Below are 43,834 nucleotides of genomic sequence, written 5' to 3' on the forward strand. Positions count from 1 at the left end.
GAATCCGCGCAGGGACTGCCGCAGACCTCGGCGGTGGACGTCTACGGCGCCGGAATCCTGATGTACGAGCTGCTCACCGGGCATGCGCCGTTCCGCGGCGAGAGCGCGATCGAGGTGCTGCACCAGCACCTGAACGAGGAGCCGCGCCGCCCGTCGACCGTGCCCGAACCGCTGTGGACGGTCATCGAACGCTGCCTGCGCAAGAAGCCCGGCGAGCGCCCCAGTGCCGAGAACCTGGCCCGCGCGCTGCGGGTCGTCGCGGCCGGTGTCGGCGTGCACGCCACCCCGGCCGCCGCCGAGGCGGCGCTCGGCGTCGCCGCGCTGCTCGGGCCCGACCTGGAGCCGGCCACCGTCCCGGACCAGCAGCTCGTGCCGCCGGGCGCGGCCGACCCGACGCAGGTGCTCTCCCAGCAGCCCCCGCAGTCGTACGACCCGAACGCCGCCACCAGCGTGCTGTCCGCCGGCGACGGCACCCGGGTCATGCCGCCGATGCCCGACGGCCCGCCGCAGAGCGCCCAGCCGCAGGGCCCGCACCCGTGGGAGTCGCAGCTCAACGCCGCCCGCAACCGCGCCGAGCAGACCGAGGTCCAGTACCTCGACCCCAACCAGGACCCGCTGCGCCGCCGCCCGCGCCGCCAGCCCCAGCCCGGGCCCGCGGCCGCCCAGCAGCAGCGCTACGCCCAGCCGCAGCAGCAGCCCCGGCAGCAACCCCCGGCGTACCAGCAACCCCGCTACCAGCAGCCGCCGCCCCAACAGCAGCAGCCGCGCTACCAGCAGCCCCAGCCCCAGCGTTACGAGCCGCAGCGCCCGCCACCCGAACCGGCCCCGCGCCGGGAGCCGCGCCAGCGCAGCGCGAACCCGGTGAAGATCCCGGGTCTGGGCTGTCTCAAGGGCTGCATGACCATGATCGTCGTACTGGTCGTCATCTTCCTGCTGGCCTGGTACGTCGGACCGCTCCAGGACTGGTTCAACACCGGCAAGGGGCTGTGGGACAGCGTGACGGGCTGGATCAACTCGGCCTGGGACTGGGTATCCCAGATCAACAACGCCACCAACGGCGGGGGCTCCGGAGGCCAGTAATCCCGGGTGATGTTGGAGATTTGTCGACTTCCAGAGGGTGATTTCTCCGGCAGAAGCCCCGGTCACTACCGACTCGTTCCCCCAAGCGGCCCTCATCCGCGTAGCTTTGTCGCCAACACGACGGATCGTCGGAGGAGTCGAAGCAGCCTTGGCACGGAAGATCGGCAGCCGGTACACCGCCCACCAGGTGCTGGGGCGGGGTTCCGCCGGGACGGTATGGCTGGGCGACGGCCCCGAGGGGCCGGTCGCGATCAAGCTGCTGCGCGAGGACCTCGCCTCCGACCAGGAGCTCGTCGGCCGCTTCGTACAGGAACGCACCGCCCTGCTGTCGCTCGACCACCCGCACATCGTCGGCATCCGCGACCTCGTCGTCGACGGCAGTGACCTCGCCCTGGTCATGGACCTCGTACGCGGTACGGACCTGCGCTCCCGCCTGGAGCGCGAGCACCGTCTCTCCCCCGAGGCCGCGGTCGCCATCGCCGCCGACGTCGCCGACGGACTGGCCGCCGCGCACGCCGCCGGGGTCGTCCACCGCGACGTCAAGCCCGAGAACGTACTCCTGGACTCCGCCGCCCCGCCCGGGCCCGGCGGCGCGCCCCCGGCCCTGCTCACCGACTTCGGCATCGCCCGGCTGGTCGACTCCCCGCGCCGCACCCGCGCGACCCGCATCATCGGCACGCCGGACTATCTGGCCCCCGAGATCATCGAGGGCCTGCCGCCGCGGGCCAGTGTCGACATCTACGCGCTCGCCACCGTCCTGTACGAACTCATCGCCGGATTCACGCCCTTCGGCGGCGGCCACCCCGGCGCCGTACTGCGCCGCCATGTCACCGAGTCCGTGGCCCCGCTGCCCGATCTGCCGGACGAGCTGTGGCAGTTGCTCTCCCAGTGCCTGGCCAAGGCCCCGGCGTCCCGGCTGAAGGCCGGTGAACTCGGAGCGCGGCTGCGGGAGATGCTGCCCCAGCTCGCCGGGCTGCCGCCGATCGACGTCGACGCCCCGCACGACGCGCCGGACCCGGCGGGCGACGACCTGTACGAAGTCGACTTCGACGTGGAGCCGTTCGAGCCGTCCGGCCGGCGCGGAGCCGTGCCCCTCGTACGGGGCGCCGCCCCCGACTCCACCCGCGACACCCATACCAGCCTCAAGCTCCCCACCGCCGAGGAACTGGCCACCGGCCGCCCCGCCGCCGCCCGCACCGTCGGCGGGCCCCGGCACCGCCACCGCGCCTCCTCCGTGCCGGACGCGCTGCGCCGACGCCGCGTCAAGCTCGGCGCGGCCGCCGCCGCGGCGCTCGTCGCCGCCGGGCTCGGCGGCTGGGCCGTCGCCTCCGGCAGCAGCGACGACAACGGCTCCGGGTCCACCACCCGCGACGACCAGCAGCCCAGCGGCACCCCGACCGCGCCCACCGCGGGCGCCGCGTCCCCGCAGGGCGCGGTCGACTCGGCGGAGACCACGACCACGACCACCACGTCCGTGCTGTCGAAGTGGTCCTCCTTCAGCGCGCTGCCATCGCCGGGGGTCAAGCTGACCGGCGGCCCGCGTGCGATCAGGTTCGCCGGGACGACGTACGTCTTCGCGCGCGGCGCCGACAAGAGCGTCTGGTACTTCAACGGCACCTGGCACCGGCTTCCCGGCATAAGCGTCCTCGACGACCCCGCCGTGGTCTCCGCGAGCAGCGGCAAGCTCGACCTCTTCGCGCTGGGGACCGACCACCTGCTCTACCGCCGTACGCTCGCCTCCGGCACGTGGTCCGGCTGGTACCAGGTCGACCAGCGCACCGAGTTCGACTCCGCCCCGGCCGCGGCGTCCTCCGAGCCCGGCCGTATCGACCTCGTCGGCCGCGTCGGCGGCGACCTCGTCACCGCCTCCGTGGTCGACGGCCGCTGGAACGCCTGGGCGCTCGTCCCCACCGCCGGCCGCATCACCGCCGCCCCCGGCCTCGTCTCCCTCCGCGACGGATCGCTGGACGCCTTCGTCGTCCGCAAGGCCGACGGCGCCGTCCTCCGCCTCCCCTACGTCAACGGCGCCTGGCGCCCCTCCGAACTCGTCGACGGCCTCGCCACCACCGGGCGGCCCGAGGCCGTGGCCACCGGCTCCACGCTCCACGTCTACGCCCCCGCGGACGGCGGCGGCCTGACCCAGGCCGTCCACACCGCCTCCGGCTGGACCCTCGCCGACGTCCCCTCCACCTCCACCTCGGCGGCCGGCGCCAGCGCCTCCGCCTCCGGCGGCAAGGTCACGGTGTACGTCCGCCGCCCCGACGGCACGCTGGCCCGGGCGACGAGCCGCTGACTTCTTGCTCCCACAACCCACCATCCTCGCCGGTCACATCAAGGTCACGATCCAACGGCCCACCGCGCACGCGGTATTGCGGCCGCTCACAGACAGGGCATAGGACTGACGCGCAACGCGTAAGCGGATGACGCGGGGACGGGACGCCCAGCGAAGACTGCGGGGTGCGCGGATCCGCGCTGAGGGGATGGCAGGCAGATGCGAACATCCAGCAGGCGCACGCGCAGAGTGATCATCGGTGCGGTGGCGGCGGCCACGCTGACCGCGGCAGCCGCGGGCTGCAGCGGTGGCGGAAACGACAACAAGACCGGCGGCGGATCCTCCGCAAGCAGCGGAGGCGGCGTCGCGCTGCCCAGCCTGAAGGGGCAGAAGCTCGAGGTCGCGGCCGTGTGGACGGGCCCTGAGCAGAAGAACTTCCTGAAGGTGATCAACGAGTTCGAGAAGCTCACCGGCGCGAGCGTGAGCTTCGTGCCGACCGGTGACAACGTGTCCACCTTCCTCGGTTCGAAGATCGAGGGCGGTCAGCCGCCGGACGTGGCGTTCCTTCCGCAGGTGGGCGTGCTGCGCCAGTTCGCCGCGAAGGGGTGGCTGAAGCCGGTCGACAGCAGCGTCCAGGCGCAGTTGGACAAGAACTTCTCCAAGGGCTGGGTGGATCTCGGCGCCTATCAGGGCAAGCAGTACGGCGTGTATGCCAAGGCCGCGAACAAGTCGCTGGTCTGGTACAACACCAGCGCCTTCGAGACCGCGGGGCTCTCCTCCACGCCCACGACCTGGGCCGACTTCCTGAAGACGGCCCAGACGCTCTTCGAGTCGGGCACACCGGCCGTGTCGGTCGGCGGCGCCGACGGCTGGACGCTCACCGACTGGTTCGAGAACATCTATCTCTCGCAGGCCGGACCCGCCAAGTACGACCAGCTCGCCGCACACAAGATCAAGTGGACGGACGCCTCCGTCAAGCAGGCGCTCACCACGCTCGCGCAGCTCTTCGGCAACAAGGACCTGATCGCCGGCGGACAGAGCGGTGCACTCAACACCGACTTCCCGAAGTCGGTCACGCAGACCTTCACCGGCAATCCGCCGAAGGCGGCCATGGTGTACGAGGGCGATTTCGTCGGCTCCTTCATCAAGGACAACACCAGCGCGAAGGTCGGCACGAACGCCAAGGTCTTCCCGTTCCCGGCGGTCGGCAGCGGCAAGGCGCCGGTGGTCAGTGGCGGTGACGTCGGGGTGGCGCTGAAGAGCTCCAAGGGCGCGCAGGCGTTTCTGACGTTCCTCGCCTCGCCCGACGCGGCGAAGGTGTGGGCGTCCTCGGGCGGCTTCGTGTCGCCGAACAAGTCGCTGGCGCTGTCCGCCTATCCGGACGAGGTGTCCCGGGCCATCGCCAAGGCCCTGGTCGCGGCGGGCGACGACTTCCGGTTCGACATGTCCGACCAGGCCCCGGCGGCGTTCGGCGGCACCGCGGGCAAGGGCGAGTGGGCGGATCTGCAGACGTTCCTGAAGAACCCGGCCGACATCGCCGGCACCCAGTCGAAGCTGGAAGCGGACGCCGCCAAGGCGTACGCGGGCTGAGGCGGCGGCGATGGCCACCGTGGCAGCCGCGGGGGGCGCGCCGGCACCGGCCGGGCCCCCCGCCAGGCGCAGGAGTCTGATGGGCACCCGGCCCTGGGTGGTGGCGCTGTTCCTGCTGCCCGCGCTGGTGCTGCTCGGCGCGCTGGTGGTGTACCCGATCGGGTACACCACGTGGCGCAGTCTGTACGACGCCGGAGGCGCCCGCTTCGTCGGGCTGGAGAACTACGGCTCGGTCTTCAGCGACGACAGCACCTTCACCGCGCTGAAGAACACCGCGATCTGGGTGGCGGTGGCCCCCGCCCTGGCCACCGGCCTCGGGCTGATCTTCGCGGTGCTCACCGAACGGGTCAGCTGGGGCACGGCGTTCAAGCTGATCGTCTTCATGCCGATGGTCATCTCGATGCTGGCGGCCGGGATCATCTTCCGCCTGGTGTACGACGCGGATCCCAGCCGTGGCGTCGCCAACGCGGTGATCGTGGGCGTCCACGACACCTTCGCCGCGTCGTCGGCGTATCCGGGGGCCAAGCCGCGCCCCGGCGGCGACATCACCGCGACGTCCGGGGGCTCGTACACCACCAAGTCGACCGCGCAGCCGGGCACACCGGTGGCGCTGCCGCTGATCGGCATCCCGGCGGCCAAGCTGCCGGCCGGCACCCAGAACGCGAAGACCGCGTCCGGTTCGGGGCTGACCGGCACCGTATGGCTGGACTTCGCGCCGGGCGGCGGCGGGAAGCCCGGGGTGGTCGACCAGGGTGAGAAGGCGCTCAAGGGGGTGGAGGTCCAGGCGGTCAAGGGCGGGAAGGTGGTCGCGACCGCCAAGTCCGCCGCGGACGGCACCTTCTCGCTGCCCGCGTCGGCCGCCGGGGCCCAACTGCGGCTGCCGGCGTCGAACTTCGCCCAGCCGTACAGCGGGGTGGACTGGCTCGGGCCTTCGCTGGTCACGCCGGCCATCATCGGTTCGTACATCTGGATGTGGGCGGGCTTCGCGATGGTGCTGATCGCGGCCGGTCTGGCCGGGGTGCCGCGCGAGCTGATGGAGGCCGCGCGGGTGGACGGCGCGAACGAGTGGCAGGTCTTCCGCAAGGTCACCGTGCCGCTGCTGGCGCCGGTTCTGATCGTGGTGCTCGTGACGTTGATGATCAATGTGATGAAGGTCTTCGACCTCGTCTACATCATCGCCCCGCAGCCCAGCCAGCCCGCCGCGAACGTGCTGGCCCTGCAGCTGTACGTGTCGTCCTTCGGCGGCGGCAACAACCAGGGCCTGGGCAGCGCGATCGGCGTGATCCTGCTGCTGCTCGTCATCCCCGTGATGGCGTTCAACATCCGCCGTCTCAGGAGGGAGCGCCGCCGATGACATCGATCGCCGATACGGCCGGTACGACGGGGGCGGCCGCCACACCTGCGGCGGAGCGCCGGGAGCCGCTGGCCACCCGGCTGGCGGGACGGCTCGGGGGCGGCGCGGTGCGCGGCTTCCTGCTGCTGGTGGCGCTGTTCTGGCTGATGCCGACCGTCGGGCTGCTGATCTCGTCCTTCCGCGATCCGACGGACATCGGCACGTCGGGCTGGTGGAAGGTGTTCAGCACTCCGGCCCAACTGACCGTCAACAACTACCAGGACCTGCTGAGCGACCACGCGATCACCTCGTCGCTGGTCAACACGGTGCTGATCACCGTCCCGGCCACCCTGCTGGTGGTGGTCATCGGGTCGCTGGCCGGCTACGCCTTCGCGTGGATGGACTTCCGCGGCCGGGACTGGCTGTTCCTGCTGGTCGTGGGACTGCTGGTGGTGCCGATCCAGATCGCGCTGCTCCCGGTGGAGCACCTGTTCCGGGACATCGGGATCTTCGGCGAGATCATCGGGGTGATCCTCTTCCACGTGGGCTTCGGTCTGCCCTTCGCGATCTTCCTGCTGCGTAACTTCTTCGCGGAGATCCCGCGCGAGTTGCTGGAGGCCGCGCGGCTGGACGGTGCGAGCGAGCTGCGGCTGTTCACCCAGGTGATCATGCCGCTGGGCGGGCCGGCGATCGCGTCGCTCGGCATCTTCCAGTTCCTGTGGGTGTGGAACGACATGCTGGTGGCGCTGATCTTCTCCAACGCCGACTCGCAGCCCATCACGGTCGCCCTGCAGCAGCAGGTGCGGCAGTTCGGCAACAACGTCGACGTCCTGGCGCCCGGCGCCTTCATCTCGATGGTGATCCCGCTGATCGTGTTCTTCGCGTTCCAGCGACAGTTTGTCTCCGGGGTGATGGCCGGAGCCGTGAAGTAGCCGTAACCAGATCACCGTTCGCGGCGTTGCCCGGAATATAACGGGCACACGCCGCGTACGTTGCAGTTCATCCGATAACCGGCGAAGCCCGCTCCGCGCCCGCCGATCCTATTGGATGTCCCCTTGCCCCGGTTCAGCGTCATCGTGCCCGCCTACAAGGTGCAGGCCTACCTGCACGAGTGCATCGAGTCGGTCCTCGGACAGGGCTTCTCCGACTTCGAGCTGATCGCCGTCGACGACTGCTCTCCCGACGGCAGCGGCGCCATCCTCGACGACTTCGCCGTCCGCGACGCCCGGGTGAGCGTCCTGCACCTCCCCGAGAACGTCGGCCTCGGCCGCGCCCGCAACGCCGGCATGGCCCGGGCCACCGGCGACTACCTGCTCTTCCTCGACAGCGACGACACCCTCACCCCGGGCTCGCTCCAGGCGATCGCCGACCGGCTGAAGGAGGCCGACGAGCCCGACCTCCTGGTCTTCGACTACGTCCGCACCTACTGGGACGGCAGAATCGCCCGCAACCAGCGCGCCGACCTCCTCGCCCAGAACCCCGAGGGCCCCCAGGTCCTCACCCTCGCCGACCGCCCCGGGCTGCTGAAGCTGCTCCAGGTCGCCTGGAACAAGGCGTACAAGCGGGAGTTCGTCGAGCGGCGCGGCTTCACCTTCCCGCCCGGCTACTACGAGGACACCCCCTGGACCTATCCGGTGCTGCTCAGCGCCCGTACGATCGCGGTCCTGGACCGGGTCTGCGTGCACTACCGGCAGCGGCGGCAGGGCAACATCCTCAGCACCACCAGCCGCAAGCACTTCGACATCTTCGACCAGTACGACCGGGTCTTCGGTCACATCGACAGCAACCCCACGCTCGACCGCTGGCGCCCCGCCGTCTTCGGCCGCATGGTCGCCCACCTCGCCACGGTCTACAGCTCCGCGGGGCGACTGCCCAGGTCGGCCCGGTCGGCGTTCTTCAAACGCTGCCGCCAGCACTACAAGCGCTACCGGCCCACCGGCGGCGCCGTGGGCACGCAGGCGCGCCACCTGCTGCTCGGCCTCGGCGCCCGCCGCACCTTCGACGGCCTGCGCCTCGCCGGGCGCATGCGCCGCAGGGTGCGGGCCCGCGGCAAGGTCGCGTACCGCAGGCTGCGCAGCGCCCTGCTGCGGCTGCACTACGCCGTCCAGCGCCGGCGCCCGCTCGACCCGGGCCTCGCGGTGTTCAGCGCCTACTGGAACCGCGGCTACGCCTGCAATCCCGCCGCCATCGAGGCCACCGTCCGGGCGCTCGCCCCACACATCCGCACCGCCTGGATCACCCATCCGCGGCACGCCCACACCCTGCCGCCCGGCGTGCGCCGCCTGCACCCCGGCTCGGCCGCCTACTGGACGGCGCTGGCCAGGGCCACGTACGTGGTCAGCAATGTCAACCTGCCGGACCACTACGCGAAGCGGCCGGGGCAGACCAACATCCAGACCCACCACGGCACCCCGCTCAAGCACATGGGCGTCGACCTGATGGACCGCCCCGCCGCCGCCCGGGACATGGACTTCGGCCGGCTGCTGCGGCACGCCGACCGCTGGGACTTCAGCGTCTCCGCCAACCGCCACTCCACGCTGACCTGGGAGCGCGCCTACCCCTCGGGCTTCACGACTCTCGAGTACGGCTATCCGCGCAACGACGTCTTCCAGCAGGCCACCGCCGAGGACGTGCTGCGCGTCCGCAGCGAGCTGGGCATCCCCCACGAGGCCACCGCCGTCCTGTACGCCCCCACCCACCGCGACTACCGGCGCGGCCTGCACACGCCCGCCGACCTGCGGCGCATGGCCCGCGAACTGGGCCCCGGCTTTGTGATCCTGCTGCGTACGCACTACCTCGAGGACGGCGCCTCGCCCGCCGCCGCCGTGCCCGACGGGGTCATCGACGTCTCCGGGCACCCGAGCGTCGAGGAGCTGTGCCTGGCCGCCGACGTCCTGCTCACGGACTACTCGTCCATCATGTTCGACTACGCCAACCTGGACCGCCCGATCGTCCTGCACACCGAGGACTGGGCCGCGTACGGAGCCGCCCGCGGCACCTACTTCAACATCATCGCCGAGCCGCCCGGCCTGGTCGCCCGCACCGAGGACGAACTCATCGACATCCTCACCACCGACGCCTGGCGCGGCCCCCGTTCCGCCGAACTGCGGGCCGCCTTCCGGGCGCGCTTCTGCCCGTACGACGACGGGCATGCCGGCGAGCGGATCGTCCGCCGGGTCTTCCTCGGCGAGGACGGCGGGCTGCCCTCGGTCATCCCGCTCGAACAGCGCCGCCCCGCCCCCGCGCCCAACCGGGCCCGCGCGCTGACCCCGCGCCCCCACACCGGGGTGCCCGCGCCCTTGCTCAGTCACTTCGAGGTCCACCCGCAGGCGTGACCTGGCGCCTCATGGCGAGTTGAACCCCTTGTCCGTGTCCGCGCGTCCAGGAAATCCAGGATCCCCCCATGCCCCGCTTCAGCATCATCGTCCCGGTCCACAAGGTGCAGGGATACCTGCGTGAGTGTCTCGACTCCGTACTGTCGCAGTCATTCCCCGACACCGAGCTGATCGCCGTCGACGACTCCTCACCCGACAACTCCGGCCGCATCCTGGACGAGTACGCCGCCCGCGACACCCGCGTCACCGTCGTCCACCACGACCGCAACCTCGGCGTCGGCGCCTCCCGCAACTCCGGCGCCGAGCGCGCCACCGGCGACTACATCCTCTTCCTGGACGGCGACGACACGATCGCGCCCGGCTCCCTCGACGCCATCGCCGAACGCCTCAAGCAGGACGAGGACCCGGACATCCTCTACTTCGACCACGTCCGCACCTACTGGTGGGACTCCGCCGAGAAGAGCCTGTTCGGCGAGCTGCTCGCGTCGGCCGGCACCGATGTCTTCCGCATCACCGACCGCCCCGAGTTCCTCAAGCTCTTCGCGATGACCTCGAACCGCGTCTACCGCCGCGACTTCTACCAGGGCCACGGCTTCGCCTTCAGCGACGGCATCTACGAGGACGCCCTCGTCTCGTACATGACCATGCTCACCGCCGAGCGCATCTCCTGCCTCAACCGCGTCGTCCTCGAATACCGCCAGCGCCGTGCCGGAGCCAGCACGCGCAGCCCGGGCCGCAACCACTTCGTCATCTTCGACCAGTACACGCGGCTCTTCGCCTTCCTGGACGGCAAGGAGCACCTGACCGGCCTGCGCCCCCAGATCTTCGAACGGGCCGTCACCCACCTCCTCTTCTGCCTGGGCAACCCCGAGCGGATCCCGCCGCGGCTGCGCCGCGAGTTCTTCCGGCTGGGCGTGAAGTGGTACCGGCAGCACGTGCCCGCCGGCTTCGTACCGTCCGCCGAACTGCGGCCGTTCGCCCGTGGCGGCTACGCACGGCTGCGCATCGCCGAGCGGACGGCGGGCATGCTGCGGGGCATCGCGAAGCGCAGGCGCAACGCCCGGCGGACCGTCACACAGAGCTTCAAGGCCGCGCTGTACCGCTACCACCTGCGGCGGCCGCTCGACCCCCACCTCGCTGTCTATGCCGCCTACTGGGACCGGGGCGTGCTCTGCAATCCGGCGGCGATCTTCCGCAAGCAACAGGAACTGGCCCCGCACATCCGCGCGGTGTGGGTGGTCCGCAAGTCCGACGCCGACCGGGTCCCGGCCGGGGTCGACCACGTCGTGCCGGGCACCCGGCGCTACTGGCGGTCGCTGGCCCGGGCCACCTACCTGATCAACAACGTCAACTTCGCCAACGCCGTCGTCAAGCGCCCCGGCTCCGTACACGTCCAGACCCACCACGGCACTCCGCTGAAGAAGATGGGCATCGACCAGCAGCGCTACCCCGCCTCCGCCAACGGCATGAGCTTCCGCAAGCTCCTCGACCGCGTCGACCGCTGGGACCTCAGCCTCTCCGCCAACCCGCACTCCACCGAGGTCTGGGAGCGGGTCTACCCCTCCTCCTTCCGCCAGCTCGAATCCGGCTACCCGCGCAACGACGTCTACGTCACGGCCGGCGCGGCCGAGGTCGAGGCCGCCCGAGACGCGCTCGGCATCCCGGCCGGGCGGGTGGCGATCCTCTACGCCCCCACGATGCGCGACTACCAGAAGGGGTACGTACCGCGGCTGGACTTCGCCCGCGTCTGCCGCGAACTGGGCCCGGACTTCGTCCTGCTGGCCCGTACGCACTACTTCCACGCCGGCGACGAAGCGCTGAGCGAGCTGCACGACCGGGGCCTGGTCATCGACGTCTCCCGGCACCCGTCGGTCGAGGAGCTGTGCCTGGCGGCGGACGCCCTGGTCACGGACTACTCGTCCATCATGTTCGACTACGCCAACCTCGACCGGCCCATCGTCATCCACGCCGACGACTGGCCCGTCTACCGCGCCTCCCGCGGCGTCTACTTCGACCTGCTGTCCGGCGAGCCCGGCGACACCCCCGGCCCGGTCTCCACCTCCGACGAGGAATTCGTCCGCGTCTTCCGCGACGGCGACTGGAACAGCCCCCACTCCACCGAACTCCGGGCCGCCTTCCGGGCGCGTTTCTGCGCCTTCGACGACGGGCGGGCCGCCGAGCGCGTCGTGCGCCACGTCTTCCTCGGCGAGGACCAGCCCCCTCTCCCCTACGTCCCGCTCGCCGACCGCACCCCCGCCCCCGCCCCGTCCGAGCTCGCCGCCGGCCGGCCGCTGGTGCCCTCGCCGGGCGGTGAGCTGGGCAAGGACACCGCCTCCTCTTCTCCGACGTAGCCCGGACGGCCCAGCCGCTGTGGCACCCCACCGGATCGCCCTGAAAGCTCGTTCGTAACCACAGGGTGATTCCGGGAGGGGCCACAGTGACCGGCGTTCTGACCACGATCCATGCGAATCCGCAGGTCACTGCCCCCGACACCGGGCAGTACAGACAGGCCGGGCGATGGCGTACGACGCCCTTCCAGCTGATCGGCGGGATCTTCTGGGCGATGGTGTCCGCCCAGGCCTGGCGCACTCCCATCGCCGCCGACTTCGGCCAGCACGCCGCCGCGATCGAACGCGTCAAGGCCGACTGGCTGCATCCGGCGAACCCGCTGCTCGACATACCGGCCCACGGCAGCCCGTACTTCACGCCGTACACCGTCGCCCTCGGGCTGCTGGCGAAGGCCACCGGGCTGGCGGGCTGGGAGGTCCTCAAGGCGTGCGGGCCGCTCAATCTGGCCGTGCTGGTCACCGGCGTCGCGGCGTTCACCCGCACGCTGAGCGCGCGCAGCTGGGCGCCGGTGCTGGCGCTCGCGGCCTTCGTACTGCTCTGGGGGCCGGTGCACATGGAGTGGAGCGGCTTCCTGGGGCTGCAGTCACTGGTCCGGGGCGTGACCTATCCCAGCGCGCTGGCGGTCGGGCTGACCTTCCACCTGTGGGCGCTGACCGCCCGCTACGCCCGGCCCGGCCCCAGACCGGGGCCCTGGGTGTACGCGGGGGTGGGCCTCCTGTGCGGCCTGGTGGTGCTCATCCACCCCATCACGGCCCTGGGCACCGTCATCGGCATGGTCGCGCTGCTCATGGGCTGCCGGCGCCGGTGGAACCGTACGGCGACCGAGCGGTGGGCGCTGGCCGCGGCGGTGGCCTTCGCCGTGGCCGCGTGGTGGCCGTACTTCAGCGTGTTCGCGCTGGCCGGTGATCCGACGGTGGACCGGATACACCGGCCGCTCTACGGGGACCTGTGGGGCTGGTACGGGCTCGCGCTCGCCGGACTGCCGGCGCTGTACTGGCGGGCGCGGCGGGATCTGTTCGACCCGCTGGTGGTGATGTTCGTGCTGGGGTGCGGGGTGGCCGCGTACGGCTGGTTCAGCGGGCACTACACGTACGGGCGAATATTCGGGGTGCTGCTGGTGCCCCTGCAGTTCTCGCTGGCCGTCGAGCTGGCCGACGTGCCGCGCTGGACCGGATGGCACCGGCTTCTGGTACCGCTGGCCGCCGTCGCCGCCTGCGCCGGGCTGGTGGCGCAGGCAGGCGCGGTCGTGCCCAGGCGGTACGAGCCGGTCGCCCTGCAGCGGGTGCCCCACTGGCCGAGCTACCGGTGGGCCGCGGACCGCATCCCGGCCGGCGACACCGTCCTGGCCCACGGCTACGTGCCCACCCGCGCCCTTCCGGCGTACGGCGTCTTCCTCGTCGCCCCGACCTGGCCCGACCCCTCCACGCCCGCCGCCGTCCGGCTCCGCCGCCAGGACGCCGTACGGGCCTACTTCGCCGCCGACGCCACCACGACCGCCCGGTCCCGCATCGCCCGGACCTACCACGCGAAGTGGGTCCTGACGCTGCGGGACGAGCCGGCACCGGCCGACGGGAGGCTGGCGGCCGCCAGCTCCGTGACCGGTGAACGGCTCTTCCGGCTGGGCGAGCGCCCGGCGCCGCCGGGCGGCCCGCCGCCTAGCGGTGCGTCCGCAGAAGCGTACGGATCGTCCGCATCGCGACCGACAGGTTGGCCAGGTCGTACGCCTCGGAGGTCTGGATCTCCTCCAGGGTGGTCCGGGCCCGCCCGATGATGGCCGCGTTCGAGGACTCCCAGGCCTTGAAGCGCTGCTCGGGCGTCGAGGTGCCGTTGCCCGCCGACAGGACGTCGGCGGTGAGCGCCGCGTGGGCCGAGAACAGGTCCTCGCGGATGGCCGCGCGGGCCATGGACTGCCAGCGGTCGGCGCGGGGCAGCTCGATGATGCGGTCGAGGAGCTGCGTGATGCCGAGCCGGTGGCCGAGGGCGTTAAATACCTCGGCGACGTCCAGCGGGTCGTTGCCGGTCCGGTTGGCGACGTCGACGATGTCGAGGATCGGGAAGGCGGAGGAGAGTCCGGCGACCCGCGTCGCCAGCTCCTCCGGAACCCCGGAGCCGGTCACCTCGTCGTGGATGGACTGGTACCACTCCAGGTCCGCACCGCGCAGCAGCTTGGGCAGCACCGCCCACACGGTCGCGACGCCCTCGGCGAAGAAGTCGATCGTGCCGGCGATCTCCAGCGGCTGCGGGCGGTTGTTGAGCAGCCAGCGGGCGCCGCGCTCGACGAGCCGCCGCGAGTGGAGCCGGATGCGGGTCTGGACGTCCGCGGGCACGACGTTGTCGAGTGCCTCGACGTCGTCCCAGATCCGGCCGAGGCCGAAGATCTCCCGGGCGGCGGTGTGGGCCCGGACGATCTCCTCGGTCATGGCGCCGGTCTCCTCCTTGAAGCGGTGGAGGAAGGTCGTACCCGCCGTGTTGACGGTGTCGTTGACCAGGACCGTGGTGACGATCTCGCGGTGCAGGGCGTGGTTGTCGATCTGCGGCTCGAAGTTCTCGCGCAGGGCGTGCGGGAAGTACTCGTGCAGCAGGGCCCGCAGATACGGGTCGTCGGGCAGGTCCGTGGCGATCAGTTCACTCGCCATGGTGATCTTCGTGTACGCCAGCAGCACGGCCAGCTCGGGCTGGGTCAGGCCCTGCCCGGAGGCGAGCCGCTCGCGGATCTGCCGGTCGGTGGGCAGGAACTCCAGGGCCCGGTCGAGATGGCCCTCGCGCACCAGGCGGCGGATGTAGCGCTGGTGGGCGTGGAGGAGGCTGCTGGACTGGGCCATGCTGTTGGCCAGCGCCACGTTCTGCGCGTAGTTGTTGCGCAGCACCAGCGCGCCGACCTCGTCGGTCATCTGGGCGAGCAGCTTGTTGCGCTGCTTGACCGTCATGTCGCCGTCGGCGACGACCGCGTTGAGCAGGATCTTGATGTTGACCTCGTGGTCGGAGGCGTCCACGCCGGCGCTGTTGTCGATCGCGTCGGTGTTGATCTTCCCGCCGTTGAGGGCGAACTCGATCCGCCCCAGCTGGGTCAGGCCCAGGTTGCCGCCCTCGCCGACGACCTTGGCCCGCAGCTCGTTGCCGTCGACCCGGATGGGGTCGTTGGCCTTGTCGCCGACGTCGGCGTGCGATTCGGTCGAGGCCTTGACGTACGTACCGATGCCGCCGTTCCACAGCAGGTCCACCGGGGCCTGGAGGATGGCCTTCATCAGCTCGGCGGGGGTGAGCTTGGCGACCGGCTGCTCGATGCCGAGGGCCTTGCGGATCTGCGGGGTGATGGTGATGGCCTTGGCCGTACGGGGGAAGACCCCGCCGCCGGCCGAGATCAGCGAGGTGTCGTACTCCGCCCAGCTGGAGCGCGGCAGCTCGAACATCCGGCGCCGCTCGGCGTACGAGGTCGCGGCGTCCGGGTGCGGGTCGATGAAGATGTGCCGGTGGTCGAAGGCGGCGACCAGGCGGATGTGCTCGCTGAGCAGCATGCCGTTGCCGAAGACGTCTCCGGACATGTCGCCGACGCCGGCGACCGTGAAGTCCTCGGTCTGGGAGTTGTGGCCCATCTCGCGGAAGTGCCGCTTGACGGACTCCCAGGCGCCCTTGGCGGTGATGCCCATCTTCTTGTGGTCGTAGCCGACCGAGCCGCCGGAGGCGAAGGCGTCGCCGAGCCAGAAGCCGTACGAGACGGCGACCTCGTTGGCGATGTCGGAGAAGGCGGCGGTGCCCTTGTCGGCGGCGACCACGAGGTAGGTGTCGTCGCCGTCGTGCCGTACGACATCGGTCGGGGGCACGACCTGGCCGCCGACCAGGTTGTCGGTGATGTCGAGCAGACCGGAGATGAAGGTCTTGTACGAGGCGATGCCCTCGGCCAGCCACGCGTCGCGGTCCACCGACGGGTCGGGCAGCCGCTTGCCGACGAAGCCGCCCTTGGCGCCGACCGGCACGATGACGGTGTTCTTCACCATCTGCGCCTTGACCAGGCCCAGCACCTCGGTACGGAAGTCCTCGCGGCGGTCGGACCAGCGCAGGCCGCCTCGGGCGACCTTGCCGAAGCGCAGGTGGACGCCCTCGACGCGCGGCGAGTAGACCCAGATCTCGTACGCCGGGCGGGGCGCGGGCAGGTCGGGGATGGCCTGCGGGTCGAACTTCATCGACAGGTAGTCGTGCGGGTGGCCGTCCTCGCGGCGCTGGAAGTAGTTCGTGCGCAGCGTCGCCTTGATGAGGGTCAGGAAGGCCCGCAGGATGCGGTCCTCGTCCAGGCTGGCGACCTGGTCGAGGGCGGCGTCCAGCTCCTCCATCAGGGCGTCGGTCAGCTCACTGCCGGCCCGCTGGTGGTCGGGTGACATCCGGGCCTGGAAGAGGTTGACCAGCAGCCGGGTGGTGTGGACGTTGGATCGGAGGGTGTCCTCCATGTAGTCCTGGCTGAAGGTGGAGCCCGCCTGCCGCAGGTACTTGGCGTACGCGCGCAGCACCACGGCCTGCCGCCAGGTCAGCCCGGCGCCCAGCACGAGGGAGTTGAAGCCGTCGTTCTCGGCGTGGCCGGACCAGGTGGCGGCGAAGGCCTCCTGGAACCGCTCGCGGGCGTCGTCGCCGAGGTCGCCGAGGGAGCGGTCGACGCGCAGCCCGAAGTCGTAGATCCAGGCGCGGCTGCCGTCGCCGCGGCGCAGTTCGTACGGGCGCTCGTCGATGACCTCGACGCCCAGGCGCTGGAGGATCGGCAGCACGGCGGAGAGCGAGACGGGCGCGCCGGTGCGGTAGATCTTGAAGCGGCGCTCGTCCTGCGGGGCGCTGACCGGCTCGTACAGGCTGAGGGTGAAGTCCTCGTCCGGCTTGAGGCGTTCGATGTGCTGGAGGTCGGCGACGGCGGTGCGGGCGGTGAAGTCGGCCTTGTAGCCCTCGGGGAAGGCGTGCTGGTAGCGGCGGGCCAGGGCCGCCGCGCGCTCCTCTCCGCACTCGGAGATCAGCGCCTCGGCGAAGCCGTCGGCCCAGGAGCGGGTGGCGTCGGAGAGCCGGGCCTCGATCCGCTCGACGTCGGCGTCGGTGAGGTGCACCAGCTCGGTGCCGGGCTCGACGCGGACCACGAAGTGCAGCCGGGACAGCACGGATTCGGTGTGCAGGGCGGTGAAGTCGACCGGGTGCCGGCCGTTCAGCTCCTCGACCAGGATGTCGGTGAGCTTGAGCCGTACGTCGGTGGTGAAGCGGTCGCGCGGCAGGTAGACCAGCGCCGAGTAGTAGCGCCCGTACTCCTCCTGGCGCAGGAACAGCCGCAGCCGGCGGCGTTCCTGGAGGTAGAGCACGCTGGTGGCGACCGACAGCAGCTGGTCGACCGGGGTCTGGAACAGTTCGTCGCGCGGGTAGGTCTCCAGGATCTGCAGCAGGTCCCGGCCGTCGTGGCTCTCCGGCCCGAAGCCCGCCTTCTCCAGGACCTCCTGGACCTTGCGGCGGACCACCGGCACACGGCGTACGGACTCGGTGTACGCGGCCGAGGAGAACAGGCCGAGGAAGCGGCGCTCGCCGATGACATTGCCGTCGGCGTCGAACTTCTTGACCCCGACGTAGTCCAGGTAGGAGCGGCGGTGCACGGTGGCGCGGCTGTTGGCCTTGGTCAGGACCAGCAGCTTGTGCTCACGGGCCTTGGCGCGCACGTCGCGCGGCAGCCGGTGGAAGGACGGGGACACCGGGTGGGCCGCGTCGCCGGACTCGGCGTGCGAGGGGTCGGAGCGCAGGATGCCGAGACCGGTACCGGGGACGGGCGCGAGGACGTCCTCCGCCTCACCCTCCGGGGTGTTCTCGGTGACCAGCTCGTACTCGCGGTAGCCGAGGAAGGTGAAGTGGTCCTCGGCGAGCCAGCACAGCAGCTCCTCCGCCTCGGCGATCTCCTGCTGGGGCATGCCCATCGGCGGCGCCGCGGCCAGCTCACCGGCCACGAACAGCGCGCGCTCGTGCATCTTCGTCCAGTCCTCGACCGCCTCGCGGACATCGGACAGGACGCGGCGCAGGTCGGCGGTGATCTGCTTGAGGTCGGCCCGGTCGGTCTCGCGGTCGATCTCGACATGGATCCACGACTCGACGAGCGCGTCGTGCGGCAGCTCGCTCACGTCGGCGGGCCGGTCGCTGCCCAGCACCTCGAGGAGTTTGCCGGTCACATCGCGCCGGACCACGATCTGGGGGTGGATCACCACATGGATCGCGCGGTCCTGCCGGGACAGCTCGTTGGTGACCGAGTCGACCAGGAACGGCATGTCGTCGGTGACCACCTCGACGACGGTGTGGCTGTCCGTCCAGCCGTTCTCCTCGACGGTCGGGGTGTGCACCCGTACGTTCGCGGTGCCCTGCGGGCGTACCTCGGCGAGGCGGTAGTGCGACAGTGCCGCGCCGTAGATGTCGACCGGGTCTCTGGAGATCAGGTCCTCGGGTGCGGTGTGAAGGTAGTAGCGCTGCAGGAAGGCACGGACCGCCTCTTCCCCATCGAGCCCCCGGCCGGGTTCGCCCCCCGCCGGGCTGTTCTCACCCACCCGGGCCGCCCGTGCGAGCAGCTCGGCCTTGGCTTCGTCCAGCTTGGTCTGCATGTCCTCATGCTCCTGTCGCGCGCCATTGCGTGACGTAGATGACGGTGCTCGGATGATCAGCGCTGATCACGCTGTAAGGCTATCGCTCCGTCCCGGGGGGCTGTCAGGGGCTCTTTGTGTACAAAACCACGAACCAATCTTTGACGAACTGGACAGTCCGGGGTGGCGGGTGCACGTTGATTTAAAGAACTGTTCGTGGGGGGCGGCCGGAGTTTTCCCAGGAGTTACAGCAGGAGCCACAGCAGGAGTCACGGAGTCCCGAGGAGGCGTCACACACCATGACCGCCAAGATCCTGATCGTCACCGGCGATGCGGCCGAGTCGCTCGAAGTGCTCTACCCGTACCAGCGGCTGCTGGAGGAGGGCTACGAGGTGGACATCGCGGCCCCCGAGAAGAAGAAGCTCCGCTTCGTCGTCCACGACTTCGAGGAGGGCTTCGACACGTACACCGAGAAGCCCGGCTACACCTGGCCCGCCGACCTCTCCTTCGCCGACGTCGACCCCGGCGCCTATGCCGCCCTCGTCATCCCCGGCGGCCGCGCCCCGGAGTATCTGCGCAACGACGCCGAGCTGAGGAAGATCCTCAAGGCCTTCTTCGACGCCGACAAGCCGGTCGCCCAGATCTGCCACGGCCCTCTCATCACCGCGGCCGTCGGCGGCCTCAGCGGCCGCCAGGTCACCGCCTACCCGGCCCTGGAGCTCGACATGCAGACCGCCGGCGCCTCCTTCCAGGACTCCGAGGCCGTCGTCGACGGCGTCCTCGTCTCCGCCCGCGCCTGGCCGGACCACCCGGCGTGGATGCGGGAGTTCCTGAAGGTGCTGCGGAGCAAAGCCCCGGTGAGCTGACCGCGCCGTCTACACCTCACCCGCGAGCGCAGCGATCTCCGTGCGCGACGACGCACCCAGCTTGGCGAGGATGTGCTCGACGTGGGCGTCGGCGGTCCGTTTGGAGATCACCAGGCGTTCGGCGATCTCCCGGTTGGACAACCCCTGGGCGACCAGCGCGGCGACCTCACGCTCGCGCGGCGTGAGGCCGTCCGCCCCGCCGCGCCGTTCGGAGTCGGGGGCGGGCACCCGTAATGGTGAGTCGGCGTCGGCGAGGACCAGCTCGACGGCGCGGTCCAGCGGGAGCCGCGCGCCTCGGTCGAAAAGCCGTTCGTACACCTGCGCGCCGAGCGCCTCTCGGGCCGCCGCCTCGGAGCGGGCGTGCTGATGGAGCAGGGTCTCGACGCCGAACATCGGGGTGCCGATGCGCCGCCACAGCGTGTGCGCGGCGCCGAGCATCCAGGCCGTACGGGCGTAGCGCCCGTCCTGCGCCGCGACCCAGGCCAGGGCCTCGGTGCAATGGGCGAGCCCCCACACCTCGCCCAGCTTGCGTTTCTTCAGCAGCGCGGCACGGATCAGCCGGGCGCATTCCGGGCGGTCGCCGGCGTCCCAGGCGACGATGCCCTTGATCAGCATGATGTTGGACTGGATCATGCACTCCTCGGCCGCCTCCTCACCCAGGTACTCCAGCGCCAGGTCGCACATCTCGATCGCGCCGGGGATGTCGTCGATGACGGCCCGCAGAAAGCCCTCCTGGTAGTGCGACATGACCAGGCCGAGCCGGTCGTCGAGGGCGCGCAGCCGGTCGCGGGCGTCGTCGGTGAGCTCGCGGGAGCGCTCGGCCTCGCCGTACAGGCCGTGGACGCCGCCGATGTAGCCGATGGCGTACGCGAGGGCCGTCGGGTCGCCGACCTGCTCGGCGGTGCGGCGGGCCTCCTCGAAGCGGGTGAGGGCGGCGCCGAGGTCGCCCTGCATGAGGGCGAGCATGCCGGAGACGACCAGCGCGTGTGAGCGTTCGGGGCCAGGTTCGGGGCTGAGGGACAGGCCCTTGTCGAGCCAGTAGCGGCCCTCGGTGGGCAGGCCGGCGGTCAGCCAGTACGCCCAGAGTTTGCTGCCCAGGACAAGGCCGTGGAGGAGGCCCTGCGGCTCGGCGAAGGCGTACTCCAGGGCGGCCCGTAAGTTGGCCTGGTCGCGTACGAGGGCCTGGTAGAGGGGGACCTGGTCGTCGGTGAGCAGCCGGTCGTAGAAACGCTCGGCGAGCAGCAGGTGGTGGTCGCGGTGACGGCGACGGCAGGCCATGACGCCGTCGGTCTGGGCGAGCCATTCGGCACCGTACTCGCGGATGGTGTCCAGGAGCCGGTAGCGGGTGCTGGCCTTCCCGCCGGTGGTGTCGTCGACGCGCAGGACGACGGACTTGTCGACCAGCGCGATGAGGTGCTCCAGGACCGCGGCCGGGGGCAGGTCGCCGCCGGAGCAGACCTGCTCCACGGCGGCGAGGTCGAAGGTGCCGGCGAAGACCGACAGCCGGGCCCACAGCAGCCGTTCCTCCGGCGAGCACAGCTCATGGGACCAGCCGATGGCCGTACGGAGGGTCTGGTGCCGGGGCAGGCTGGTGCGGCGGCTGCCGCCGAGGATGCGGAAACGGTCCTCCAGACGGGCGGAGAGCTGGTCGAGCGGGATGGCCCGCAGACGTACGGTGGCCAGCTCGATGGCGAGCGGGATGCCGTCCAGGCGGCGGCAGAGCACCAGCACATCGGCCCGGTTGGCGTCGGTGACCGCGAAACCCGGGACGACCGCCGCCGCCCGCCGCCCGAACAGCGTCACCGCGTCCTGCACCGGCAGCGGCGGGATCTGCAGCATGTGCTCCCCCGGCACGTCCAGCGGCTGGCGGCTGGTGGCCAGGACGGTGACCCGGGGCGCCTCGCGCAGCAACACGTCGGCGAGCATCGCGCAGGCGTCGACCAGGTGCTCGCAGGTGTCCAGGACGATGAGCACCTGCCGGTCCTGCAGATACTCCACCAGCAGATCCAGCGGCGCCCTGGCCGCTTGCTCGGGCAGCCCGAGAAAGGTGGCCAGGGTGTGCGGCAGCAGCTCCGGGTCCTGGAGCTCGGACAGCTCGACGAGGCACACCCCGTCCGCGTAGTCCGGCTTCGCCTCGGTGGCGGTGCGCAGCGCTATGCGGCTCTTGCCGACCCCGCCGGGGCCGGTCAGGGTCACCAGCCGCGCCCGGTCGAGGAGTCTGCGCACCTTGCCCAGCTCCGTGATCCTGCCGACCAACTCGGTCACTTCAACCGGGAGTTCCCCGCCACGCCGCCCACCGAAGCCGAGTGTCATACGTCTCAGCGTACTTAGCCCACTACATTTGGTGAGCACCTTTCGCCCGACCAGTGGACCCCGGCCAGGGGCTCAGACCTGTGGCTCAGACCGTGTGGCCCCGGCCTATGGCTCAGACCTGTGGCTCAGCCGACCAGCGACTCCGCGACCTCCACGGCCTCCGCCAGACTGTCGACCACCGGCACCCCGGCCGCCTGCAGGCTGATCCGGCTGTGCGAGCCCCCGGTGTACAGCACGGCCTGCGCTCCGACGTGGGCGGCGGCCACGGCGTCGTCCACCGCGTCGCCGATGACGACGACCCGGCCGGGGTCGATGTCGATGCCCTCGATCGCCGCGAGGTGGCGGGCCATCTGCTGGGACTTGCCGGTGTGGCTGCCGTCGACGCGGCCGTCCACTCGTATGAAGTGGTCCTCGATGCCGTGCGTACGGATGATCGGCAGCAGCCGCTCGTGCGGGGCGAGCGAGCACAGCGACTGGGTCAGGCCCTCGTACCGCCGGCGGGCCAGGATCTCCGCCGCGCCCTCGGCGAGGCCGCAGGTGCCGGCGAGCGTCCAGTAGTGGCGGTGGAATATCTCGTCCATCACCTCCCACTCGTCCTCGGTGGGGAGCCGGCCCATCAGCCGCTCGTAGAACTTCGGCACCGGTACGCAGTACAGCTCGCGATACCGCGCCAGGGTGATCCTGGGCAGCCCGATCTCGGCGAAGGAGGCGTTCGTGGCCTCGATCACCGCGTCGATGTCATGGAGCAGGGTGCCGTTCCAGTCCCATACGAGATGCGCGTTCACATCAAGCACCGTACCCAGCCCCGCCGACAAATGGACAAACCCAGAGGTCACAAAGCCGGCAGGCCTTAGGGCCCGATTCGGGCAGAACCTATTCGAGCAGTCCCTGGATCTCCTGGGTCGCGTACCAGAGCAGCTCGTGGTCCTCCGCGCCGTCCACGACGAAGCGGGCGTCGTCGTCCCCCGCGTCCGCCGCGCCCAGCGCGTCGGCGGCCGCCGCGATGTCCGCCTGCGCGTCATCGGCGTCCGCGTGCACCGCGGCGGCCTTGGCCAGGGGCACCACGTCCGCCAGCCGCACCTCGCCCAGACCGGCGGGGTCCAGGCTCCGGGAGGGGTCGTACGACACCGCCGAGTCGGCGATGTCCACCGCCACGATCACCCGGCGGCGCGGGGCATCCGGCCGCAGCGCGAGCTGCCGCAGCGAGGCCTGCGCGGCGCGGGTCAGCGCGGCGTACTCCAGCTCCTCGATGTCGTCCGAGACGTACCACTCGCGCAGCGCGGGAGTGACGGCGAACGCATCCAGCGGAGCGGGACCCAGCTCGCCCGCCTTGAGGGCCTCGGCCAGGCCGGGAAGGGTCGTGGGGATGTAGACGCGCATGGCGTCAGCATACGTGCGGCGCCCCCCTGATAGGTGAACCGCCCACACCCTCCGGACCGCGCCCGCAGCGGCCCCGTCGGGCCGCCCGCCCCCGGTATAACCCTGGTTACCGGCCAGTAGGCCGGACACCGGCACCACCACGCACGGGGGCACCACCATGACCGTCACCACCACGACCATCACCCGCCGCCGACCGGCCGCGCCCCACCGCACGCCCGGGGCCCCGCCGCCGCCCCACATCTGGTTCGCCGACCGCCTGCTCGGTATCCTCACCGGCCGCCGTCCGCTCGCCTGCCTGGCCGGACTCATCACCGACGAGGACTACGACCGCCTCTGGGACCTCACCAACGCCCGCGCCGACTGGCGGCACCGCGCCCGGGGCCACCTGCCCTCCCTCCGCCGCTGCCGCTGGACCGCCGCCGGCCAGGGCGCCCTGGAAGTCACCGCCGTGGTCGCCCTCACCCGCGACTGCGTCCGCGCCATCGCCTTCCGCCTGGAACGCGCCATGGGGTCGGGGCACGGCCCGCACAGCGTGCGCGGCTGGACCTGTACCGCGATCGAGGCAGTGGAGGCGGGGTAAAAGCGCCGGGGCCGGCTAAAAGCGCCGGGGCCGGCCCCCCGAAGGGAAGCCGGCCCCGGCGCTTGCTGCGCGCGCTGCCTTACTTCTTGCGGCGACGCCCACCGCGCTGGGCCTTGCGGCGCTCGGCGCGCGTGAGGCCGTCCGACTCGGCGGCCGAATCGCCGTCGCCGTTGTCGAAGTCGCCCTCGACGACGCCGCCCTCGCCGTCCACCGACGGGGCGGAGAAGTGCAGCCGGTCCGCCCGCTTGGGGGCCTCGAGGCCCTTCGCGCGGATCTCGGGGCGCGCGTCCTGCTTGACCAGGGACGGCACCTCGTCCGCGGCCTCGGCCGCCACCGGAACCTCCTCGACCTGCTGCTCGACCTGGACCTCCAGGTTGAACAGGTAGCCGACGGACTCCTCCTTGATGCCGTCCATCATCTGCGTGAACATGTCGAAGCCCTCGCGCTGGTACTCCACCAGCGGGTCGCGCTGCGCCATCGCCCGCAGGCCGATGCCCTCCTGCAGGTAGTCCATCTCGTACAGGTGCTCACGCCACTTGCGGTCGAGGACGGACAGCACGACCCGCCGCTCCAGCTCGCGGGTGATCTCCTCGCCGAGGGACTTCTCGCGCTCCTCGTACTGCTCGTGGATGTCGTCCTTGACCATCTCGGCGATGAACTCGGCGGTGATCCCGGCACGGTCGCCGGCCGCCTCCTCGAGGTCCTCGATGGTGACGGTGACCGGGTAGAGCTGCTTGAACGCGCCCCACAGCCGTTCGAGGTCCCAGTCCTCGGCGAAGCCCTCCGAGGTCTCGATCGCGATGTAGTCGTCGATCGTGTCGTCCATGAAGTGCCGCACCTGCTCGTGCAGGTCCTCGCCCTCCAGGACCCGGCGCCGCTCGCCGTAGATGACCTCGCGCTGGCGGTTCAGCACCTCGTCGTACTTCAGGACGTTCTTACGGATCTCGAAGTTCTGCTGCTCGACCTGCGACTGGGCCGAGGCGATGGCCCGCGTGACCATCTTGTTCTCGATCGGGACGTCGTCCGGCACATTCGCCATGGACATCACACGCTCGACCATCTGCGCCTTGAACAGCCGCATCAGGTCGTCACCCAGCGACAGGTAGAAGCGGGACTCGCCCGGGTCGCCCTGACGGCCGGAACGGCCGCGCAGCTGGTTGTCGATACGGCGCGACTCGTGCCGCTCGGTCCCGAGGACGTACAGCCCGCCGAGGTCCTTGACCTCCTCGAACTCGGTCTTGACCGCCGCCTCGGCGCGCTTGAGCGCCTCCGGCAGGGCCGCCGCCCACTCCTCGACGTGCTCGATCGGGTCAAGGCCGCGCTGGCGCAGCTCCGCCTCGGCGAGGTCGTCGGGGTTGCCGCCGAGCTTGATGTCGGTACCGCGACCGGCCATGTTCGTGGCGACGGTGACGGCGCCCTTGCGGCCGGCCTGGGCGACGATCGTGGCCTCACGGTCGTGCTGCTTGGCGTTGAGCACCTCGTGCGGCACGCCGCGCTTGGCGAGCTGCTGCGAGAGGTACTCGGACTTCTCGACGGAGACGGTGCCGACCAGGACCGGCTGGCCCTTCTCGTGCTTCTCGGCGATGTCCTCGACGACGGCCGCGAACTTCGCCTCTTCGGTGCGGTAGATCAGGTCCGCACGGTCGAGGCGCTGCATGGGGCGGTTGGTCGGGATCGGGATGACGCCGAGCTTGTAGATCTGGTGGAACTCCGCGGCCTCGGTCATGGCCGTACCGGTCATGCCGCAGAGCTTCTTGTACAGGCGGAAGAAGTTCTGCAGGGTGATCGTGGCGAGGGTCTGGTTCTCGTCCTTGATGTCCACCCCTTCCTTTGCCTCGATCGCCTGGTGCATGCCCTCGTTGTAGCGGCGCCCGGCCAGGACACGGCCGGTGTGCTCGTCGACGATCATGACCTCGCCGTCCATGACGACGTAGTCCTTGTCCTTCTTGTAGAGCTCCTTGGCCTTGAGGGCGTTGTTGAGGTAGCCCACAAGCGGGGTGTTCACCGACTCGTAGAGGTTGTCGATGCCCAGCCAGTCCTCGACCTTGGCGACGCCGGACTCGTGGATGGAGACGGTGCGCTTCTTCTCGTCGAAGTCGTAGTCGCCGGTCTCCTGCTGCGGCCTGCCGTCCTCGTCCCGCTTCATGGGGTTGGCGGCCTCGCCCGCCTTGAGGCGGGTCACGAGCTTGGCGAAGTCCGAGTACCACTTGGTCGCCTGGTCGGCCGGGCCGGAGATGATCAGCGGCGTACGGGCCTCGTCGATGAGGATCGAGTCGACCTCGTCGACGATCGCGAAGTTGTGGCCGCGCTGCACCAGTTCGTCCTTCGACCACGCCATGTTGTCGCGGAGGTAGTCGAAGCCGAACTCGTTGTTGGTGCCGTAGGTGATGTCGGCGGCGTACTGCTCGCGGCGCTGCGCCGGGTTCATGCTGGCGAGGATCACGCCGACGTCGAGGCCGAGGAACTTGTGCACCCGGCCCATCCACTCCGAGTCGCGCTCGGCGAGGTAGTCGTTGGTGGTGATCAGGTGGACGCCCTTGCCGGACAGCGCGTTCAGATACGCGGGCAGGGTGCCGACCAGGGTCTTGCCCTCACCGGTGCGCATCTCGGCGACGTAACCCAGGTGCAGGGCGGCGCCGCCCATCAGCTGTACGTCGTAGTGGCGCTGGCCGAGGACACGCTTGGCGGCCTCGCGGACAGTGGCGAAGGCTTCGGGAAGCAGGTCGTCCAGGCTCTCGCCGTCCGCGTAACGCTCCTTGTACTCGTCCGTGAGAGCCCGCAGCTCGGCGTCGGAGAGGTTGACGAAATCCTCTTCGATGGAATTGACCTGGTCCGCGATGCGGTGCAGCTTGCGCAGGATCTTGCCTTCGCCTGCACGCAGGATCTTGTTGAGGACGGACACGTAGGTTGGCTCCTTGCCGGTCGGGCCTGGCACACACTTCGCGCTGGGCACAGCAGGTCATGCCCCGCTGCAACGGCCATCGTAAGCGAGGACACCAGCCCCTCGGGAGGTGCCGTCAGCACACCGGCCGGTTCTCACCCGATTTCGGTGATACTGCGAGGCATGGAGCCGATAACCCTCACGACGGAGCGCCTGCTGCTCCGCCCCTTCACCACCGGCGACGCCGGGGCCGTGCACGCCGCCTGCCAGGATCCCGAGATCCCGCGCTGGACGTCGGTGCCCTCTCCTTATACGTACGAGCACGCCGAAGGGTTCGTGGGCCGGATCTGCCCGGACGGCTGGCGGGACGACACCATGTACAACTTCGCCGTCACCACCAAGGACGGCGGGCAGCTGGTGGGGGCCATGGGGCTGGTGAGGCTGGAGCTCTCCGCGCCGCAGCGGCAGGCCGAGCTGGGCTACTGGACGGCCAAGGAGCTGCGCGGCCTCGGCTACACGGTGGAGGCGGCACGGGCCGTGGTGCGCTGGGGCTTCGAGGACCTGGGCGTCGAGCGGATGGAGTGGTACGCCGAGGCCGGCAACGAGGGCTCGCGCGCGGTCGCGGTGAAGGCCGGCTTCCGGATGGAGGGCACCCTGCGCGCCAAGATCCCCTACCAGGGCACACGGCGCGACGCCTGGGCGGGTTCACTCCTCCCGAGCGACCTGGGGCTGACATCCGCGACCCCGTATCTGCCGCTGCCGGAGGCGTGATGGTCGGGGGACGATGACGGTCGGGGCCTGCTGGTCCGAGGCCTGATGGCCGGAGCCTGATGTTCCGGGGCCTGATGGGCCGATGCCTGATTGTCAGTGCCGCGCCATACGCTGACCGGCATGACGACACCTGTCTCCCTGTCCGCCGACGACGCCCGCCGGATCGCGCTGCGCGCACAGGGATTCCTGGGCGCCCCCGACCGGCGCGGCGGCGTGCGGGGCGTGCTGCGGCACCTGGGCGCGGTACAGCTCGACACGATCTCGGTGCTGGCGCGCTCCCATGAGCTGATTCCGTACGCGCGGCTGGGCGCCGTCGGCCGCCCGGCGGTGGAGGAGGCGTACTGGACCGAGAATCACGCTTTCGAGTACTGGTCGCACGCCGCCTGCATCCTGCCCGTCGAGGAGTGGCCGCACTTCGCCTTCCGCCGCCGGGCGCGGCGGGCGCGCGGGCACCGCTGGCATGTGCTGGAGGACGCCGCCCGCTCCTGCGCGGCCGTGCTGGACCGGCTGAAAGCCGACGGGCCGCTCACCTCAACCGAGTTGGGCGGGGCGAAGAACGGCGGGCCTTGGTGGGACTGGTCCGAGACCAAGATCGCGGTGGAGTGGCTGCTGGACACCGGTGAGGTGGTCTGCACCCAGCGGCGCAGCTGGAAGCGGGTCTACGACCTCGCCGAGCGCGCCGTCCCCGACGCCCTGCTGCACGACGACATCGACGACGCAGAGTGCATGCGCCGCCTGGTCGCCCAGGCCGGCGCGGCGATGGGCGTCGCCACGCGGGCCGATCTGGCCGACTACCACCGCCTCAAGGGCGACCAGGTCGACGCGGTGGTCGCCGACTCCGGCCTCGTCCCGGTCGAGGTCGAGGGCTGGGGCAAGCCCGCCTGGGCCGACCCGGCCGCCCTGGCCGCCGCCCCGCGCGGCCGCCACCGCACCACCCTGCTGTCGCCCTTCGACTCCCTCGTCTGGGACCGGCCCCGCACCCAGCGGATCTTCGGCTTCACGCACCGCCTCGAGGCGTACGTCCCCAAGCCCAAGCGGATACACGGCTACTTCTCCATGCCGCTCCTGGCCGGCGGCCACATCGTGGGCCGCGCCGACCCCGCGCGTGAGGGCAGCACGCTCATCGCCCGCCAGGTCTCCCTTGACGGCCCCAAGGCGGTCGAGCCCATGGCGGCGGCCCTCCGTGAGGCCGCCGAGTGGGTCGGCTGCGACTCCGTACGTATCGAACGCCTCGACGACCCGAAGCTCGCCGCCGCGCTGGCGGCCGCCCTTACCTGATCTCGAGGATCTTCTCGCGCATCGCGTAGACCACGGCTTCCATCCTGGAGTGCAGCTGCAGCTTCTCCAGGATGTTCCGCACGTGGTTCTTGACGGTGTTCTCGCTGATGAAGAGCTGCTTGGCGATGTCCCGGTTGTTCAGGCCCGTGGCCACCAGCTTCAGGACCTCCAGCTCGCGGTCGGTGAGCTTCGGGGCGGGGACGAGCCTGCGCTCGTCCGTGCGCTGGATCATCGACTTGAACTCGGTGAGCAGCTTGGACGCCATCGAGGGGCTGATCTGCGACTGCCCGTCCGCCACGGCGCGGATCGCGGTGGCGACCTCGTCCGTGGAGATCTCCTTGAGCAGATAGCCGGTCGCGCCGGCCTTGATGGCCTCGTAGAGGTCGGCTTCCTCGTCGCTGATCGTCAGCATGATGATCTTGGCGCTGGGGGCCACCTCCTTGATGGAGGTGCAGGCCTCGATGCCGCCGCGTTTGGGCATCCGTACGTCCATCAGGACGATGTCGGGCAGCAGATCCGCCGCCTTGTCCACCGCCTCCGCCCCGTCGCCGGCCTCGCCGACGACCTGGATGTCCTCCTCCTGGGCCAGCACGATCTCCAGGCCTCGCCGGAACAGGGCGTGGTCATCGACGACCAGGACCCTGATCGGCTCCTGGCGCGGCGCGCCCGGCCTGCCGGTGTCCGGGCCTGTTTCGCCGACCACCGCGGGCTCGAAGCTGTCCGCCATCGGTTCCTCCCCCTCGGGTCGGCGCCCGTGGTTAGCTGCACATTTCCGTGCCTGGCCAACCGAGCTACGCGGCCCGTACGTTGGCTGCCCGCCCCATGATTCCATGCTCAGGCAGGGCGGCGCCCCCGGGCGAGGTCGTGTCAGGCCCGGGGGCGCCGCTGTTGGCGCCGCTTTCGACGCTCACTCACCGGCGCAGGGCACCGCCCGCACCGGAAGGCGCCTCCTCGGCGGACGGGTCGGCCTTGAGGTGAATGACGCCGTAGTCGTATCCGTGCCGCCGGTAGACGACACTCGCCACTCCTGTGTCGGAGTCGATGAAAAGATAGAAGTCATGCCCGACCAGCTCCATTTCGTAGAGCGCCTGGTCGAGCGCCATCGGTGCTGCCGCGTGCGTCTTCTCCCGTACCACCATCGGGCCTTCGCCCTGGACCTCCACGGATCCCATCCTGGTGGTGGGCACCTCACCGGACGTCGAGGCGGCGGGCCGGCTGCCGTTGAACTCCAGCGGGGCGGTCAGCCCCGCTGTGGCCTCGGCAACACTGGTCGGAGTACGGCTGCCGCCACGGTGCACCCTGCGCTTGTCGGCTGCCTTCCGCAGCCGTGCCTCAAGCTTGCTCACAGCGAGGTCGAGCGCCGCGTACGGGTCCGCCGCCGCAGCCTCGGCCCGGACCACGGGGCCGCGCGTGAGCATGGTGATCTCCACCCGGTCGCAGCGGTCTGCCTGCCGGGGGTTCGGCTCCTTGGAGACCTCGACGTCCAGGCTGATCACCTTGCCGTCGAGCTTCTGGATCTTCTCCAGCTTCTCAGTCACGTGCTTCCGGAACCGCTCGGGCACCTCGGTCTTGCGGCCCTTGACGACGATGTCCACGCAGAACTCCGTTCCGGACCGCCCCGGTCGGACGGGGCGCATCCCTTGCGCTGAGGCCGGCGGGCACCAGGTCCCACCCGGCGCTGTGCTAGCTGCCGCTCCGCGCGCTCCGGAGGCTTCCGGGCGGCGAAGCCGCGACTTTCACCTCCTCCTCCCCCGTGAGGAAGATCGACACCCACTGAATTCGGGGTGAACTGTTCCTCACAACCGAACATAGACCCGGAGGACGGAGGTCGGCACCCCCAGAGGCTCTATACCTCCATTCGGGTGACCCCCGCGTGTACTAGCTGCAACGATGGCTCTGACTGTCGAGTTCCGTTTCTCCCTGACCTGCCCGGCTCACAAGGGCTGACTGCAGGGCTCACGAGGGCGGTCAACGGCGCCGCGACCACTGCCGCGCCGGCCACCGCTCCTCCCGCCGCCCGCACCGCCGTGGCCGCCGCCACCAGCGACGCGCCGGTTGTCATCAGATCGTCCACCAGGACCACCGGCGCCGCCTCCAGCAGCCTCCCGGCACCGGGCACGACCACCAGGGCTCCCCCGAGGTTCGCCAGCCGCTCACGGGCGCTCAGCCCCGACTGGTCGGCCACCACGCGCCCCTGCCGCAGCACCGCCGCCACCCGTGCCCGGCGGCCACCGCCCCGCAGCTCCCGGGCCGCCGCCCTGGCGATCCGCCGGGTCGCGTCATGCCCCCGCGCCGCCACCGCCCGCCTCGAAGACGGCACCGGCACCAGCAGCACCTCCGCGCCGCCCGGCCTCCCCGCCACCGAGCGCACCGTCGCTGACACCGCCCCCGCCAGCGCCGCCCCCAGCGGCCGCGCGAGCCCCAGCGCCCCGCGCTCCTTGTGGGCGATCAGCACCGCCCGTACCTCGTCGCCATACGCCGCCGCCGCGTACACCTCCGGCAGCCCAGCCGGCTCCGGATCCGGCCTCGCCCGCACCACTCCTGCGCCCAGCGCCCCCCTGCACCCCTCGCACAACCCCGTCCGCGCCTCCCCGCACCCCGCGCACTCCGCCGGCAACACCACCCCCACCAGCTCCCGCCACAACCCCCGCATATGTCCAAGGTTGCCCCCATCGGGGCCGCCCCGCCAGGGCCGCCGGCTCGCCTGTGGACAACTCGCCTGTGGATAACCCGAAATGCGCGCGCGAGCGGCGCGAGCCGCCGGTCAGCCCGGGTAGACGGGCGAGCTGCCCTTGGGGCTGACCTGCTTCCAGTTGGCGTCCGTCGGAAGCCGGAAGATCCCGTCGCCCAGCTCCGCGAGCAGCGGCTTGTCCTGGCTTTCGGACGCCGCGACCGACGCGACACCGCTGATGCCGGGCAGTGTCGTCGTGTCGGAGGCCGAGCCGTCGACGTCGACGTACTGGATCTGCTCCACGCCGCCCGACTCCTGGCCGACCACCACCAGCCGGCTGACCCCGGCCCAGGATGCGGCCTTGACGTCCTCCAGGTGCGGGGTGACCAACCGCAGTGCGGTGACCGTGAGCTGCGGGTGTTGCTGCGTGCCGGCGCGCTCGATCCGGCCGAGCCGCAGCGTCGTACGGCCGTCCTCCGTCACCAGCATGGCGATCCGTACGCCGTCGGCGGCCACCCGCAGCGACTCGATCCGCCCCTTCCCGAGGTCGGGCACCGTCACCTCGACAGGGCTGTCCGCGCCGTCGGGCAGCATCAGCAGCCGGGGCTTGGCCGGGTTGCGGTCGGCGACCCACAGGCCGCCGTAGCCGTCCCAGCTGGGGGCGCTGAGGCCGTTCTTGCCCCGCCCGGAACTCTTGAGCACCGGCTGGCCCAACTCGGCGTCCGCCGCGAGCCGGGTGACGTACAGCGCGCTGCCGTCGGCCTTCACGCCCGCCGCGTAGGTCTCGTCACGCCGTACGGCGACCGAGCCCAGGTTCACCTGGCCCGTGCCGAGCGGTCCCGCCACCCGTTCCGCCGTGGTGGCGTTGCCGGAGAGGCTGACGAGCCGGTGCTGGGTGTCGATGAAGTAGGGCTGCGTGGGCGCCCCGGTCACCTGGTCGGGGGCATAGGCGGCGGCCTGCTGCTGCGACAGGCTGCACGTGGCCGAGCCGTCGGGACCCTGCAGCTCCACCGACGCCACCGGTGAGGTCGCCACGCCCTGCACGGTGTTCATGAGCTGCGCGGCCATCAGCCGGCAGTCCTGGCCGCTGCCACCGACGGTCTTGCTGAGCTTGACCGTCAGATGCTGCGAGTCGTCGAGGGACAGGTCCTTGGCCGTCGTACCGGAAGGGAAGGCGGAGCCGACCACCGGATCCAGCCAGTCCGTGGGCCCGGACAGCAGCGAACCGACCGTCGACTGCAGCAGGTTTATCTGCGTACGACGCAGGTAGACCGGGTCGGCCACCAGCACGTCACGGCGCGTGCCGGCGGCATCCGGCCCGAGGGCGGCGTAGAAGTAGATGTCGACGGAGCGGTAGAGCCGCTGGAAGTCGGCCGCGCTGAGGACCAGTCCGTTGGGCACGTCGTCGATCCGCCACTCGCCGTTCTCCTTGGAGAGGTGGATCTCCTTGCGGTACTGGGTGTCGACGGCCCGGTAGGCGTGCTTGCTGTCCACCGCGGCGACGGCCGTGCCGGCCAGGCTGACGGTGGCGTAGCGCTGAGCGGTGTCGGACCGGTCGGTCCCGCCGGATTCGAGGCTCTGCAGGGGGCCGCCGGACAGGACGGTGATCCGGGCGTTGGGCTCCCAGGTCTTCTTGAGGCTCTTCGCCAGATATTCGCGCGCGGTGTCGTAGTTCACCTCGCTGCTGGTCGTCGCCTCGAGGAAGCCGCTGACGATCTGCGTCGCGCTTTCGCCCTTCTGCGGCTTGACGCCGTAGACCCGCACCTGCGTGTCCGCGTCGTCGTGCTGCGCGCCGTCGACCTTGCGCACCTCGCCGCTGCTGGGCATGGAGGCGCATCCCGCGAGCAGCGCGAGGCAGCCCAGCAGCACGCCGGCCCTGACCGGGCCACGTATGCCCCGAAGGCCATGAAAGCCTCGAAGGCCGCGAAGTCCCCGAAGGTCAACCTGGCCCCGAGGGCCGCCCCCCATCGCCCGCATCAGTGCTGGTCCTCCCGCGCCTCGTCGACGGTGCCGCTGCCGGAGGCGGTGCTGGTGCTGGTGCTTGTACCGGTGCCGGTGCTCGGGTTCCTCGTACCGACCGCGCCGGCCCCGTGCCCGACGACCCGCGCGCCGCTGCCCGGCAGCGCCGCCGGGTCGGCCGCGGGCGGGCGGTGCGGGGCGACCGGCATCGGCGGGATGGACGGGATGGCGGGAGCGATACGGGGGCCGGGCAGCGCGGGTCCGGAGTCGCGCGTGGCGACCACCCGGGCCACGGCCGTCACCGGTGCGGGCGGCGGCACGGGGGTCCTGAGGACGCGGTTGCGCCGGGAGTCCTCCGGTTCCAGGGCGATCGGCGAGCCGCGCAGGCTCTCGCCGGCCGTACGGGGCAGGGTCAGCCGGAACTGCGAGCCGCCGCCCGGCTCGCCCCAGGCCTGCAGCCAGCCGCCGTGCAGCCGGGCGTCCTCGACCGCGATGGACAGGCCGAGGCCGGTGCCACCGGTGGTGCGGGCGCGGGCCGGGTCGGCACGCCAGAAGCGGTTGAAGACCCGGGTGGCCTCGCCGGGCTTGAGCCCGACCCCGTAGTCGCGTACGGCGATGGCGACCGCGCCGCCCGCCGACGCCAGCCGTACGACGACGTCCTTGCCCTCGCCGTGCTCGACGGCGTTGACCACGAGGTTGCGCAGCACGCGCTCGACCCGCCGGGCGTCCACCTCGGCGATCACCGGCTGCTCGTCGCCGCGCACGACGACCCGGCTGCCCTTGCGCTCGGACAGCGGCTCGGCCGCCTCGACCACCCTGCGTACGACGTCCCGCAGGTCGATCGGCTCGGCGGCCAGCTCGGCCGCGCCCGCGTCGAAGCGGCTGATCTCCAGCAGGTCGGAGAGCAGCGACTCGAAACGGTCCAGCTGGGTCTGCAGCAGCTCCGCGGAGCGGGAGGTCGCCGGGTCGAAGTCCTCGCGGGCGTCGTGGATGACGTCGGCGGCCATGCGGACGGTGGTCAGGGGGGTGCGCAGCTCGTGTGACACGTCGGAGACGAAGCGGCGCTGCATCCGCGACAGGTCCTCCAGCTGCTGGATCTTGACCTGGAGGGTCTGCGCCATCTTGTTGAAGGACTCGCCGAGCCGCGCGATGTCGTCCTCGCCGCTGACCTTCATCCGCTCCTGGAGCCGCCCGGCCGCGAGCCGCTCGGAGATCCCGGCGGCCATCCGGACGGGCGTGACCACCTGCCGTACGACCATCCACGCGATGGCGCCGAGCAGCACCACCACGAAGATCCCGGCGGTCGCCAGGGTGCCCTTGACCAGGTTGAGGGTCTTCTCCTCCTGGTCGAAGGGGAAGAGGTAGTACAGCTGGTACGGATGCCCGTTGGGGTCTTCCATCCGCTGGCCGACGGCGAGCGCCGCCTGGCCCTCGCTCTGGTTCTCCCGCAGCAGGGTCGTGTACTGCCACTGCACCTTGGTGCTGGTGTCCAGCGCGGCGCGCAGCTGCGTCGGCACGCTGTCCTCGGGCAGGACCGAGCCCGAAGCGCGCGGGCCGCGGGTGCCCGCGCTGTCGCCGCTGTCACTGGTGGGCTGGGCGTCGGAACTGAGCGCGACGACGGAATACGCACCCTGGCCGCCGCTGGCGAGCTGCTCGACCAGGGCGGTCAGCCAGGCGCCGGCGTCGGTCTGACCGCGGGCGGAGGTGCCGGCGCCGGAGGAGTCGGAGGTGTTGCCCGCCTTCTCCTTCGCCACGCCGAACCCGCCGATGGCCTGGCTCTGGGCGGCCTGCCGCTTGGCGTCGAGCAGCCCGTTCTTGACCTGGCCGATGACGACCACGCCCAGCAGCAGCACCACACCCAGCGACATCAGCAGGGTGGTGGCCACCACCCGGAGCTGGATGTTGCGCCGCCACAGCCGCAGCGCGGGGTCCAGCGGGCGGCGCCCCCAGCGCACGCACGAGCGGAGCACCGGAGGCAGCCCTCGCCACGGACTCCCGCCGCGAAGGCCCTCCAGTCGCTCACGCCCGTACGGCACCGCCATGTCAGCCCGGACCCGCCTTGTAGCCCACGCCACGGACCGTCACCACGATCTCGGGACGCTCGGGGTCCTTCTCGACCTTGGAGCGGAGCCGCTGGACGTGCACATTCACCAGGCGGGTGTCGGCGGCGTGCCGATAGCCCCACACCTGCTCCAGCAGCACCTCACGGGTGAAGACCTGCCACGGCTTGCGGGCCAGCGCCACCAGCAGGTCGAACTCCAGAGGGGTCAGCGCGATCGGCTGCCCCTCGCGCTTGACCGAGTGGCCGGCGACGTCGATGACCAGGTCGCCGATGGCGAGCTGCTCGGGTGTCGGCTCTTCGGCACGGCGCAGCCGGGCACGTACCCGGGCAACCAGCTCCTTCGGCTTGAACGGCTTGATGACATAGTCATCAGCCCCGGATTCCAGGCCCACCACGACATCGACCGTGTCGCTCTTGGCGGTGAGCATGACGATGGGTACCCCTGACTCGGCCCGGATCTGGCGGCATACGTCGATGCCGTCGCGTCCGGGGAGCATGAGGTCGAGGAGAACCAGATCGGGCTTGGTCTCCCGGAATGCGGCAAGGGCCTTGTCACCGTCGGCCACGAACGACGGCTCAAAACCTTCGCCGCGCAGCACGATGCCAAGCATCTCTGCCAGTGCGGTGTCGTCGTCGACGACCAGGACACGTCCCTTCATACGCACCATCATCCCATTACCTGATCGTGACCTGGAGCACGAGGGGAACACAAAGCAGCGAGATCACCGGGCGTAACCGGTGAAACCACGCCGTTTTCGGTAACAATCGCCGTTATCAAACCCGCAGGTGTGATGTCGAACGCAGGGTTGTACGCCTGGGTGCCGAGCGGTGCCACGGGGTTTCCGGCCGATTCCGTCACTTCGTGGCCGGAGCGCTGCTCAACTTCGATCGAGGCCCCGTCGGGGGTCTCCAGGTCAAAAGTGCTGGTCGGCGCGACCACGATGAAGGGCACATTGTGATACCGGGCGAGCACAGCCAGTGGATAGCTGCCGACCTTGTTGGCGACGGAGCCGTCGGCGGCTATGCGGTCCGCGCCGACGAGGACGGCGTGGACCTCCCCCGCGGCGAAGAGCGAGCCCGCCGCGTTGTCGGTGAGCAGGGTGTACGCCATGCCGGTGCGGGCGGCCTCGTACGCGGTGAGGCGGGCGCCCTGGAGCAGCGGGCGGGTCTCGTCCACCCACAGGCGGCGCAGCTCGCCCGCGCGGTGGGCGGCGAGCGCCACGGCCAGGGCGGTGCCCTCGCCGCCGGAGACCAGGGCGCCGGTGTTGCAGTGCGTGAGCACCTGGTAGCCGCCGCCGGGCAGCAGCTCCGTCAGCAGCTCCAGACCCCGCCGGGCCATCGCGGCGCTCGCCTCGGCGTCCTCCGCGTGCACCGCTCGCGCCTCGGCGAGGGCGGCCGCCGCGGCCCGCTCGGCACCGGCGCCGTCGGCGAGCGCCGCATGATAGGCGTCGGCGGCCCGGCGCACCCCGTAGGCCAGGTTGACCGCCGTCGGCCGGGCGTACGCCAGCGTCGCGGCGGCGTCGTCCACGTCGTAACCGCGTACGGCCGCCAGCGCGACGCCGTACGCCCCCGCTATACCGAGCAGCGGGGCCCCGCGCACCGCCAGCGTGCGGATCGCCTCCACCAGCGCCGGCACATCGGTGCAGACCAGCTCCACCTCCTCGGCCGGCAGCCGGGTCTGGTCGAGCAGCACGAGCACGGGACCTTCCGGAGGTTCCTCCCAACGCAGTGCGGGCGTTGGATCATTGGCCAGAGTTTCCACGAACTGATCACCCATCTGCTCAGTCTGCCGCGACAGCACTCGCATTTACAGCGTTCTCACCCCGCCACCGGGCCATCCCGGCGCGGCATCACGAGGCGGACCCTGCCCTGCGCCGCGGGCAGTACGCATCCCCGGGTACGGCACGGCACACCCCATGGCACGATGGCCACCGTCCCACCGTTAATGGACCGGGAAGCGCAGTAACGAAGGAGCGATGATGAACGACTCTCCGGGCTGGGCCTCGCCCGGATCCCCCTCCGGCGAACCGGACCGTGAGAACGGCCCCGGCACGCCCCAGGATTCTGCGCCCCCGAACTGGTCCAAGCAGCAGCCTCCGGCCGGACAGTGGTCCGCCCCCGGCCAAACCGGCTGGGGTCCCGCCGCCCCGCCGCCCCCGCCGCCGCCCGCGGGCACCGGCTGGGGCCAACCGCAGGGCTGGCAGCAGCCGAACTGGGGCCGGCCGCCGTCTCCCAAGCCCGGCGTGATCCCGCTGCGCCCACTGGGCGTCGGCGAGATCCTGGACGGCGCGGTCTCCACCATGCGCGCCCACTGGCGCACCGTGCTCGGTGTCTCCCTCGTCGTCGCCCTGGTCACCCAGACCACCTCGATCCTCCTGCAGGGCTTCGTCCTCGCCGACAACTCGAGCCTGAGCGCCCTGGACAACAACCCCAACCCCAGCGCCAACGACATCGCCAGTGCCCTGAGCGGTGCCATCGCCGGCGGCGCCCTCACGCTGCTCATCACCCTGCTGGGCGTCGTGATCGCGACCGCGATGCTCACCATGGTGATCAGCCGCGCCGTGCTCGGCCGACCGGTGACCACCCGCGAGGCCTGGACCGACGCGCGGCCACAACTGCTGCGGCTGCTCGGGCTGACGTGCCTGCTCATCCTCATCGCCGTGGGCATCCTGGCGGTGGGCATCACCCCGGGCATCCTGATCGCCGTCGCCGGCTCCAGCGGGGCCGGAATCGCCGTCGGATTCCTGGGTGCCGTCGCGTCGTTCGTGGTCATCGCCTGGCTGCTGATCCGCTACACGCTGTCCTCCCCGGCGCTGATGCTGGAAAAGCAGGGCGTCTTCAAGGCCATGGCCCGCTCCGCCAAGCTCGTGCGCGGCTCGTGGTGGCGGATGTTCGGTATCCAGCTGCTCTCCGCCTTCCTGGTCTACATGGTGTCGTCGATCGTTCAGATTCCCTTCGTCCTCATCGCCGGAGCGACCGGCAGCGGTGGCCTCTCGTCCCTCGTCTCCGGAGACTCCGGCTACAGCTGGGCCTCGCTCGTCATCATCGGCATCGGGGCCGTGATCGGTTCGACCATCACCTTCCCGATCAGCGCCGGCGTCACCGCCCTCCTCTACATGGACCAGCGCATCCGCCGCGAGGCCCTGGACATCGAACTCGCCCGCGCCGCCGGCATCCCCGGCTACGGAGAGACCCCCGCCGACAGCACCGCCAACGGGGGCTGACGCCGGTGACGGGGGACGTACCGGTCACCATCCCGAGCGGCCCCGCCCGGGAGGCCGCTCGGCACGAGCTGTCCAAGCCGATCTACCACCAGAACGACCCGAGCCTGTTCCATCGCGCCCTGAACTGGCTCTGGCAGAAGATCGACGACCTGTTCTCCGCCGCCTCCGGGGTCACCCCCGGGGGCACCGTCGGCCTCGTGGTCGTCATCGCCCTGGTCATCGGGCTGCTGGTCGCCCTGCGGCTGCGCCTCGGCAAGCTCCGTACGGCCGCGATGCCTTCCGCGGGGCTCTTCGCCGACGCCCCGCGTACTGCCGCCGAACACCGCTCCGCCGCCGAGCACTTCGCCCGTCTGGGCCAGTGGACGCCGGCCGTCCAGGAACGCCTGCGCGCCGTCGTGCGCTCCCTGGAGGAACGCACCGTGCTCGACCCCCGCCCCGGCCGCACCGCCGACGAGGCCGCCGACGAGGCCGGCCGGCTGCTCCCCGCCCGCGCGGCCGCGCTGCGCGACGCCGCCCGCACCTTCGACGACGTGACCTACGGCGGCCGCACCGCCACCCAGCAGGCCTACACCGCCCTGCGCGACCTCGACACCGAACTGGAGCGCAGCAAACCGCGGTTCGCCGACGCCACCCCCGCGCCCGGGGGCGCCCGCGCATGACCACCACCTTCCCTCCCGAGAGCAACACGGCTGCCGAGCCGGCCGGCGGACCGACACCACCGGCCGCCACCACCGCGACCTCACCCACCGCCCGCCAGCTGTGGACCCGCTCCCGCGCCCTGCTGGCGGCACTGCTCGCCCTCCTCGTCTTCGGCGCCATCTACGCCGTCATGCAGTCCGACCAGAACCACAACGCCCTCGACCCACACTCCCCCGACCCCTGGGGCAGCCGCGCCGTGGCTCAACTCCTCGCCGGCCAGGGCGTCACCACCAAGGTCGTCACCACCACCGACCAGGCCGCCGCCGCAGCCGGACCCGACACCACCCTCCTCGTCGCCGTCCCCGATCTGCTGACCGGCCATCAGCAATCCGTCCTCCACAAGGCCACCGAGCGCTCAGGCGGCCGTACCGTGCTCCTCTCGCCAACCCCCGCCTCCACCGGCACCCTCGCTCCGGGGGTCGAAGCGCTCAGCACCGCCTCCGTACACGTCCGCAGCCCCGGCTGCGACCTGCCCGCCGCTCGCCGGGCCGGCGATGCCACCACCGGCGGCATCGCCTACACGGTCTCGGTCCCGAACGCCGACTCGTGCTACCTCAGCGGTACCCACCCCACCCTGGTGCGCCTCCCAGTAGGCAACGGCGGCGACACCGTCGTCCTCGGCGCCTACGACCCGCTCCAGAACGAGTACCTCGACGAGCAGGGCAACGCCTCCCTCGCGCTCCAACTCCTCGGCGCCCACCCGAAGCTCGTCTGGTACCTCCCCTCCCTCAACGACACCACCGCCCTCAACGGCGGGCAGCAGAGCTTCCTCGACCTCATCCCCAGCGGCTGGAACTGGGCACTGCTCCAACTCTTCGTCGCCGCCCTGATCGCCGCCCTCTGGCGGGGCCGCCGCCTCGGCCCCGTCGTCGCCGAACGCCTGCCCGTCGCCGTACGCGCCGCCGAGGCCACCGAAGGCCGCGCCCGCCTCTACCGCAGGGCCCGGGCCCGCGGCCGAGCCGCCGAAGCACTACGGGCCGCCGCCCGCCACCGGCTCACCCCGCTCGTGGGGATCCCGCCCTCGCAGGCCGATGAACCCGACACCCTCGCCCCCGCCGTAAGCGCCCTCCTGCCCGACCCGACGATCGACGTACGGACCCTCCTCCACGGTCCGCCGCCGCCCGACGACGCCGCCCTGCTGCGGCTCGCGGACGAACTCGACGTCCTTGAACGCTCCATCCTTGCCAAAGAGAGGTACGCCAACCCGTGAGCGCCCCGACCGCCGACAGCGCCCGAGCCTCCCTGGAGGCCCTGCGCACCGAAATCGCCAAGGCCGTGGTCGGCCAGGACCCGGCCGTCACCGGGCTGGTGGTGGCCCTGCTCTGCCGAGGACATGTCCTCCTCGAAGGCGTCCCCGGAGTGGCCAAGACCCTCCTCGTCCGTGCGCTGGCCGCCTCCCTCCAACTGGAGACCAAGCGCGTCCAGTTCACCCCCGACCTGATGCCCGGCGACATCACCGGCTCGCTGGTCTACGACGCGCGCACCGCCGAGTTCTCCTTCCAGCCCGGCCCCGTCTTCACCAACCTCCTCCTCGCCGACGAGATCAACCGCACCCCGCCCAAAACCCAGGCCTCCCTCCTCGAAGCGATGGAGGAGCGCCAGGTCACGGTCGACGGCACCCCCCGCCCCCTGCCCGACCCCTTCCTGGTCGCCGCCACCCAGAACCCCGTCGAGTACGAGGGCACCTACCCGCTGCCCGAGGCCCAGCTCGACCGCTTCCTGCTCAAGCTGATCCTCCCGCTGCCCTCCCGCGACACCGAGATCGACGTCCTCACCCGTCACGCCGACGGCTTCAACCCCCGCGACCTGCACTCCGCAGGCCTGCGCCCCGTCGCCGGCCCCGCCGAGCTGGAAGCCGCGCGTGCCGCCGTCGCCAAGACCTCCGTCTCGTCCGACATCACCGGCTACATCGTCGATATCTGCCGAGCCACCCGTGAATCCCCCTCCCTCAGCCTCGGTGTCTCGCCCCGTGGAGCCACCGCCCTGCTCGCCACCTCCCGCGCCTGGGCCTGGCTCACCGGCCGCGACTACGTCATCCCCGACGACGTCAAAGCCCTCGCCCTGCCCACGCTCCGGCACCGCGTCCAGCTGCGGCCCGAAGCGGAGATGGAAGGCGTGACGACGGACTCCGTCATCACCTCGGTCCTGTCCCGCGTCCCCGTCCCCCGCTGACCCGGCATCGGACCCATGGCCCTCACCGGACGCACCGCCCTGCTCGCCGCGATCGGCGCCCTCGTCGTCGGAGTGCTGCTCCCCGGATGGAGCGGCATCCTCGCCGTCGAGGGAATCCTGCTATTCGGAATTCTGTACGACCTCGCGCTAGCCGCGCCAGTACGAAAGCTCCTTATCACCCGAACTGGGGACACCTCGGTGCGCCAGGGTGACGCGGCCGAGGTCCACCTCACCATCACCAACCCGGCCAACCGCCTGCTCCGCGCCCGCCTGCGCGACGCCTGGCCCCCCAGCAGCTGGCAACCCGGCACCGAAGTCGCCGCCTCCCGCCACCGGCTCACGATCCCGGCCGGCGAACGCCGCCGCGTCACGACCCGTCTGCACCCCACCCGCCGTGGCGACCGCACAGCCGACCGCATCACGGTCCGCTCCCTCGGCCCCCTCGGCCTGGCCGGCCGCCAGGGCTCGCACCGGGTCCCCTGGACCGTGCGCGTCCTGCCGCCCTTCACCAGCCGCAAGCACCTCCCCTCCCGGCTGGCCCGGCTCCGCGAACTCGACGGCCGCACCTCACTTCTGGTCCGCGGCCAGGGCACGGAGTTCGACTCCCTCAGGGAGTACATCCCCGGCGACGACACCCGCTCCATCGACTGGCGCGCCACCGCGCGCCGAGGCTCTGTCGCCGTACGCACCTGGCGCCCCGAACGCGACCGCCACATCCTGATCGTCCTCGACACCGGCCGCACCTCCGCCGGCCGCGTCGGCGACGCCCCGCGCCTCGACGCCGCCATGGACGCCGCCCTCCTGCTCGCCGTCCTCGCCGCCCGCGCCGGTGACCGCGTCGACCTGCTCGCCTACGACCGCCGCATCCGCGCCTCCGTCCAGGGCCGCCACGCGAACGACATCCTCCCCGCCCTCGTCAACGCCATGGCCCCCCTCGAACCCGAGCTCATCGAGTCCGACGCACCCGGCCTCGTCGCCACCGTCCTCCAGCGCGCGCCGCACCGCTCCCTCGTCGTACTCCTCACCGGCCTCGACGCCGCCCCCATCGAGGAAGGCCTCCTCCCGGTCCTCCCCCAACTCTCCCGTCGGCACGAAGTCCTCATCGCCTCCGTCGCCGACCCCCGCATCCAGGAACTCGCCGAAGGCCGCGGCACCCTCGACGCCGTCTACGCCGCCGCAGCCGCCGAGCAGACCCGCTCCGAACGCCTCCGCACCGCCCAACGCCTCTCCCGCCACGGCGTCACCGTCATCGACGCCCCTCCGGCCGACATCGCCCCCGCCCTGGCCGACGCCTACCTGGCCCTCAAAGCCGCCGGACGCCTCTGAAAACCGATTGCCGGGCAGCGCGAGGGTCACCTATCTTCACGCCCATGTCCACGCCCATCTTTGGCATCATCAAGGCGTTCATCGCCGTGAGGCGTCCCCGCACGGGCCCGGCCCGGGCCCACTGAGGACGCACCCTCACCCTCCTTGGCACGCCCCGGGCCTCCGAGACCCATACATCTCGGACCCGAAGGGGCACCCTTCCCATGGCGCGAAACAGCGCTCGCCGTGAGCTCTCCCAGAACTTCCTCGTCGACACTGCCGCCGTCCGGCGCATCGTCCAATCAGCACGCCTCTCCCCCCACGACCTCGTCCTCGAACCAGGTGCGGGCACCGGAGCGATGACGCTGGCGCTGGCCCGACACTGCCGAAAGGTCATCGCCTACGAAATCGACCCCTTCCACGCCACGAAGCTCACCACCCGCACCCGCCACCACCGCACCATCGACGTCGTCCGCAAGGACTTCCTCCAGGTACGGCCCCCTCACGAGCCCTTCGCCGTGGTCGGCAACATCCCCTACTCCGTCACCTCACCCATCGTGGACTGGTGCCTCCGCTCCCCACACCTCACCAGCGCCACGCTCCTCACCCAGCGCGAGTACGCCCGCAAGCGCGCCGGCGCCTACGGTCGTTGGACGCTGCTCACCATCCGCACCTGGCCGACCTTCACCTGGCAGCTCGCCGGCTCTGTGGACCGGCAGAGCTTCCGCCCCGTCCCCAGCGTCGACTCCGCCGTCCTCCGGCTCGTACGTCGCAGAACCCCTCTGGTCGCGCCGGAGGACATGGCCGTGTACGACAACCTGGTCAGGTTGGGCTTCAGCGGCATCGGCGGTTCTCTGTACGCCTCGCTCCGGTCTGCCGGAGCGGCGGAGCGTGTCAGCAAAAAGTTCACAGGGGCCGGCATCGACCGCGACCTTGCAGTGGGATTCGTCCGCCCTGATCAATGGCTGACTCTGTTCCGCGAATTGCACTAGAACGCAAAGAAGCCCCCAGGCTGAGCCTGGGGGCTTCTTCTTTCAAAATTTGTTCGGCGGCGTCCTACTCTCCCACAGGGTCCCCCCTGCAGTACCATCGGCGCTGAAAGGCTTAGCTTCCGGGTTCGGAATGTAACCGGGCGT

At 71.2% G+C, this 43,834-nt stretch carries 30 protein-coding genes and 1 rRNA gene (1 of these 31 only partly in view); 18 read left to right on the top strand and 13 right to left on the bottom strand.

Annotation, left to right across the window (positions count from 1 at the left end; translation table 11 throughout):
• The 8 genes from ACFXJ5_RS23745 to ACFXJ5_RS23780 all read left to right on the top strand — a co-directional run.
• Positions 1–1,080: the 3' portion of a serine/threonine-protein kinase gene (locus ACFXJ5_RS23745; RefSeq protein ID WP_384634398.1), read on the top strand. The gene continues 552 nt to the left of window position 1, outside the view; only the last 1,080 of its 1,632 coding nucleotides appear in the window; the start codon falls outside the window, past its left edge; its stop codon occupies positions 1,078–1,080.
• A 148-nt stretch (positions 1,081–1,228) separates the two neighbouring features.
• Positions 1,229–3,373: a protein kinase domain-containing protein gene (locus tag ACFXJ5_RS23750; RefSeq protein WP_384634401.1), complete on the top strand. Its 2,145-nt coding sequence runs from the start codon at positions 1,229–1,231 to the stop codon at positions 3,371–3,373.
• A gap of 198 nt (positions 3,374–3,571) precedes the next feature.
• Positions 3,572–4,942: an ABC transporter substrate-binding protein gene (locus ACFXJ5_RS23755; protein WP_384634404.1), complete on the top strand. Its 1,371-nt coding sequence runs from the start codon at positions 3,572–3,574 to the stop codon at positions 4,940–4,942.
• Positions 4,943–5,021: 79 nt separating this feature from the next.
• The gene (locus tag ACFXJ5_RS23760) at positions 5,022–6,296 is read left to right on the top strand and encodes a carbohydrate ABC transporter permease (RefSeq protein ID WP_384634407.1); all 1,275 of its coding nucleotides are present in this window, start codon (positions 5,022–5,024) and stop codon (positions 6,294–6,296) included.
• Entirely contained in the window at positions 6,293–7,207 is a 915-nt protein-coding gene (locus tag ACFXJ5_RS23765) for a carbohydrate ABC transporter permease (protein WP_384634410.1), read from the top strand. The genes ACFXJ5_RS23760 and ACFXJ5_RS23765 overlap by 4 nt, the downstream gene beginning before the upstream one ends.
• A gap of 123 nt (positions 7,208–7,330) precedes the next feature.
• On the top strand, positions 7,331–9,610 hold the full coding sequence (locus ACFXJ5_RS23770; protein WP_384634413.1) for a CDP-glycerol glycerophosphotransferase family protein: 2,280 nt from the start codon (positions 7,331–7,333) through the stop codon (positions 9,608–9,610).
• Between the two features lie 68 nt (positions 9,611–9,678).
• Positions 9,679–11,961, top strand: coding sequence for a CDP-glycerol glycerophosphotransferase family protein (locus ACFXJ5_RS23775; RefSeq protein ID WP_384634416.1), 2,283 nt, complete (start codon positions 9,679–9,681; stop codon positions 11,959–11,961).
• 86 nt (positions 11,962–12,047) lie between these two features.
• Positions 12,048–13,730, top strand: coding sequence for a hypothetical protein (locus tag ACFXJ5_RS23780; RefSeq protein ID WP_384634418.1), 1,683 nt, complete (start codon positions 12,048–12,050; stop codon positions 13,728–13,730).
• On the opposite strand, the gene ACFXJ5_RS23785 is transcribed toward ACFXJ5_RS23780, so the two are convergent.
• Entirely contained in the window at positions 13,615–18,558 is a 4,944-nt protein-coding gene (locus ACFXJ5_RS23785) for an NAD-glutamate dehydrogenase (RefSeq protein ID WP_384634420.1), read from the bottom strand. The two genes, ACFXJ5_RS23780 and ACFXJ5_RS23785, sit on opposite strands and share 116 nt — an antisense overlap.
• A gap of 278 nt (positions 18,559–18,836) precedes the next feature.
• On the opposite strand from ACFXJ5_RS23785, the gene ACFXJ5_RS23790 reads away from it, so the two are divergent.
• A complete protein-coding gene (locus ACFXJ5_RS23790; protein WP_384634422.1) occupies positions 18,837–19,403 on the top strand; it encodes a DJ-1/PfpI family protein in 567 nt (188 codons plus the stop codon).
• 9 nt (positions 19,404–19,412) lie between these two features.
• Here ACFXJ5_RS23790 and ACFXJ5_RS23795 read toward each other — a convergent pair whose 3' ends face one another.
• The 3 genes from ACFXJ5_RS23795 to ACFXJ5_RS23805 all read right to left on the bottom strand — a co-directional run bounded on the left by ACFXJ5_RS23795 (position 19,413) and on the right by ACFXJ5_RS23805 (position 23,096).
• Positions 19,413–21,716, bottom strand: coding sequence for an ATP-binding protein (locus ACFXJ5_RS23795; protein WP_384634425.1), 2,304 nt, complete (start codon positions 21,714–21,716; stop codon positions 19,413–19,415).
• A 125-nt stretch (positions 21,717–21,841) separates the two neighbouring features.
• Positions 21,842–22,501: an HAD family hydrolase gene (locus ACFXJ5_RS23800; RefSeq protein ID WP_384634428.1), complete on the bottom strand. Its 660-nt coding sequence runs from the start codon at positions 22,499–22,501 to the stop codon at positions 21,842–21,844.
• Positions 22,502–22,589: 88 nt separating this feature from the next.
• Positions 22,590–23,096, bottom strand: a complete 507-nt coding sequence (locus ACFXJ5_RS23805; protein ID WP_384634431.1) for a DUF6912 family protein — start codon at positions 23,094–23,096, stop codon at positions 22,590–22,592.
• A gap of 157 nt (positions 23,097–23,253) precedes the next feature.
• Here ACFXJ5_RS23805 and ACFXJ5_RS23810 point away from each other — a divergent pair, with 157 nt between their 5' ends.
• Complete coding sequence (locus ACFXJ5_RS23810; protein WP_384634433.1) at positions 23,254–23,676, top strand: Rv3235 family protein; 423 nt, start codon at positions 23,254–23,256, stop codon at positions 23,674–23,676.
• 79 nt (positions 23,677–23,755) lie between these two features.
• Here the strand turns inward: ACFXJ5_RS23810 and secA are convergent, their stop codons facing one another.
• On the bottom strand, positions 23,756–26,578 hold the full coding sequence (secA, locus tag ACFXJ5_RS23815) for a preprotein translocase subunit SecA (RefSeq protein WP_384634436.1): 2,823 nt from the start codon (positions 26,576–26,578) through the stop codon (positions 23,756–23,758).
• Between the two features lie 162 nt (positions 26,579–26,740).
• Here secA and ACFXJ5_RS23820 point away from each other — a divergent pair, with 162 nt between their 5' ends.
• Positions 26,741–27,328, top strand: coding sequence for a GNAT family N-acetyltransferase (locus ACFXJ5_RS23820; RefSeq protein ID WP_384634439.1), 588 nt, complete (start codon positions 26,741–26,743; stop codon positions 27,326–27,328).
• A 120-nt stretch (positions 27,329–27,448) separates the two neighbouring features.
• Positions 27,449–28,606: a winged helix-turn-helix domain-containing protein gene (locus tag ACFXJ5_RS23825; RefSeq protein WP_384634442.1), complete on the top strand. Its 1,158-nt coding sequence runs from the start codon at positions 27,449–27,451 to the stop codon at positions 28,604–28,606.
• Here ACFXJ5_RS23825 and ACFXJ5_RS23830 read toward each other — a convergent pair.
• The 7 genes from ACFXJ5_RS23830 to mtnA all read right to left on the bottom strand — a co-directional run bounded on the left by ACFXJ5_RS23830 (position 28,599) and on the right by mtnA (position 37,075).
• Positions 28,599–29,333: a response regulator gene (locus ACFXJ5_RS23830; protein ID WP_127359475.1), complete on the bottom strand. Its 735-nt coding sequence runs from the start codon at positions 29,331–29,333 to the stop codon at positions 28,599–28,601. The two genes, ACFXJ5_RS23825 and ACFXJ5_RS23830, sit on opposite strands and share 8 nt — an antisense overlap.
• Before the next feature lie 184 nt (positions 29,334–29,517).
• Complete coding sequence (gene hpf, locus ACFXJ5_RS23835; protein ID WP_384634445.1) at positions 29,518–30,201, bottom strand: ribosome hibernation-promoting factor, HPF/YfiA family; 684 nt, start codon at positions 30,199–30,201, stop codon at positions 29,518–29,520.
• A gap of 251 nt (positions 30,202–30,452) precedes the next feature.
• Entirely contained in the window at positions 30,453–31,259 is an 807-nt protein-coding gene (locus tag ACFXJ5_RS23840) for a ComF family protein (RefSeq protein WP_384634448.1), read from the bottom strand.
• A gap of 111 nt (positions 31,260–31,370) precedes the next feature.
• Positions 31,371–33,104, bottom strand: a complete 1,734-nt coding sequence (locus ACFXJ5_RS23845) for an LpqB family beta-propeller domain-containing protein (protein WP_384634451.1) — start codon at positions 33,102–33,104, stop codon at positions 31,371–31,373.
• A gap of 149 nt (positions 33,105–33,253) precedes the next feature.
• Complete coding sequence (gene mtrB, locus ACFXJ5_RS23850; RefSeq protein WP_384634454.1) at positions 33,254–35,278, bottom strand: MtrAB system histidine kinase MtrB; 2,025 nt, start codon at positions 35,276–35,278, stop codon at positions 33,254–33,256.
• Between the two features lies 1 nt (position 35,279).
• Complete coding sequence (gene mtrA / locus ACFXJ5_RS23855) at positions 35,280–35,969, bottom strand: two-component system response regulator MtrA (RefSeq protein WP_127359471.1); 690 nt, start codon at positions 35,967–35,969, stop codon at positions 35,280–35,282.
• The gene (gene mtnA / locus ACFXJ5_RS23860) at positions 35,966–37,075 is read right to left on the bottom strand and encodes an S-methyl-5-thioribose-1-phosphate isomerase (RefSeq protein WP_384634458.1); all 1,110 of its coding nucleotides are present in this window, start codon (positions 37,073–37,075) and stop codon (positions 35,966–35,968) included. The genes mtrA and mtnA overlap by 4 nt, the downstream gene beginning before the upstream one ends.
• Before the next feature lie 202 nt (positions 37,076–37,277).
• Between mtnA and ACFXJ5_RS23865 the strand changes: the two genes are divergently transcribed.
• From ACFXJ5_RS23865 to erm, 6 genes are all read left to right on the top strand, one after another.
• Positions 37,278–38,522: a DUF7544 domain-containing protein gene (locus ACFXJ5_RS23865; RefSeq protein ID WP_384634461.1), complete on the top strand. Its 1,245-nt coding sequence runs from the start codon at positions 37,278–37,280 to the stop codon at positions 38,520–38,522.
• A 5-nt stretch (positions 38,523–38,527) separates the two neighbouring features.
• A complete protein-coding gene (locus ACFXJ5_RS23870) occupies positions 38,528–39,181 on the top strand; it encodes a DUF4129 domain-containing protein (protein WP_384634464.1) in 654 nt (217 codons plus the stop codon).
• Entirely contained in the window at positions 39,178–40,431 is a 1,254-nt protein-coding gene (locus tag ACFXJ5_RS23875; protein ID WP_384634467.1) for a DUF4350 domain-containing protein, read from the top strand. Before ACFXJ5_RS23870 ends, ACFXJ5_RS23875 begins: the two co-directional genes overlap by 4 nt.
• Positions 40,428–41,393, top strand: a complete 966-nt coding sequence (locus ACFXJ5_RS23880) for an AAA family ATPase (protein ID WP_384634469.1) — start codon at positions 40,428–40,430, stop codon at positions 41,391–41,393. The genes ACFXJ5_RS23875 and ACFXJ5_RS23880 overlap by 4 nt, the downstream gene beginning before the upstream one ends.
• Before the next feature lie 15 nt (positions 41,394–41,408).
• Positions 41,409–42,719 (top strand): DUF58 domain-containing protein, encoded by a 1,311-nt coding sequence (locus tag ACFXJ5_RS23885; RefSeq protein WP_384634472.1) that lies wholly within the window; start codon positions 41,409–41,411, stop codon positions 42,717–42,719.
• A 203-nt stretch (positions 42,720–42,922) separates the two neighbouring features.
• Complete coding sequence (erm, locus tag ACFXJ5_RS23890; RefSeq protein WP_384634475.1) at positions 42,923–43,690, top strand: ErmE/ErmH/ErmO/ErmR family 23S rRNA (adenine(2058)-N(6))-methyltransferase; 768 nt, start codon at positions 42,923–42,925, stop codon at positions 43,688–43,690.
• A gap of 51 nt (positions 43,691–43,741) precedes the next feature.
• On the opposite strand, the gene rrf is transcribed toward erm, so the two are convergent.
• Positions 43,742–43,834, bottom strand: a 5S ribosomal RNA gene (gene rrf / locus ACFXJ5_RS23895); the annotation flags it as partial.

Source organism: Streptomyces sp. NPDC059373, assembly GCF_042751495.1.
Taxonomy (GTDB): Bacteria; Actinomycetota; Actinomycetes; order Streptomycetales; family Streptomycetaceae; genus Actinacidiphila.

Coding starts and splice junctions, on each gene's coding strand:
- ACFXJ5_RS23755 (WP_384634404.1), top strand. CDS start 3,572: ATGCGAACATCCAGCAGGCGCACGCGCAGAGTGATCATCGGTGCGGTG.
- ACFXJ5_RS23795 (WP_384634425.1), bottom strand. CDS start 21,716: ATGACACTCGGCTTCGGTGGGCGGCGTGGCGGGGAACTCCCGGTTGAA.
- ACFXJ5_RS23885 (WP_384634472.1), top strand. CDS start 41,409: ATGGCCCTCACCGGACGCACCGCCCTGCTCGCCGCGATCGGCGCCCTC.
- ACFXJ5_RS23775 (WP_384634416.1), top strand. CDS start 9,679: ATGCCCCGCTTCAGCATCATCGTCCCGGTCCACAAGGTGCAGGGATAC.
- ACFXJ5_RS23830 (WP_127359475.1), bottom strand. CDS start 29,333: ATGGCGGACAGCTTCGAGCCCGCGGTGGTCGGCGAAACAGGCCCGGAC.
- ACFXJ5_RS23845 (WP_384634451.1), bottom strand. CDS start 33,104: ATGCCCAGCAGCGGCGAGGTGCGCAAGGTCGACGGCGCGCAGCACGAC.
- ACFXJ5_RS23810 (WP_384634433.1), top strand. CDS start 23,254: ATGACCGTCACCACCACGACCATCACCCGCCGCCGACCGGCCGCGCCC.
- mtrB (WP_384634454.1), bottom strand. CDS start 35,278: ATGGCGGTGCCGTACGGGCGTGAGCGACTGGAGGGCCTTCGCGGCGGG.
- ACFXJ5_RS23840 (WP_384634448.1), bottom strand. CDS start 31,259: ATGCGGGGGTTGTGGCGGGAGCTGGTGGGGGTGGTGTTGCCGGCGGAG.
- ACFXJ5_RS23760 (WP_384634407.1), top strand. CDS start 5,022: ATGGGCACCCGGCCCTGGGTGGTGGCGCTGTTCCTGCTGCCCGCGCTG.
- ACFXJ5_RS23790 (WP_384634422.1), top strand. CDS start 18,837: ATGACCGCCAAGATCCTGATCGTCACCGGCGATGCGGCCGAGTCGCTC.
- ACFXJ5_RS23765 (WP_384634410.1), top strand. CDS start 6,293: ATGACATCGATCGCCGATACGGCCGGTACGACGGGGGCGGCCGCCACA.
- erm (WP_384634475.1), top strand. CDS start 42,923: ATGGCGCGAAACAGCGCTCGCCGTGAGCTCTCCCAGAACTTCCTCGTC.
- ACFXJ5_RS23820 (WP_384634439.1), top strand. CDS start 26,741: ATGGAGCCGATAACCCTCACGACGGAGCGCCTGCTGCTCCGCCCCTTC.
- ACFXJ5_RS23785 (WP_384634420.1), bottom strand. CDS start 18,558: ATGCAGACCAAGCTGGACGAAGCCAAGGCCGAGCTGCTCGCACGGGCG.
- ACFXJ5_RS23875 (WP_384634467.1), top strand. CDS start 39,178: ATGACCACCACCTTCCCTCCCGAGAGCAACACGGCTGCCGAGCCGGCC.
- ACFXJ5_RS23805 (WP_384634431.1), bottom strand. CDS start 23,096: ATGCGCGTCTACATCCCCACGACCCTTCCCGGCCTGGCCGAGGCCCTC.
- ACFXJ5_RS23825 (WP_384634442.1), top strand. CDS start 27,449: ATGACGACACCTGTCTCCCTGTCCGCCGACGACGCCCGCCGGATCGCG.
- mtrA (WP_127359471.1), bottom strand. CDS start 35,969: ATGATGGTGCGTATGAAGGGACGTGTCCTGGTCGTCGACGACGACACC.
- ACFXJ5_RS23865 (WP_384634461.1), top strand. CDS start 37,278: ATGAACGACTCTCCGGGCTGGGCCTCGCCCGGATCCCCCTCCGGCGAA.
- mtnA (WP_384634458.1), bottom strand. CDS start 37,075: ATGGGTGATCAGTTCGTGGAAACTCTGGCCAATGATCCAACGCCCGCA.